Here is a 55,350-nt window from a genome sequence, read left to right on the forward strand (position 1 = left end):
ACCTGCACCGAGAGCCCCACGCAACCCGCCAGCGTCGTCACACAGCGACGCGAGCGCCAATCCGCTCGCGTTCTTGCACCGCACGCCTCACAGCGCCGCCGCTCGCTGTCGACCTTCACCTCACGGGTGGCCACGGGGCGAGCCGTCGTCCGAGCCATGGTGCTCCTCCTCTCAGAGGGTCAACACCTGGGGCTCAGGCCATATTTGCTGGCGTCGAAAAATGGGTGGCCTACACCGCGAAGGAGAACGGGTGAAGTTCGAGTTCATCCGTGCGGAGCAGGCCCACTTCTCCATCAGCCTGCTGTGCTGATTGCTGCAGGTGTCCCGTTCAGGCTTCTATGCATGGAGGAGTTGGCCTCCGAGTTCCTGGCACAGCGCCGACGAGCGGCTGAAGGTCTTGGTCCGCGAGGCGCACGAGCAGGGGCGCCGGACCTACGGCAGCCCTCGTGGTGAGCGTCAAGGTAGTTGTCGCGTGAGAGGGTTCAGCCGATGCGCTGCAGCATGAGCCGCCGGGGCAACGGCTACGACAACGCGACCATGGAGAGCTGGTTCAGCACGCTCAAGAACGAGCTGGGTGAGTCCTTCGAGAGCGCCAGCGACACGAAGGTGAAGCTGTTCGACTACATTGAGGTCTTCTACAACCAGCAACGCATGCACTCGGCAATCGGTTACGCTGCGCCAGCCGAGTTCGAACGGGCAGCGGCATAGTCAACCTGTCCACGAGAGCGGATCACGCCCAGCATGGCTGTTTGCGGTTGTGGAGTTAGCGTCAAGGCGCGAGGAGCGCAAATCTGGTGTGACATGTGCGCGCGTCAAAGGGCTGCCGAGCGCAACCGCATCAAGTCGCGCCGCGAGCGCGCTGCTCGCCCGTCGAGTGGGCTGCACGGACAGGCCGAAGCTGCGCGTGTCCCTGGCTGGCGGAAGGCGTTGGGGCTGTGACGACCTGCACCTGCTCCCCCGCGCGCCTCACACTGGAGTTGCCGTGCCCGGTGCGGCGATGCGTCGCCGAACCAACCTCCGCTCTCCACGAACATCCCGTGCGCGTCAGATGGGGCTCGGTGAGGAGCTACTATCCTCCGAGCGCGCCTTGCGCTCCGTCATTTCCTGCGGACCGGGAGTTCCGCCTCCTGCGTGGTGGAGGCAAGCCCACGGGCGAACTGGCGGCGGCCATCAACCGCGACTTCGGATCCTTCGACGCTTCACGAAGACGCCTCAGTCCTTCCCCAGTCCCTCCACAAGGTAGAGTCGGGAGAGCGCTTCGCTGTAGGTGTACGCGTAGGCGCTCCCGTCCGCGGAGATCGCCATCGTCCAAATCGAGATGAGCCCCGGCAGGGTTCCGCGCGCGGGCACCGTCAAGTGCGGCACCGTCGCGCCCGTCTTCACGTGGACCCGGGAGACCTGGACGGGAAGCGAGACACTGCGCAGGTAGAGGGCCGCGCCGCTCGCGTCCCAGCCCACCACCAACTGTCCCGGGAACGCGCCCGGGACCACGGTCTGCGCGTCACCCGTCGCGGCGAACACGCGGAGGTTTCCCGACGCATCCACTGCCGCGAGCCATGCCCCATCGGGGGAGATCGCCGTGTTGAAGCCGGTGCCTTCCTCCGTGATGGGCCGGGGGGCTCCGGCGCCCGGCTCGAACACCCACAAGCGGGCAGGACGCCCCTGCTGGCTCGCGCGCAGGAGCAATCGCTTCCCATCCGGGAACCAGCGCGCCGAAAGCACCGTGGCGACCGGAGCGAGTGACACCGGGCGCGGTTCCCCAGCGCCGGTGGGCTGCAGGAAGAACTCCATCCGCTCCCCCAAACGCTCGATCAGTACATGCTTGCCATCCGGGGACAGCGCCAGGGGATGACCGTCTCCCAGCCGGACCGGAGGCGCGCCATCGGTGGTGCGCAGGTACGCGCCATAGGTGGGGCCTTCGAGCTGTCCTCCTTCGGAGATGAGCATCATCCGGCCATCGTGTGACAGGTCCAAAAGCAACGAGGTGTCCGCCAACGTGAGATCCCGCTCCTCCCCCGCGCGCCCGAACGCAAGCCCCGTCCGGATCACCGGGTGATCCACCAGGACGGTGCCATCGTTCGAGATGTCGTGGAGCGTCATCCGCCCGGCGATCCGATCCACGAGCCGCGTCGTGCCTCGCAGGTTGACCGCGAACAGCGCGGTGTCCCCACCGGTGCGGCTGGCGGTGAACCACACCTCGCTCCCATCCGGAGCCCACGCCAGTCCCCGGGCGCACCCCCAGTCTCCGGAGAGTTCCCGGGGCGGCCCGTCCTTTTCCAGCACCCACACCCCGCCCCGGTCGTCCTTCGGGTGCTCATGAAAGAGGAACGCGATCCGCGCGCCATCGGGGGACACCCGCGCATGGCTGATCCACCCCTGCGACTCGAAGCGCACGGTGCCGGGCGGCCGCTCCAGCCGGAAATTATCGCCCACCCGGCGCACCACCGCGAGCGGTCCCTCGCCGCGCCCCCAGTCCGCCTCCCTCACGCTGTCGAGCACGGCCCGTGGTGCGCCCCCCGCCAGCGGCATCAACCCGAGCATGCCGCCGACATGGTCTGCATCGAAGAACCGGGGGGCGAGCAACACCGCCAGCTCTCCCCGGGACGACACGGCGAGCACATCCGCGTTCTGTCCAAGGGGCTGCGACAGCGGACGTTCCGTGCGCGCGCTGTAGAGCTCCGCGGGCCCTCCCTCCCACGCCGCGCCATAGAGAAACGTGTGTCCATCTGCGGAGAACCGCGCGCTGAGCACATGGCCGCGCCGGAAGGTGGCCGGTTGGTACGTCGGGCGCGATACCGGGGCCGTCCACGGGCGTCCGAACGCCAGGAGCCCACCCGCCACGCAGAGCAGCGCGACCGCCAGGACCGTGAACAGGGCAGGGCGCGGGAGGGCGCGGGGATGCACGGCCCGGGGCCCCCGACTTCCGGAGCGGGACGCGATGGACTCGAGGGCGAACGCCAGGTCCTGCGCGGACTGGAACCGGTCGCCGGGAGCCTTCGCCAGACAGCGGGCGAGGACCGTTCCCAGTTCACCCGGCAGTACGGGGGGCTCATCGCGGAGCGCGGCGCTCATGCGCTCCACCGGGCTGGCACCACCGAAGGGGGCCTGACCGCTCACGGCCTCGTGGAGCACCGTGCCCAGCGAGAACACATCCGCGCGAGGATCCGCAGTCTGCCCGCGGATCTGCTCGGGGGCCATGTATCCGGCGGTGCCCATCACCGTGCCGCTCCGGGTCACTGCCGCGTCCTCACTGCGCTCGGTGAGCCGTGCGAGCCCGAAGTCGAGGATGCGGGCACCGCCCTCCGTGCACAGGAAGATGTTCGCCGGTTTGAGGTCGCGGTGGATGACGCCGCGAGCATGTGCGGCAGCGAGCCCCTGTGCCAGCTGAATGCCCAGCTGCAAAACCTCCTCTAGGGGCAGCGGCCCACGCATCAACCGCGCCCGCAGGGTGACGCCCTCCAGCCACTCGGTGACAAGGTAGGGTGTGCCTTCATGGGCTCCCACGTCGAACAGGGTGAGCAGATGCGGATGGGATAGCGCACCCGCCGCGCGGGCCTCCTGGCGGAAGCGGGCCAGACGCTCGGGGTCCTGGGCGAACTGTGCCGGGAGCACCTTCAGCGCCACGTCCCGTCCGAGTCGCCCATCGCGGGCCCGGTACACGTCGCCCATCGCGCCGCTGCCGGCATGGGCGACGACGGTGTAGGGCCCCACCTGCTCCCCTGGAGCGAGCAGGCGGGGCGGAGGGGCTGCTTCTTCCCTCAGTCGTCCCTCCGCGTGCCAGGTCGCCGCGACGGCGGCGAGCAGCGCCCCACAGGCGTCACAGCGTGAGATGTGGGCCTCGGCCAGGGCCCGCTGCTCGGGAGGCAGGCGGTCCTCAACGAAGGAGAGAATCGTTTCCTCGGAAGGGCAGCCAGCCATAGCGGGAAGCGACTCTAGCCGTTGTCGCGCTCAAGGCAGAAGTGGCGGGACCTCCACCCGGTACGCGCGGACCCGCAGGGAGCGAGTCCCCGACGGACCGGAGCCGAAGCCATGCTGCACCTCCAGCACCCACGCGAAATCGTCGGTGAGCGCGGCGGCGACCAGTTCCGCGAACCCGTTGGAGAGGCCCTCCTGGGCCCCCGCGTTCCCGCTGAGTGTCACCGTGGAGGCATGGCCCGGCGTGCTCTCCACGACCACGAGCCGCCGGGCGTCACTCCATTCCAGACAGCCTGGCGTTTCAAGCGCCGGTGTCTCCGCGAGCATCACCGGCGCCTGCGCGTTCCCCTCCGGTTGGATGTTGATGGAGAACAGAGTGCCCGTGTCGCTCTTCTCGACAAGGAGGGTGAGCGCGGCTCCCTCGGCGGCGAGACGGACGAGCGTGTTCGCGATCAAATCCGTCGCATACACATTGCCCGTGGTGTCGAAGGCGACCTCGTTGCAGGAGCCGCTGTCGCCGGGTCCGGAGGACTCCGGACGGTTCTCGCGGACGGAGAGGTTGTTGGCGAGGGTGTAGAGGGACATCCCGTGGCGGGTGCACATGAGGTTCTCCTCGGGCGGCGTGAACGAGGGGCCGGAAAGAGGCCCTTCGATGCTCTGACACCGGTCGGAGAAACCTTTGCAGCGAAAGTCAGCGCCCCTTTCCGAGCAGGCGCGTGAGGCTGAGGCTCACCTGGCTCACCACCAGGTCGGCGATGCTGTGCACGGATGATTCGCCCACCCCCAGCTGTTCGCAGAGCTGACGCGTGGTCGTCTCCTCTACCTGTTCGCGAGCGCGGCTGAGCCACCGGGAGATGGTGGACAGATGCACACGGTAGAGCGCTGCGATGGCATCCAGCGAAAGTGAGTCCAGGTGGTACAGGCGCAGCAGGGTGCGGTCGCGGTCGGAGAGTTGTCCCAGCGCGTCGCTCACGGCCGCCGCGAATGCCTCGCGGTAGCGTGAGCGCAGGTGGTCGAGCTCCGGCCCCAATTCCGCGCCCAGGGTGGCTTCGACGGAATCCTGAGCGCCCGCGTCCGCCCGCGCTTCGGAGCGTTTGAGATTGAGGGCGATCCGCAGTGCCGCCACCCGGACCCAGCCGCCCAGCGCGCCGCGGCCAGCGAACTCCGCGATCTTGGGCTCGGAACCCGTGAACAGCTTCTCACGCAGTTGCTGACGGACCTCCGCGACGAACGTGGGCGAGCGGTCAACGCCGGAGATGAACGCACCGACTTCGCGCAGAAAGCGGTCCTCGAAGGCATGGAGTGCAATGCGGTCGTGCCGCAGGCACGCGAAAGCCAGGAAGAGCTCTTCGATGGAGGAGGCGGCGTCAAGGGCCTCCGCGATGGGCGCTTCCGCCGGAAGCCGTTCCGCGAGGTACTGGACGAAGTGCACCGACTCCAGTGCGATGCCGGGCCAGCGTGTACGCGCGTGTTCGACGGTAGAGTGGAGCAGGGCCTCGAGTTGCTCGGGCTCGGGGAGGGACGCGGTCGGCCGGCGGATCGACGCAACGAACGCGGAGGCCAGTGGCGTGAGCGATGCGGTCACGTGCAAACACTACCATCATCCTCTGAAAGGGACCGCCGTCTCCAAGTCGTAGGCCCTACCGTTCTGCGGCGCTCGAAGCATTGAGGAGGCGAGCATTCTCCGCGCAGGACTCCTTTAGTGCCTGCTCATCGTCAGGCAGGACGACCTCTGGCCTCTCCAACCAGCAATCGCGATCCGACAGGAACAGGTCCGTGACGAAGCTGTTCGGGAGTCTGGGAAAGTGGAGAACGTTGGGCGAGGGACTTGGGCTAATGCCTGCGTGCGAACACCTCCGAGCCCATCACGGGCGCCTCCGTGGAGACCGCCCTGTCTGACGACAGCGTCCGGCGGAGGTGCAAGCTTTGCCCGGACCGGGAGGAGCCGCGAATCCAGTTCGCCACGACCCACCGCTTGGACATGCACAACGCCAGCAATGGCGGCGACACGTAGAAGTGGCAGCACTTCCCCGAGGTGGGCACGATTCAGAGCTCCGTCGACCGGTGCCGTAGTGCCCGGCCAGCGTGGCGCTCCCGCGCGGCTTCCATGAGGATGCCGATGGGGCCTGCTTCGCCCGGGTCGTTATGCCGGGCGCGCCGTCGCGGTGGGCATTGCGTCCGCGGGCGGCTGTCCCTATGGCCGGTCCGCTGGAAAAGTAGCTGGAGTTGGACCGCCTTGGCCTGCTGATGGGCGAGGGCAGGGAGTCGCGGAATCCGCAGTCGCGAATCCTCCTGTGCTGGCAGTCCGGCACCTCCGAGTCCATCAGCGGCGACTCGCCGACGGACCTCGTCGGGCTGGGGTGAAACTGGTGCTCCTCGCGATGCAGACTAGATGGTTGGGCATGGAACTCACCGAAACGCAGCGTATACTGATTCAGGAACTCGTGAGGCGTCGGTCGCTGCGTACGCTTGTCGGGCTTGCCAGAGGTGGGAAGTTCTACTCTGTGCCGAACGGATTCACGGATGCATTTCCTGGCGCACGCTCTGGCCATGCGTTACCCAGCGAGGGAAGGGCGTATCTCGCAGAACTTGTGGATGCGTTCATCGCTCGAGAGAAGGAGCTAAGGGAACAGCGGGCGCTTCGGTATCAACAGGAGGCGGAATACGAACAGCGCCTGCTGGCGGAATTTCTCAAGGAGAATCCGGAGCCGAAGTACCCACCGTGCGTGGATACCGACTTCCAGCATGGAGACGCCGACGTCGCGTGGAGGGCGATGCTCCCAGATGAAGACCTGCTGCCTTTTCTGAAGCAGCTCAGCAGCGACCTTCGACGCTGGACGTGGTGCGCTCAATTCAATGGCAGCGCCTTCAGTTGGGGTATCGTTGATGCTGAAGCGAAGTATCTGACGTACGACGAGGAGATGAACATCAAGGCTCCGCGTTACTCGCTCCAAGTCGTAGAGTGGGCTCGGCGTCTTGGGGCTCTTGCGCGCGAGAATGGGGCGTTGTTCGAGCACTCACGGCCGCCGCCGACTGGAAGGCCGGATGGGCGAAGCGACACCGCACCTCGCATCAAGAGAATCACTCGCCCAAGGTGACAAGGCGGGAGGAGCGACGGTATCCGCGAGGCATGGGTGTGCCTCACTTCCTTCGCGTGTCTCCGCCTCCCACGTCCAGCGGTTTCCCTGTCGTGGGTCCGCCCTTGTAGTGGCCATGGCGGCCGTGGCCCCAGTGAGAGTGGCTGGCCCCCCAGTGAAGGAGACGGAGGAGGGCGGACCCGGCAATGCCTACCCGCCCTTGTCCTGCTCGCTCAACTCTCGGCGGTCTCGGCTTGCTCGCCGTCCGGGTTCCCCTCGCGACATACCTTGGCGGCTTCGTCGGAGAGCATCACGGAGGTCGTGGACTCGGAGCCCGCGCCGAGCGTGTCGTAGCAGTTGTAGCCCGCCTCGCCGCAGGTCGTGTCGTTGTTGTTGATGCTGCAGACCTCAACGCAGGCGGGCACCCTTCGCGCGCAGAATGTGCTGCAGGGAGGCGCCAAGGCGAGGACCGTGGCGGGGGGCATCAGGAGGAGTGTTGCGGCGAGTAGAGGATGGACGCGCATGCTGGACCCGGGGTGAAGGGGGGAGGGTGAATGCTCATCCCTTACTGGCGGTGCGGGAAATCGTGGCTACCCGCTATACGTCGCCTCACCGCGCACGCATCTCGTGCGGCCAGCCAGTCTCCGCGGCACCGCAGAGGTGTCCACGTCCTTTGTCCGTCCGCGATGGGCATGTCTCTCCCCGAAGGTCGTCTCATCTCGCGCTGCAAGCCCACCCGCCACAAGACGGTCGAGTCCAAGTCAGCCCACCTCATCCGCACGGACGTTGGCCCGAATGGCGAACGGTGGTTCGTGGCCAATGCCAGGGATTACCGGACGGGCAGCGTCATGAAACGTCATTGAAACATATGTAGGCGGATGCTCCGGGTGTCAGGAGGGTGCCGTATGGTGCGCGCCGCAACCTGTCCCGCAACACGGAGGTCCACATGCGCTTCATGTCCCTGTGCCTGGGTGCCGTTCCCCTCTTTGTCGCCACGGCGGCGAACGCCCAGACCATCACCCCCATCGAGGGCAGCCGCTCCGTCTCGGCCTCCATCTCCGCGGTGGATGCCGTGACGAACGTCGTCCAGTCGGACTCGCGCGGCACGAACGGCTTCGCGGCGTTCAACGAGAGCCTCTCCTTCCACGCCAACACCCAGTACGAAGGCTCTCGGAGCCGCGTGGACGCCAACGCCTCCGGCACGCAGCAGTCCACGATCACCGCCTCGCGCATCACCGCGTCCGTGTCCACCTCCGCCGAGGGTGTAGCGCTGGACCGCTCCGCGCGCGGCCAGGGCGTTGGCAACGCGGACTTCTACCTCACCTTCGAGGTCAACCGCCGCGCCCGCTATGTCGTCACGGGGAACGCGCAGGCCACCTCGAACGCCAGCAATGGCGGCACCCGCTTCGGTGGGTCCACCGCGCTGCTCTACATCGCCAACCTGGAGAGCGGGATTCCCGTTCTCTCCATCGACATCGGCGACTCGGACTCCGACTCGGTGAGCCGCACCGGCTGGATGCCGGCGGGCCCGTACACGCTCCAGGGGGATGTCTCCGCGCTGGTGGATGCGAATGGCCGGTTCTCCGGGACCGCCTCCGCGTCCTGGGCCCTGGACCTGAAGCTCTTCTGCGCCTCGGATTTTGACGCGAACGGTGTCGTGAACGCAGCCGACAGCACCGCGTTCCTCAGCGCCTGGAGCGCGGGCCTCCTGACCGCGGACATCGACGGCAATGGCGTCATCAACACCGCCGACCGCGACGTCTTTCAGCTCGCGTACGGCAGGGGCTGCTGAGCAGACAGAGCAGGACCTCCTGACCTCGCCGTGAGAGCGCGCGAAGTCGCCGCGAGCGACTTCGCGCGCCACCGTCGATTGACGCCCCGCCGTCCGTCCGGATGGGCTGTCTCGCGAGTCGTTGCACCCTGACATGGTGAAGAAAGCCATTCGAGTGCCCTGTCCACCTCGTCCTGGCTCGGCGTGCCGTGCCGCAAGTCGTTCCTTGGCTTGGCGATGAGCTTGCGCGGGGGGACGGGCTCGAAGGAGGTGCCAGGTGTTGGGAAATATCGCCAAGGCGAAGCGAGAAACTGACGGGCGGAAGACGGCAGAGTGACGGCGAGCCGCACCTCGAGTTTCGCTGAGCCCTCCATGTACGAGTGAGTCGCGGCGACTCCTCCTCAGTGAGGCCTCCCGCCGAAGAGCGCCAGCATGAACAGGCCGATTTTCGGCAGCGGACGCCAAGAGCCTCGGTGCGAGCCAAGGATGCCTTGGATTCCAAGGATGCTGGCCGATGTTCTACCCGTCCGGCGCCAGACGCTCGCGTGGGCTGGGAACTCGTTGTGTACGATACGTCCTTCACGGGACATGCACCGATAGCCTGGGAGCACGGATCTTGGATGTTCGGCACCGTTGGATCACCCCGTCGCACCTGAAGCGGGTCTGCACTGGAGGCTGGGCACTCCCGAGAGGGTTGCGTGTCCGGCTCGAGCGCGCCTTTGGGGCCGAGCTGAGCGGCGTGCGCCTCCACGAGCATCCTCTGGTCGCGGAGCTGGGGGCCGAGGCCGTGTGCTGGGGAGAGCAGATCCTCATCGCTCCAGGGGCACTGGATCTCGACTCGGCTCACGGGACCCGGATCCTCGCGCATGAGCTGGTGCACGTGCTGCAACAGCGAGCAGGCCGCGTACCTCATGGGAACGGTGGGGCCGGGCTGCTCGTGGATGCGGCCCTGGAAGCGGAGGCCGAAGCCCTGGCGGTGCGGGCCCTCTCGGGGGCGTGTGCGCGCCTCGCGGCTCCGGGGGCAGCCTGGGGACGAAGGGCTTCGCCCACCCCCGCGCTTCAGGCGTACCACGTCATCCCGAACGCCCAGTTCGGGGCCCAGCACGTCAATCTCCACAACGCGACGTTCGAGACGCAGCGGGACGGAGTGCGACCCCACCCCTTCCCGAAGACGCACGGGGACAGCTTCCTCATCGACGCAGGGACGGCGAACGTCATGGTGCGGCCGCACCCGCAAGTCACGCTCCGGGTCTCGGACGACAACGAACTCGCCATCGAGGACACCGACCCCCACCACGCGCAGGCCAAGTACTTCTTCGCCACAGACAGCGCCATCGGCCGGTGCAACCGCGCGTTGAGGTCCGCGGGCTCCAGCTATCGGATCGCCAAGGTCCCCGGTCCGCGCTATCTCGAAATCGGCCCCCCCGGGCAGCCGGGCTGCCTGCCCTTTCTGTCCGGCCCGGGGCCCAGGCGACTGTTCCAGGTGGCGATGTCCGAGGGTGGGCAGCTCGAGCCCGCCGTCTCGCAGAACTGCAATGAGATCTCCGGCAAGGTGATGGGAGAGCAGCAGGACGCGCAGCGCACCGTGAGGTTCAACCCGTCCGGCAATCAGCTCTTCCTCAATCTGCCGCGCTGGCAGCTCGGAGGGTGGGCCCATGCCTATGCGGCCCATGGCGACATTCCCTTCAGGCTGGCGGTACTCATCACCACGTTCCTCTTCCATGGACAAGGAGAGGGACCCAATGCCGCCGCGGCCCGGCAACGCGCGGTCAACGATTACCAGGTGGGATTGCAGAACGCGCTGGTGGGGGCGAATACCCCCAATGCCCAGATGGCGGCGCTCGCGGGCTACTATGGCCCTATCGGTCGCGACTATGGCCGGCTGGTGAACCGGGTCCGCGCCCAGGCTCCCATGACGCTCAACGGCGTGAACCTCAACGGGCCCACGCTCGGCACGCGTTACGAGCAGCTCCTCTTTCGTCTGGGCCTCAATGCCTATGCGGACCCACGGGTGGGCGATGCGTTCCAGACGTACTCCGTGGGCGCCATGGAGCGCTATCAGGACGCCCAGCACCGCAACTGGATGCGGATGCGGGACGAGGTGGCTCCCCGCCCGGCGGCGCTTGTTCCTCCGCCTGTCTACAGTGCACCGGTGTGGGAATATCACTGGGGTGGGGTGGTCGCGGAGAGCGGAGCGGACCGCATCACCTTCGAGAACTACGCCCGCAACTACGAAGACCGCGATGGTCCCCAACTCCATGGCAGCGAATTCCGCTCGTTCTTCCAGATGACCCGTGTGCCCACCCAGCTCAATGATCCGTTGATCGCCCAGTCCTGGCACGAAAGCTGTTACGCCCACGGCTTCGCCAACGCCCTGACGATGACTGTCTCCAAGGTCAATCGCTGTGGGCGCTAGATCGCAGCTCACCGCCGACGATTCAGGATGAGGACATCCGCCGCGCGCCGGGTTCTCTCTTTCGCGGCAACCTGGTACAGCCGCGGGGGGGCGGGCGCAACCGCGCAGGCGACAACAGCTCCGACCGCCCAGCGCACTCAGCCACAACCATCGACGCCATCGATTTTCGCCCCGGTCATGTCAATCCACCCCGTCTGTCCCTTGGCGTCCTTCACCCGGACGTACCAACGGTTCTCTGGGTAGGACTCGGCGACTGCTGTCGGTTTGCCTTCGGCCTTGATGGAGATGCTGGGGGTGTTGACATTCCAGAATGGCTCGACATCGCGGATGACCCTGCCCTTGAACCAGATGTCGAAGGCGTTTTCGCCATTGAAGCGCAGCAGGTAGAGCCGGTCTCCCTTCTGCGCCGTCTCGACTGGACCGTACTTCTCGAAGCCGATGATGGGGCGGAACTTCGTCGGCGCCGTGACTCGCACGACTCCTGCCTTGAGCGTGACGACGTTTCCAGTCAAGGCCACGAACGACTCCCGCGCACCCATCTGACGTATCACCGGAGCATCGCTCGAGGCTTCCGTCCTGAGGGACACTGGCTTGCGGGCCACCCACTTCTTGCCGTACGTCGAGCACTCTCCCGCGAAGACATCCGAGAGGGTGAGCGGAAGCGTCGGCCCCTCGTCGGCCGACGATACCGAGATGAGAAGCGCGGTGACGATACTCCACGAAACCATGGACTCTCCTGTTCCGAACCGAAGATAGGCTGCCTCGGACTCCTTACCCTTCGCTGAGCACGACCGCGAGTTCGGAATCCATTCCACATGGTCGGCGGAGGCTGCTCAGGCTATTTCTGCCGCACGGGGATGTATGGACGCGGGCTGTTCAGATCGCTGGCGGATACTCCCACATCATTCGCGTGCATCTAGACGGGCCGCGTGCCGTGACTCAGCGCTCGCCGACGTGGGCAGGAGAGGAATGGATATGCTGCGATGGCATGGGTGCGCCCTGTTGGGTTTGAGTCTCCTCGCGAGCAGTGCGGCGCCTGGCAATGAAACTCCTGCGCCCGTGGGTTCGACCCTTCGCGACGGCACGGCGCGGGCTTGCCCGGCAGGGACAGCCTCCCTCGTGCGAATCGTTACACCGCCTGGGTCCGGTCCCGGAATCATCCGCGGCCGACTCTACGGAGGGGGCAAGGCCTTGAACACGACCCTGCCCAATCCCTACGAAGGCGAGCCGTATACAAATCCATTCATCCAGCGGAAGACCACGTCCCCGGGTAAGCTCTTCTTCACGGTGGGGGTCTTCAGCGGCGGCCTTGCGCTCCGGGATGTGACCCTGTGGGTGTCGGATGGCACGGCCGCCGGGACGCGCCAGCTCCGCCGCCCGCTCAGCCTGGATCGCGATCCAGCCTCTCCCGTGTTCGCCACCGGCGAAGGTCCGGTCCCCTTCAGCTCGTCCGTGGATCACCTGTCCAGCGAACCTTGGTTCACCTTGGGCTCCGTGGCGACGACCGGGCAAGTCGGGGACCCTCGTCCGGGCAGCTTGGGCTCCTTGCCGGATGGGTTTGCCCGTCTCGGCAATCGCGTCTACTTCTTCGCCCAGGATGCCACGAATGATTACCAACCCTGGTCCGTGCCCGCGAGCTTCACCTGCCCCCCTGGACTGACCGACTCCGAATAGCAGCACCACGGGGAGTTCGCCGTCCCAGAAGCAACGACTCGTGGGACGGCGAACCGCGCGCTGTGCGGAGCGCTTCGCGCTCACACCCCTGCGGCGCGATGCCGCATCCGCGCTGATGGCTCAGCTCTCGGCGGTTGCGCTCCGCGCTGTGTCCGGGTGCTCCTCACTGCAGACCGGGGCGGAGTCCTCGGCTCGCTGGGCTTCCTGCTCCGTGACAGACGCGGAAGAGACGGACTCAGGAGTCGGGTCAAAACAGTAGCCCGCGCCCCGGCAAGTGGTGGGAACGATGCCGTCGCTGCAGCGCTGATCGCAATTTGCCCCGTCGCAGATGTAGCTACATTGAACGGCCGCGAAGCTCGTGACGGGAGCCATCGAGAGGAGGGCGGCAGCGGTGAGGAGGGAACGGATGCGCATGGGGGACTCCTGGGGGAGAAAGTGCACGTGGATGATCGCTGGCGGACGATCGCCAGAAAATCGTGGCTAACCGCTACGTGCCGATGTCGCGGTGCGTGCGGCCAGGGTCTGCTGTTCCTCTCCAGGGCTGTGCATGTGTCGCTGCCGCCATGCGTGGGAGTACCTCGGAGCCGTATCCGCCCCGGCGTGCTCAGCGCACCGTGTCGTCCACGACATGCAGTGGGATGCCAGGCTCGGCGGCCTCTCCGGTGTCATCCTGGAGGTCCAGGGGGCCCGTGGAAACGACCCAGACATCCAGCGTCTCATCGTCGTCTGTATTTCCCGCGCATACCAAGACGATGTCGCAGTCGGGGCACCTGCCCGAGACACCAATCCGGGACTTCACGTGCGCAGGAAGCGACTCGAAGTCGACCGCGCGCGATTCCGTGAACCGGAAAGTGTCCACGCCGATGGACACCGCCTCGTCACGAGCCCCGCTGCGTGCTTCATCGCGGACCTCCATCGGCCCCTGTCCCGCGAAGTACGCGTAGCGGTTGCTCCGCTCGGGCGCGAAGCCCACCTTCGCGAACACAGGCTCGTAGGTCCGCGTGTCTCGGTAGTGGTCCCGCTGCGCCCGGTACCAGGCCTTCAGGTTCGCCTTGCACTCCGCCGCGCGGGTGCGCTGACCGAATCGACTGAACTCACGAATCGTATTGGCGGTCACCCCCCCCAGAAACAGGCACGTCAACAGGCCGAGCACGAAGAAGATCCGCTTCCGGAGGGGGCTCCGCGGGGCGTGTGACTCATACCCGCAGGGGCAGGTGACTCCAGCGCCTGGCTCGAGCCCCGTGCGGTCGAGCGGCGAGCCGCAATCCGGACACCTCATCGTCGCCATCGTCGGTGCTCCCCTGCCATCTCGGTGACGCGACATCGTCCCGCGCCGGCGGGGGACAGTTGATCTTCCCTCGCCGTGCAAAGCAAAGGACTTGCCTCCTCTCACCGCGTGATTCCGGATGCACCCCACGGGCAACCCGCGTGCCGGTATGCTTCGGCCGTGATGTCCCAACGCACACGAACGAGCCCCGCCGCTGGCGACCTTGCTGAATCCGCGCTGGAGGCAGAGCGGGTCCTGGAGGGACGTGCGGAGATCATCTCCGGGGCGCTGCGCCCCCACGCGGAGCTGGAAGCCGTGCTGTCGGCCCGTGGCTGGAAACGCCGGTTCCTGAAGCAGGCGGAGCAGGTGTCCGCGCTCGTGGCTGGGGCCGGGAGGGTGCGGGAGGCGCTGGAGCGTGTGCGCCACCGCGCGGGGGTGGAGGCGTGGGCGGAGGACCTGCCGGTGCTGCGACAGGCACGGGCGCTCTCGGCGCAACGCGAGCGGCTCACCCGGCTCGCGCGGCAACGGCTGGACACCTTGACGGTGGCGCCCGCGGACGTGACCCTCGAGGACGCATTGACGCGGCTGGATGCATTGCTTCGGCAGCCTGTCCGCAAGGCGCTGGCACCAGGCGAAGTGGTCGTCTTCGAGCCGGTCTCCAGCCGTGAGCGTTCAATGCAGCCAGGCCCGGGCCTGGCCGGCTCGAACGTGCCCACGCACTTCGCCCTGCTGGTTCCTCTGGGCGCCTTGCTGTCCATCCTGCTCATGTTCGTGGGGCCTCCCGAGTACCGACAACTGGGAGCGCTGTTCATGGTGCTCACCATGGGATGCGCCGCGCTATGGCCCTTGCTGCGCTCCGGAAGGTTGCGGATCACCAGCGAGCGGCTCCTCTGGACACCGCTCATCGGCGAGGCGCAAGCGGTGCGTCTGGACACCATCGCGAATGACGGCATCCGACTGGACCGCGGCAAGTTCGACTTGGAGGTGAAGGGCGACCGTCGGCTGCTCGCGCGCAGCGTGACGGATGTCACGGGGTTGCTGCTGATGCTGGAGCTGCATCGCCAAGCGCCCCTCCTTGGCGCGGCGCGCTCCGGCGTGCAGTTGGAGGACGTGGCCCTCTTCCCCGCGAAGCTGGGGGAGGCGGAGGGGTTCTGCGTGCTGCGTCCCCAGTCGCTGGCGTTCATCCTCGACCGGCGTGGCCCCCAGGCGTTGCAGGCCGTGACTGGAAAGCCAGCGTCGCTGAAGGGGTTCGAAGCGGACCGGGTGGTGGAGGCGTTGCGCTGGCTGCCCGCGGCCGAGTTCGACGCTTGCGTGGCACGTGTCGCGGAAGCCACGGGAGGAGTGACCTGGGCGGTCGGCGACGCGCATTTCGTTCCGGGGCCGCCGATATGGCTGGCGATCCGGATCAAACGCGGGGAGCAGGTGCTGCTGGGCCGGGCGGAGTTGGGCTATCTCGGTGCCGCCAAGAGGATTCTGGAGGGCTGGACCCGGCCCCCCGAGGTTCCGCCTCTGGATTGACCCTCAGCTCCTCATCGAGGTCTGCCTCAAGGCCGAAGCGTCGTCGTCGTGGAACGGCGCCTGACGGGTTGCCAGCGCCCGACGCAGCACCATCTCCGTCCATTCGAGTTCTTCTCGGGACAGTCCCTCGCCGAGCCACACGAAGCCTTTCCTGTGCTCGATGACGACGCCCAGGTTCTGGAAGAACTTCTCATCCGCCTTGCGCAGGTCGACGTCCTCGATCTGCGACGCTGGGATTCGAGTGATCTCTTGCGAGCGCTTGCTCCCGGTGCGCGAGTACTCAATGCCTCGCGAAGAGGCGGTGAGAGACCAGCCAAGGGTGACTTCCTGAATGACGGTCCACAGCAGGAGGCCTCCCATCGAGAGGAGGGCGAAGAGGATGAGCAGCGGCTGCAGGGAGGCGAGCTGCCGGAATCCTAACGTGCGCGCCCAGAGCAGCGCGAAGACGGTGGAGCAGCCCAAGCTGATGACAAGCGCGATGCCGGCCTTCACCACGAATCGAGGTCTCCAGCCACAGCCAGGCAACCGCAACTCCAATCCCTGCGCCCCGTGTCGGACCCGGATCCGGCTGCCGAGGGGGAGCGAAGGCAGCGCCCGCTCGTCATCAAGCGGTGCTGCTTCGAGACGCGCGGCCGCTGGGCGCGCGTGCCCTCCCTCCACGGTCAAGTCGACGCCCAGGAAACGTGAGAGGGCCTGGGCCAGCTCAAGCGCCTCCTCCCGGTCGTCGCTGCCAGAGACCGGTACCGTTCGTGTCGGGGACTTCAGGTCCACTGAATAGAGTCCCCAGAACCTGGAGCCGTTGCCGGACCCCTTGCCGGGAGAAGAGAGCGCCACGGAGGTGAAGGACTCGAGTGGATGCGTGTTCGATGAGAAGAACACGCTGACACCGGAGTACAGCTTCAAGATGCCTGTTTCCTTGTTGAGCAGCGCCTTCCAGTTGGACATCAGTTGGTAGGCGGCCCCCGTGCCGATGAGCGTCGCCAGGGACCAGGCCTCCCTTGAGTTCCACAGGAAGGTCGAGAAGTAAGCAACGGCGGGGAAGGCGAGCGCCGCTACCAGCGCGACCCTGTACCCCCATCGCTGGATGGGAAGCACCTCGTGCTCAATGGTCAGGTGGGGGCCGAGGGCACTCCACCGATGGGGTCCGCATCGCATCTGGACGAGGTTAGGCGATACCTCCGCTTCGAGAGAAGCGCCGCGCGCCTGCCCTGAACAGGAGCTGCTCCAGTGCGCCAGCAGGCGGGTGAGGTGGTCGTTGCTCGCGAGTGAGAACGCCTGAAACTGATGAGACCTCCGCTCGTCACCGGAGGTCTCGTCACGCCCGCGGTTCAGGGGTGAGCAACCGAGCGGCGGCGTCGTGCAGCGGCCCTGACGGGACCGCGGCCATCACCTGCTGGGCGAGCTTCGTCCCCGCCTCGTGCTCTCCTTGCAACACCAGGGCTCGCGCCAGATTGAGGGCCGGCTCCACCCGGCCGCCGCTGCGCTCCAGGGCGAGCTCCAGGAGACGCCGCGCCTCCTCCAGGGCGGCGGTCTCCACGCCGGGCTCGCGCAGCAGCAGCAGCCCGGCCGCATTCGCCGCGAGCCAGTCGGCCGGGTCCGCCTCCAGCACCTGGCGGTAGAGGGCCAGCGCCTTCTGGGACTGGGAGGGCTCCAGCGACTCCGCCCACGCGAGTCGAGTGGGAGTGGAGCCCCGGCCCGCCCCTTCCAATGCGCCGCAGAAGGCAGCCAGCTCATCGACTCGGCCGAGGCTCAGCAGGACACGCGCCTTGTCCGCGTTGAACCCCGCATGATCTGGATGTGCCGCGAGCGCCCGGTCCAGCAACCGCAAACCCTCTTCGAGCGCGCCTCCGCCCGCCAGCACGGAGCCCTGCAGTCCCTCCACCAGGGCAGGGTCGTCCACGGCTGGCAACGCGGCGTCCAGGAGTTGTCGCGCCTCTTCTCGCCGCCCCTGAAACAGGAGGACACGGGCCAGCGTCGTATAGCTGGCCGTGTGTCTGGGGTTGAGCCGCAAGGCTTGATCAAGGGCATCGATGGCCCCCTGCGGCTCTCCCACCTCCAGCCTCGCCGTGGCGAGAGTGAATGCGCACAGCCAGTGGGACGGTGCGAGCGCCAGGGCTCGCTCCAACAGGGGTAGGGCTTCCTTGGGGCGGCCCGCGGCGGCCAGGAAGTCTCCAAAGGCAAAGGCGACCTCCGCGCGCTCGGGCTGGTCCGCCCAGCACTGGCGCAGCAAGGCCTCGGAGGAGGGCGCCCCCGTGGCGACGTCCAGCAGGGTGCTCACCCAACGCAGCCCCCACTGCGCGCGCTCCTCGGGGGCCGCGCGCGCGAGCGTGCCCCGCGCGGCGGCGAAGTCGCCTCGCTCCAACTGAAGGCTGGCCAGGGCGGCGAGGGCTTCCGCGTCGTGGGGCGCACGCGCGAGTTGCTTCAATGCCTGTTCCTCGGCCTCCACCCGCCGACCCGTGGCGAGCAGCTCCTGCAGGGGCGTGGTCATTGCGCGGACAGCGGCTGCCTCGTGCTGCGCAAGAGCTCTTGTGCCGTGGTGATCTGCCGCCCGGCCCAGTTCGTCGCGGTCCGGGCCGCGCTCCCGGCCAGCTCGGCGGCCCCCTGGGCCACGCGAACCGCGGACTGGAGGTTGACGTCCACCGAGACGCCGGCCCGCACGCCCAGGCCCAGGGCCGCGCCAAACTCAAGGCGTCCCCGCAGCCGGTTGTTCTGGAGTCCCGCCTCCATGCGCGCCGTCAGACCGACGCCCGCCTGGACCGCGAGGCGCCCCGTGACCGAGGCATCCTCGGTGCCGAAGCGGGCCTGCCCCTCGGCGCGAACGCCCGCGAAGTTGTCCACCGTCACGCCCGCGCGGTAGTCGCCCGTCGAGGGGTTGATGTTCAGGGTGCCGGCCATCGACGCGCTCGCCCCCACCGTGACCGACCCGACTTCGCGCCCCTCCGCGGTGCGAACCCGGCCTTCCGCCAGCATCGCCGACGCGCGCACCTCGCCCGAGGCCTGGACGCCCTGGCCGCCCACCGTGGCCGTGCCATGCGCGCCGCCCTCGGCGACCAGCGCGCGGCCCTCCAGCCGGCGCGCCACCGAACCATCGTCATTGCGGAGCACGCCCTCCGCCGACAGCGCCGCGACGGAGCCGCCCACCTGCTGGCGACCGGTCGTCAGGGTCGGAATGGCCGCCGCGGCCGCCCGGCCCTGACCGGGCAATCGGGCGTTGGTGCCCGGGTCGAAGCGGTCGACCCCCATCCGCTCCTGGGCGTACGTCCGCTCGGCTCGAGCCGACCCCGTCACCCCGGCCTGCACGTGGCCCTGGGGCGTGACAGCGGGGGCGGTCCGCTCCGTTGAGCGCGTGACCGTGAGCGGGGGACGGGAACCGCCAGAGACAGGAGTCGTCATGTGCCCATTATCGTCTGAAAGCAGAAATAGTTGTGCTGCCCGGAATGACCTTTATTTCCGAGTCTTGAATTCTGAGAAGAAGAGCCCCCGGGCCGCCGATACGGCGCGCGAGGAGGGGCGTTCCAGGGGGCACCTCGCCTCATCCCACCTGGAGTCTGGAACATGAACCCCAAGACGGCGTCACCCCGTGCGGTCTCCCTGCTGGTCCTCTCCGCCTGGATGCTCACCTGCGCCGGCTGCGCGGCCCAGCGCCAGCAGGTCGCCGTGGAGGACGCGGTCCGCGAGCACGTGTACCCGCTGCCTCTGCACGAGGTGTGGCCCCAGGCCCTCGCCTTGCTCAAGGACAAGGGGTTCACCGTCAAGGCGGACGCGACGCGCTACGAAGCGCGCACCGACTGGGAGCAGATCACCCCTCCGTCCTCGCTGGGCACGGGCTACGCGAACTACTTCGTGGTCGGAACCGAGCGCGGCCCCGGGCAATGCACCGTCCGCTACTTCCGGAACGAGCGGTCGACGGCGACTCCGCCCAGTCAGCCCGGCCGCGTGGACCCCCATCCGGAGTACCAGCGCGACGGCATCCAGGGCTCGGGCCTCGTCCCCATGGACCGGGACCGGCAGCTCGAATGGCAGTTGCTCCAGCGCGTGGAGCCCGAGGTCGCCCGGAACCTCCAAGCGAATCGGTGACGCGCTCCCGGCTCAGACGCCCGTCACCCGGCGGATGAACGCGAGCATCCGGGCGCACGTCGTGTCCAGGTTCATCCGCTCCTCGGCCATGCGGCGGGACTCGCGGCCCATGGTGGCCAGCGTCTCCGGGCTCGCCACCAGCGCGTCCAGCGCGTTCGCCAGCGCCGCGTAGTCACCCACCGGCACGATGCGCCCATCCATGCCGTCGCGCACCAGCTCCCCCACGCCGCCCGCGGGCGTCGCCACCACCGCGAGGCCCGCGGCCTTCGCCTCCGCGATGGCCCAGGACGACATGTCCGCCATCGTCGGCAGCACGAAGAGGTCCGCCGCCTGCGCCAGGCCGATGAGCTCCGGCGAGTTCGGCTGTACGCCCACGTGCACGCGCACGCCGGGCGGCGCTTCGAAGCGCGTCGACGTCACCAGGTCCAACCGCCAGTTCCGCTGTCGGGTCTCCCGCGCCCAGCGCAGGAGCAGCTTGCCTCCCTTGCGCCCCAGGTCCCCACCCACGAAGAGCAGCCGCACCACGCCGTCGCGCGCCTTCCGCTCCGGCGCGGGCCGCCACAGCGTGGTGTCCACGCTGGGCCACACGACGTGGACGCTCGCGGCCGGTACGCCGTACTCCTCCACCAGCGAGCGCTTGGTGAACTCCGAGAAGGACAACATCCCCTTCGCGATGGCGTACGTGCGGCGGTGCAGCGCGTTCTTCGCGCGGCCCACCCAGCCCGCGTGCTGCGTGCGCAGGCCGTAGTAGCGCAGGTAGTCCTCCAGCCCGCTCGGCGTGGCGTCCGTGGAGATGACGCTCGGCACCCGGCGCATGAAGTCGTGCGCCAGGTGCGCCAGCCGCTGCGTGTGCACCACCGCGGCCCGTACCGGCTCCTGCGCGGAGGCCTGCCTCAGCGCGGTGCGGGCCCGGAGCCCACCCCTCACCGACAGCCGAGAGCGCACCAGCGGAAGCTGCTCCCAGACGTCGTCCGCGTGCTCGTCGATGGGCAGCCACACCGGCGTGATGTCGTCGCGCCGCGCCATCGCCCGCTGAAGGTTCTGAAGGAACACCGCGTTGCCGAGAGTCGTCTCGATGGCGAATGCGATCCGGGGTGCCGACGGCGACATCAGCTTCGCGCTCCTCATCCCTCCAGGGCGCTACACCAAGGGGCGCTTCTCGCGGACATCCGCGCGCCTGGAATCCCTCGCTGTCGTTATATCGGCCCACCGCGTCACAATGAACAGGGAGTTTGCGGTGGCTTCCGGATTCCCGTGGACGCGGAGCGCGGCCGTGCGCTCACGCCTCCGACTGCACGGGTTCTTCCGGCAGGTGGACGCGCACCTCGCGCACCCGGCGCGGCGAGGCCTCCACCACCTCCAGCACCGTGCCATCCGGCAGCGACAGCTTCGCGCCGGCCTCGGGGATCGCTCCTCCCGCCAGCGAGATGCACAGGCCCGCGACGGTGGAGTAGTCCTCGCTCTCCTCCAACTGCAGGCCCAACGCGCGGTTCACCTCGCGCAGGCTCGCCTCGCCCTGCACCACCGCGATCGTGGGGCCCTCGCGCCGCACCCGCTCCTCGGGCGTCTCCGACTCACTGAGGATCTCCCCCACGAGCTCCTCCACCAGGTCCTCCACCGTCACCAGCCCCACCACGCCGCCGTGTTCGTCCACCACCACGGCCAGCTGCATCCTCCGGCGCTGCATCTCCTTCATCGCCGCGATGGCCCGCATGGACTCCACCAGGAACAGCGGCGGACGCAGCACGTCCTCCAGCACGATGAGGTTGCCCTCCCAGGCCACGCCCAGCAGGTCCTTGGCCACGATGTAGCCCACCACGTTGTCCAACGTGGTCTCGTACACCGGCATCCGCGAATGCCCGTGCTCCAGCAGCACCTGGCGGATCTCCTCCGTGCCCGCGTGCCGGCGCAGCGCGACGATGTGCTCGCGCGTCACCATCACCTCGCCGAGCGTCAGGTCTCCCAGCTCGAAGGCCCGCGAGGCGATCTCCCCCGCGCGGGGATCCAACGTGCCCTGCTTCGACGCCTCCTCCACCAGCTGCTGCAATTCGTCCGGAGACAGCCGCGACTCGGAGAAGTTGGTCCGGTCCCCGAAGAGCTTCAGCACCAGGTTGGAGCTGGCGGTGAGGAACCACACCAGCGGGCGCATCAGCCACGCGAGCGCCTTGAGCGGCCGCCCCAACGTCAGCGCGTACTGTTCGGAGTAGCGGAGCGCCAGCGACTTGGGGACCAGCTCCCCCAGCACCAGCGACAGGTACGACACCAGCGCGACCACCAGCGCGAACGACACCTGGCTCGCCGTCGCCTCCGGCACGCCCATCCGGGCCAGCACCCCGGACAGCCGCAGCGCGATGCTCGCGCCGCCGAAGGCCGCCGCCGTGGAGCCAATCACCGTGATGCCAATCTGCACCGTGGCGAGCAGCCGCTCGGGATCATCCCGCAGCGCCGACACCGCCTTCGCGGACTTGCTGCCCTGTTCCAGCAGCTCCTTCAGGCGCGTCTTGCGCACCGACAGCAGGCCCAGCTCGGCGCCCGCGAAGACGCCGTTGGCCAGCACCAGCAACAGGATGATGATGAGCTCCGTGACGATGGCGGACCTCCTGGCTGGACCCGCGTGGACACGGGGCGGCGGGTGACGCCTCCTGTCCTACACCCCCAGCGATTGCAGGAGGAGCGACAATTGGTCGCGGCTCGCACCCTTGGGCAGGTAGTAGTGGGGACCGGACATGAGCGCGCTGCCCACATCCTGGGCCGCCGCGGAGGTGAGGAAGACGATGCGCGGAATCACCGACGCGCGCGGCAGCCGCTCCACCACCTCCAGGCCGCTCATTCCCGGCATGTTCAGGTCGAGCAGCATCACCCCGAAGCGCTCCCCCCGCTGGAGCGAGTCCAGCGCCTCCTGGCCGTCCGCCGCCTCGGTCGCCTCATAGCCGAGGTCCTCCAGGCTCACCCGAAGGAACTCCCGCCAGTCCGCGTCGTCGTCCACGACCAGGACCTTCCGAGTACCGTCATCCACCGCGAGTCTCCCCAAGCATCCTCCTGACCTGGGGAGAACCTTCCGGGGGCCCACTGGCATTCGCGGCACTTCGGCCCGGTTTCGGCATTCAGCAGGCAGCCAGGCAGGCCCTAGAACAGCGCCATGCCCAACTGGCCCACCAGGTACTCCAGGGCGGGGCGGACGTTGTGGACCGCCGTGCGCGGCTTCGCGGGCGCCGACGCCTGGCACCACGCCGGCTCACTCACGAGCCGGCCGGCCAGATGGCTGAAGACGCGGAAGCGGCCCAGGTCCGTGCTGCTGCCCGAGTTGAACACCCGCAGCGCGCGCTCACCCGGGCGGCCCAGGTCCGACTCGTTCGGGATGTGCCGGTGTCCGTGCAGCACCAGGTCACAGCGTCCCCCCACGCGCTCCAGCAGCCGGCTTCCCAGCGGCAGCTCCGAGGCGTGCGGGAGGCCCAGCTTCGTCGCGATCCACTCCGGGAAGCTCTCCAGCGGCAGCGGCGTCACGTGGTGGTGCAGGAGCACCGCGACCAGGGCGTCTCGCGGCGCGGCGTCCAGCGCGCGGTCCACCTGCTCCACGACGCCGTCCGTCAGCTCCCCATGGCTGGAGAAATAGTTCCGGTTGTGTTCACCGGTGGAGTCCACGCAGACCAGGAAGAGGCCCGCCTTCTCCACGGTGTGGACCTTGCGCCCGTCCATGAACCCGCTGCCCACGTCCTCGCCGGGGCGGTCGTGGTTGCCCGGGATGAAGGTGAGGCGCCCGGTGTCCATCCACGGGGCGAAGTGTTCACGGAAGCGCTGGAACTCGGCGTGGGAGCCGCGGTGCGTGAGGTCTCCCGTCACGACCACGTGATCCACGTCTTGCGCCACCAGGGCCTTCACCAGTGAGGACGCGGCGGCGTCGCTCTCGCGGCTCATGTCCAGATGGAGGTCCGAAAGATGGGCCAGCTTCAGGAAGGGCATGCTCAAGGAAATAGGCATCGCGGGAGGGCTCGGCGAGGGTCGCTGTTCGAAGGTCCACCGAAAGTTGGGCCCAAGGCGTTCACCCCACCCCGTTGCTGGGGATCCACGCGTCGGCCGCGTCGGTCCGCGCCCGCATCGGCACCAGGCGCGTGCCCGCCACCACGCGCAGCCGCGTGCCGCGCCAGTCCACCGTGCGCCTGAACGCACCGTGCCACCATGCGGCGAAGAGCAGCGCGTCCTTCACCAGCACCGCGGGCGCCGCCCGCAGGCCCACCGGCTGCGGGCGGAGCGCGCGGAACACCGCCACGTCCACCCACACCTTGCCCAGGGCCACCGCCAGCGCCGCCAGCCCGGTGAGGGCGGTGGGGTGGAAGAGGGCGCCCAGCAGCGCGAGGGGCACCGGGTTGAGCAGCGCCTGCGCCACGTACGTCCCGGGCGATACCGCTGTGCGGTGGATGACGCTCCAGCGCAGGTAGCGCTGGAAGAAGGCGTCCACGCTCTTGCGCAGGGACACGTTGAAGACGGGGGCGTGCGCCAGCACCACGCGCTTGCCCAGCTTGCGCGTCACCCACTGGCCGATGACGTAGTCCTCCGCCAGCACGTCCTTCACGGAGAAGAAGCCGCCCAGCGCCTCCACGTCCTCGCGCCGCAGCGCCATGGACTTGCCCACCACGATGTCGCGGTCCGCCGCGTGCTTCGCGGCGATCATCCCCGCCGCCGCGCTGGAGGACAGGTACAGGTTGTCCAGGAGCGAACCGAACGTCCGCTCTCCCACCCCCGCCACCGGGTGCGTCACGCAGCCCACCGTGCGGTCCTCGAAGGCGGCGGCGATCTCCTCCAGATAGCCCGGGCCCACCCGGGTGTTGCTGTCGCTCACCACCCACAGGTCGTGCCGGGCCTCCGCCGACAGCGTCACCAGCTGGTTCACCTTCGGGTTGAGGCCGGGCTCGCCCACCTGGAGCACCACGCGCATCACCTGGGGCCACTTCGCTTCCGCCGCCTTCGCCACCGCGAAGGCAGGGTCGCGCGGGTCCTTCACGCCCAGGAGGACTTCGTAGTGGGGGTAGGGCAGCTGGGCGAACTGCGCCAGGTTCGCCTCCAGGTCGTCATCCACGCCGCACAGCGGCTTGAGGATGGACAGGCCGGGGTACCGGGTGGGGGCGGGAGGCGCCCCGCGGCGGTGGCGGCGCACGAACAGCGCCTGGAGGAGGAGGGCCAGGAGGCCCACTGCGGACGCGGCCAGGAGGAGGCTGGATGCGATGAGCATGTCGCCACCCTAGGGAACCCACAAGGCGGGACCGGGGCGGCGGGGCGGCGGGACGGCCAACTCGCCGTGACACCCCAGTGAAGTCGCGGCACTACTCCAGGTCGCGGCTCCGCGGGTGGCGCACGTCCTTGCCGCGCACCATGTAGATGACCATCTCCGCCACGTTGAGCGCGTGGTCGCCAATGCGCTCCAGGTGCTTCGCGATGAACATCAACGCCGTGGCCCGGCGGATGTTGCGCGAGTCCTCCATCATGTACGCCAGCAGCTCGTTGAAGATCTTCAGGAAGAGGGCATCCAGCAGGTCGTCCCCCTTGAGCACGTCCTCCGCCTTGGTCGCGTCCCCGGACACGAACGCGTCCAGCGCCTTCTTCACCTGCTGCTGCGCCAGCTCCGCCAGCTTCGGCGTGTCGACGTAGGGCGCCAGCGGAGGCACCTGGTTCAGGTCCATGGCGCGCTCGGCGATGTTCACCGCCAGGTCCCCAATGCGCTCCAGGTCGGTGACGATCTTGAGGGCCGTGGTGATGAGGCGCAGGTCGCTGGCGGCCGGCTGGCGCAGGGCGAGGATGCGGCGGCACAGGTCGTCGATGTCGACCTCCAGCCGGTTCACCTCGCGGTCCGCGCCCACCACCTGCTCCGCCAGGGCCGAGTCTCGGTCGGTGAGGGCGCGGGTGCTCTGCGAGATGAGGGCCTCCACCTTGGCCCCCATGGCGAGCAGCTTCTCGCGCAGGTTGCGCAGGTCCTGCTCGAATGCCTTGTCGGTGTGCATGGCCGCCATGTCGGTGCCTTCCGTCGCGCCTTTCAGCCGAACTTCCCGGTGACGTAGTCCTCGGTGCGCTTCTCGTGGGGGTTGGTGAAGATCTGCTCCGTGGCGCCGCACTCCACCAGCTCGCCCATGTAGAAGAAAGCCGTCCGGTCACTCACCCGCGCGGCCTGCTGCATGTTGTGGGTCACGATGGCGATGGTGTACGTGGCCTTGAGCTCGTGGATGAGCTCTTCGATCTTCGCGGTGGCGATGGGGTCCAACGCGGACGCGGGCTCGTCCATCAGCAGCACCTCCGGCTCCACCGCGAGCGCCCGCGCGATGCACAGCCGCTGCTGCTGGCCGCCGGACAGGCCCAGCGCGCTCTCCTCCAGCCGGTCCTTCACCTCGTCCCAGAGCGCCGCGCCCCGCAGGGACTTCTCCACCCGGGCCGCGAGCTTCGCCTTGTCCTTGAGCCCGCCCACGCGCAGCCCGTAGGCGACGTTCTCGAAGATGGACTTGGGGAAGGGGTTGGACTTCTGGAACACCATGCCCACGCGCCGGCGCAGGTCCACCACGTCCAGGGCCCGGTCATGGATGCTGCGGCCGTCCAGGAACACGCTGCCGTCGTGGTTGGTGCCCGGGATGAGGTCGTTCATCCGGTTGAGCGAGCGCAGGAAGGTGGACTTGCCGCAGCCGGACGGGCCGATGAGCGCCGTCACCTTGTTCTCGGGGATGGCCAGGCTCACCTGCTTGATGGCCACCTTGCGGCCGTAGCGCAGGGTGAGCTCGCGGGCTTCCATCTTGTTGCGCGGCGTGGCGGAGGAGAGGGGCATGGGCGAGGAGGACGTCAGTGGCCGGCCGCGGCCTTGCGGCGCGTGCGCGTGCGGATGAGGACCGCGACGAGGTTCAGGGCGAAGGTGAGCAAGAGCAGCACCAGCACCGTCGCGTACAGCAGCGGGCGGGTGGCCTCCACGTCCGGCGACTGCGTGGCCAGCACGTACGTGTGGTAGCCCAGGTGCATGAACTGCGAGTTCAGGCTCGTGGGGAGGTCCGGCAGGAAGTAGGCCGCGCCGGTGAAGAGGATGGGCGCCACCTCGCCCGCGCCACGGGAGATGGCCAGCACCGCGCCCGTGAGGATGCCCGGCAGCGCGCCCGGCAGCACCACCCGCGCCAGCGTCTGCGACTGGGTGGCGCCCAGCGCGAGGCTCGCGGTGCGGTGGTCCAGGGGCACGGCGCGCAGGGCCTCCTCCGTGGACACGATGACGACGGGCAGGGTGAGCACCGCCAGCGTCAGCGACGCCCAGAGGATGCCCGGCTGGGCCCAGTGCAGCTGTTCGTACCCCAGCGCGCGGTCCAGCCCCTTGCCCACGAAGAGGATGAAGAAGCCCAGGCCGAAGAGGCCGAACACGATGGAGGGCACGCCCGCCAGGTTCGCCACCGCCACGCGCACCGCGCGGGCCAGCAGGCTGTGGGGCGCCGCGTATTCATGCAGGTACACCGCCGTCAGCACGCCCACCGGCATCACCGCCAGCGTCATCAGCAGCGTGAGCGCCGCGGTGCCGAAGAGGGCGGGGAAGATGCCGCCGCCCATCATCCCGTCCGAGGGTGGCTGGGTGAGGAACGTCCAGGACAGGTGGCTCCAGCCGCCCTGGACGACGTCCAGGAGGATGAGGGCCAGCATGGCCACGATGACGAAGGCGGCCAGCCCCGTGAGCGACACCAGCGACAGTCCCACCACCCTGCGTGTGGCGTGCTTCACCCCGCACCTCCCTTGAGCCGCTGGATGACCTTCTTCGTCCACACGCCCGCGAGCATGTTGAGCACGAAGGTGAACAGGAACAGCTCCACGCCAATGAAGAAGAGCAGCGCGTAATGCGGGCTGCCCACCACCACCTCGCCCATCTCCGCGGCGATGGTGGCCGACAGCGAGCGCACGGAGTCGCCCAGGCGGGGCGACACGATGGCCGCGTTGCCGGAGGCCATCAGGACGATCATCGTCTCACCGATGGCGCGCCCGAAGCCCAGCACGCACGCGGCGAGGATGCCGGGGGCCGCCGCCGGCAGCACCACCTTCCAGGCCGTCTCCCAGGGCGTGGCGCCCAGCGCCAGGGACGCCTCGCGGTAGCTGCGCGGCACGGCGGTGAGCGCGTCCTCCGTCACCGTGAAGATGACCGGCACGATGGCCAGCGCCAGCCCCAGGCCCGCCACCACCGCGTTGAGCCGGGAGGTGAAGCCGAAGACCTCCTGGAGGAAGCTGGCCATCACCATCAGCGCGAAGAAGCCCAGCACCACGGACGGGATGCCGGCCAGCAGTTCAATGATGGGCTTGAGCACTTCGCGAAGGCGGCGCGGGGCGAACTCCGCGGCGAACAGCGCCGCGAAGATGCCCAGCGGCACCGCCACCAGCATGGACACCGCCGTCGTCTTCAACGTGCCGACGAAGAGCGGAATCATGCTGACCTTGGGCACGCCGGACACCGGCTGCCACACGTAGGCCAGGGGCTTTCCCTTCCGCACCAGCTGCGGCAGGAACATCTTGGAGAAGCTCGCCTCCTCGCGCGCCGTCGCGTCGGTGACGAGCGTCAGCGCCTCCTTCGCCACGAAGACGAGGATGAGCACCAGCGCGGCGATGCCCGTGAAGGCCACCGCCGTGATGAGCGCGGCGATGGCCTTCTCCTTCAGCTGCCGCCGCCGGGCCTCGGGCGACAGCGTGGGCTGCGCCACCGGGGGCGCGAGGTCCTGCTCCTGCATCACGGCCTGTCTATCCAACATGGAGCCCTCGCGCCGGGTGACAATCGTGTGACGGCCACTACTTCACGGGGAAGTAGCCCACCTGGGTGACGATGGCCTGGCCCTCGGCGGACAGCGCGAAGTCGATGAACGCCTTCACGTCCCCGGCGGGCTTGTTGCGCAGGTAGAAGAACAGGTCGCGCGACAGCGGGTACTTGCCGCTCTTCACGTTCTCCGCCGAGGGCGCGAAGGCCTCGGCGCCCTTCTTCACCTTCAGCTCCTTGATGCCCTTGGCGTACGCGGCGCCGCCGTAGCCGATGCCGTTCTTCTCCTTGGCCACCGCGTTGACGACCGCGGCGGTGCCGGGGAGCGTCTGCGCGGCGGAGGCGAAGTCGTCCCCGCCCAGCACGGTGTCCTTCACGAACACGTAGGTGCCAGAGGAGTTCTCGCGCGAGTACAGGACGATGGGGGCATCCGCGCCGCCCACGGCCTTCCACGACGCGGTGTCGCCCAGGTAGATCTCCTTGAGCTGCTCCACCGTGAGCGCGTCCACCTTGTTGGACTCGTTGACGTAGAAGGTGACGCCGTCCTTCGCCACGGCCACGCCGGTGGGCGGGGTGTTGTAGCGGGCGCGGAGCTTCTCCTCCTCCGCCTCCTTGATTTCACGGCTGGACATCGCGATGTCGGTGGTGCCGTTCTGCAGGGCCGCCAGGCCCGTGCCGGAGCCGCCGCCCGTCACTTGAATCTTCATGGACGGGTTCTTCTTCATGAACGCCTCCGCCCAGCGCTGGGCGAGGATGACCATGGTGTCCGAACCCTTCACCGTCACCGTGCCTGCCTGGGCGGAGAGCGGGAGGACGGCGAGGCCGAAGGCGACGAAGCTGGAAAGCAGTGTCTTCTTCATGAGGTGACTCCTCTAGAAACGGGCCTGCATCTGCAGGGTGAACAGGTTGTCGTGGGGGTCCAATGCCTGGGCCACCACGTGCGTCGTCGGGATTTCGTAGGTGGCGGACATCTTCAGGTTCTCCCCGAAGTGGTGCTGCACGACGACGCCCACGGTGTTGATGGTGTTGTCGGCGCCGGGGGCCTCGCCCGCCGCCAGGTCCCGCTGTCCGTTGTGCGGGTCGAAGCTGTCGTAGCGCACGCCCACCGCGTCGTTGAGGCCGATGTTCTGCACCAGCAGCAGGTACCAGCCGTGCGCGGGCACATCCAGGTGGGTGGCGTTGTTGGCGGCCCCGTAGGTGCGGCCCGCGATGAACTCGCCCTTGAGGGACGTGCCGCCCAGGGGCACCACGTCGAAGTAGGCCTGGAGGTCCGCGCCCACGCGGCTGCGCTGGTAGGCGTGGCGGAAGGTGTCCGTGGGCAGCCGGCCCAGCGTGTGGCCGTACCAGCCGGAGATGCCTCCGGCGATCCACTTCAGGTCGAAGCCCAGGTGGCCAACGACGTCCTTCTCCTTGTCGTTGTCCTGGGTGGTGCCGCTGTCCGTGCCGTTGCCGTCGAAGAGGCCCACCGCGAGCCGCAGGAACTTGTAGCGGCCGTTCACCTTCGCGCCGCGGTCGCGCTCGCTGGGGAGCAGGTTGCGCACCACGCGGCTGCGCTCGGGGAACTCGCGGTCGCTGGAGGACTGGGGGCCCTCGTAGCCGAAGGGCCACTTCATCTGGCCCATGGTCAGCGACAGCTGCTGCCGCGTGCCCGGCACGAACAGGGTGGCCTCCGCGTCCTTCAGCGTCACGCCGGCGGGCACCGCGTCAATCTGGAGCATGAACTGCGCCACGTCCGTGGTGTAGGTGGCCTTCAAGCGGCCCCGGCGGACGCCGAAGCGGCTGAAGCCCCCCGCGCCGGTGTCATCCAGCGGCTCCTGGTACTGGTAGCGGGCCTGGATGTAGCCGGAGAAGCGCAGCTTCTTGAGGGCGGACAGGTCGTTCTTCGTCTCCGTGTTCTGCTCCTCCAGGGCCTCCACCCGGTGCTCGTCGGCCGTCAGCCGCTCGTCGATGGAGGGGGACGCCTCCGGCACCGTGGGGGCGTTGGCCCGCGGCGGGAGGGGGGCGGAGGGCTGCGCCACGTCCGTGGTGGAAGGCTCCACGGCCTCGCCCGGCGCGGCGGCCCGCGGCGAGGGGAGGGCTTCCTGGGGCGTGGCGGCCTGGGCCATGGCGGCGCTGGAGCTCAACAGGGAGAGAGCAACAAGGAGAGTGCGCATAGAAGGTCCGCGGGAATCCCGGCGTCGAGAACGCGTGACGATCTATGGGTCGGATATGGCTGTTTGACGGCCCTTTCGTGACAAATGGGTAACGGAAGGAGACTGGGGTACTACCCGGCCGCGGGGTCCACGATGCGGTAGCCCACGCCGCGCACCGTCTCCAGGAGGGCGCGCGCGGGGCCCAGCTTGTCGCGCAGGCGCATCACGTGCGTGTCGATGGTGCGCGTCTCCAGCGCGCTGGACAGGCCCCAGACCTGCTCCAGGAGCTGCTCGCGCGTCTGCACCCGGCCCAGCCGCGCCATCAGGTACTCCAGCAGGCGGAACTCCAGCGCGGTGAGGGGGGTCTCCTTCTCCTCCACGAAGAAGCGGTGCTGGGTGACGTCCAGGCGCAGCGGGCCCAGCGCCAGGGCCGGGGTGCCTTCCTGGGGCGAGGTGCTGCGCCGGAGGATGGCCTTGAGCCGGAGCACCAGCTCGCGCACGGAGAAGGGCTTGACGACGTAGTCATCCGCGCCGACCTCGAAGCCGCGGATGCGATCCGCTTCCTCGCTCTTGGCGGTGAGCATGACGATGAGCACGTCGCGCAGCCGGGGGTTGGCGCGCAGGTGGCGGCAGACCTCGATGCCGGACAGGTCCGGCAGCATCAGGTCCAACAGCACCACGTCCGGGGATTGCTCGCGCGCGGCCGTGATGGCCGCCTCCCCGGTGAAGGCGAGGCGCGTGGTGAAGCCCGCGCCTCGCAGGTTGAAGTCGATGAGTTCCGCTAGGTCGCGCTCGTCGTCGACGATGAGAACATGGGACATGACGGGCACGTACTCTGCGCGCCTCTGTTCGCGGCCACGTGACGCACCGGCAACAAGTGCGTCACGTCCGTCACGCACGCGCGTCAGGCGTCTGACGCACGGGTCGCGTCAGCGCGGAACGCCTGCCATCCCGCACGGAAACGACGGGCGCGGACGGACCCGGGGAGAAGGGGGCCGGGCCGTCCGCGCCCTCTGTCCTCGCCTCCGCCGCGCGAGGCCACCTTCGGCGTGCGCTCCAGCACCTCCGCGCCGTGCGCTTCGCCATGCTGCGCGCCGGGCACCCCCAGCATCGCCGCGTCCACGCTGCGCAGCTCGCCTTCCGCGAAGCCCGTGAAGGCGATGGTGCGGTGCGGGCGGATGAGCGACGGCCGGTACAGCTCCTGGTTGGCGCGCAGCACCTCCGGGGCCCCGCTGAGCGCGTGCAGCGCCTTGCCCACGGCGGCGGGGGACTGGCCCTTCGCCTCCGCGACCATGGCCGCGATGCGCGCGTCCGTCTCCGCCTCCAGCAGCGCCACGCGCTGGCGGCCCTCTTCCTCGATGTCCGCCCTGGCGCGCTCGAGCCGGGCGCAGAGGGTCTCCAGCACCTGGCTGCCCACCTCCGACAGCAGGCTCACGCTGCGGATGAGCGCCGCGTCCACCTGGAGTCCCCAGCGCGCGGTTTCCTGCGCCACGTCGCGCTGGAGCAGCTCGCCCAGCTCCGTGCGGTCGCAGGGGATCTGCTGGAAGTCCCGGTTGCCCAGGATGGAGATGGCCGAGTGGGTGACGAGGTTGTTGAGCGAGCGGTCCCAGTCCGCCGCGTCGAACAGGGCCTTGGCGGGGTCCGCGATGCGGAACTCCAGCCACAGGTCCACGATGACGGTGGTGCCGCGCGCGTCGATGAAACACATGGGAGGGGGGAACGAGGGCCTCGTCCACTCGCCCGCACTCCCACGCCCGCGAGGGTGAGTCAGGGGCGACGAAGGGCGCGCCCGGGCGCCAACATCCATTCCAGGGTGAAGCCGTGCCCTTCAGGCCGCAGAGCCACCGCGCAGCCTTTGCGGAGCTTGTCGGGCAACGCATGGCCCAGCGCGAGCGCGGCGGCGCGCTCCAGAGAGGGATTGTGTCCCACCAGCGCCCAACCCGGACCCACATCGCGCGCCAGCTTCAACACATTGCGAGCCGCGCCCTTCATGGGGACGAGCCCGGGGTGGACCTCCACGTGGGACAGGCCGAGCGCGTCCGCGAGCAGCTCCGCGGTCTGCACCGCGCGCACCAGGGGGCTGGTGATGATGCCCATGAGCGGGGTGAGGCGCGCCAGCTTGCGCGCGTGCTGACGGAAGGCGGCGCGGCCCTGCGGGGTGAGGGCGCGGGCTTCGTCTCCCAGGGCGTGGGAGTCCTCGGCCACGGCGTGGCGCACGAGCAGGAGGGGCAGGTCGCGGTCGGCCATGGACGCGCCTTGTAATGGGTTTCGGGCCCGCGTGGATGTGACGAACGGGTGGACTCCCCCGTTGACTACTCCACGCCGCCCAGGAGGAACGCGAGCAGCAGCAGGGCGAGCACGCTGGTGGTGATGGCGGCGAAGGTGCGGTCCTTCTGCGCGCGGAAGATGCCCAGCGACAGGGCCACGCGCAGCACGGGCACGGTGATCATCACCAAGAGCCCCGCCATCACGAAGGACTGCCCGCGCACCGCCATCACGCCCTCGAAGACATCCGGCAGCCGGTGGGGCGCGGAGTCCGGCGAGGTGAGGCGTTGGAGCGCGTCCGGGGAGGAGAAGTAGTCCGGGTGGCGAAAGAACGTCATCACCATGCCGCAGGTGACGAGCGACAGGCTGAGGAGCACGCCGCCGCGCAAGAGCTGGCTGATGAGCAGCTCCGGCGTGAGGGGCACCCCCTCCGGGACGACGGCGGTGGTCTCCTGCTGGGCGCGGGGCTCGTTGGGTTCGGGACTCATCCGCGGATCCCCTTGGACAGCATCTCGTAGGACACCCACAGCAGGACGGCGACGAAGAGCATGCGCAGGGAGCCGCTCTTGAGCTTCGTCAGGTAGCGCGAGCCGGCGAACGCGCCCAGCGTGACGCCCACGCAGACGGGGCCCGCGATGAAGGGATCGATGTCCCCGCGCGCGAAGTAGATGCCCGCGCTGGCCGCCGCCGTCACGCCAATCATGAAGTTGCTGGTGGCGGTGGACACCTTGATGGGCAGCCCCATCGCCAGGTCCATGGCCGGCACCTTCAGCGCCCCCGAGCCGATGCCGAGCAGGCCGCTCACCGTTCCCGCGATGTACATCAGCCCCAGGCCCGTGAGCGGGCGGTGCACGCGGTAGGACACCTCGCGGTCGGTGGACGCGTCGTAGTAGCTGCCGTGCAGGGCCAGCCGGTCCGCGAGCGCGTTCGGGGGCGGCTCCTCCCGGGGACCGCCGTCCTCGCGCAGCTTGCGCAGCATCGCGAGCGCCGAGTACGCCATCACCGCGCCAAAGAGGAAGTACAGCGCGCGTCCGCCCACCACGCCCGCGAGCATCGCGCCCGTGACGGCGCCGGCCACGGTGGCCAGCTCCAGGAACATGGCCACGCGCATGTTGGCCAGGCCGTCGCGCACGTACGCGGCCGCCGCGCCGCTGGAGGTGGCGATGACGGACACGATGGAGGCCCCCACCGCGTAGCGGATGTCCACCTTGAGCACGAGCGTCAGGACGGGGATGAGGATGAGGCCCCCGCCCAGGCCCAGCAGCGAGCCCAGCAGGCCCGCCCCAATGGAGACGCACAGCACGATGGCGACGAAGTTGAACGGAGTGGCGTCCAAGGCGGCGGCATCTTCCTCCCGCGCCCCCCGCATGCAAGCGGTTCGCTCGGAGCCCGCCTGGTCGCCTGCTTGGGCTCGGCCCCGGGGGAGGGAAGAAGGCGGTGCGTCAACGCTCCGGGTGCTGTTGGGGAGGGGGCTTGCCGCCCGGCGCGGGCTTCGTGTCCGGGGGTTGGGGGATGGGCCAGCCCTGGAACAGCGGCCAGCCCCGGTAGGGGTTGCCCCGGGTGGACTCGTCCGTGTCCTCCGCGGCCTCGCGCTCGCGCTGGCCCGGGCGCGGCGGGGAGCGCAGCAGGACCCACGTCAACACGAGGCACAGCAGGCTCATCACCACGATGCTCCACGCGCGGGCCCGGGGCTCCATCTCCATCTAGAAGCGCCCCCGCTTGAGCAGGTCGCCCTTGGACAGTGAGCCCAGCAGGTGCCGCCGCCCGTCCACCACGGGCAGCCGCTCCAGCTCCGTGTGGCCGAACCGGGCGGCCACCTCCGCCAGGGACAGGTCCGGCGTGATGGGCTGCACGCCGGTGTCCATCACGTCCGCGGCCACAGTGGCCTGGAGCAGCGAGTGGTCCGGCAGGTGGCCCTTGAGCGCCTCCAGGGTGATGACGCCCAGCAGGCGTCCCTCCGCGTCGGTGACGTACAGGTCCGCGCCCGCGGGCTGCTCCAGCAGCAGCACCACCACCTCGTCGAAGGTCGCGGACGGGGGCACGCGCTGCGTCGCCGGCGACAGGAGCGAGCGCACCCCCTCTTCGCGCAGCCAGTGCGGCACGGAGTCCGGCACGCGCACGTCGCGCCTGGCGAGCACGGACGTGTAGAGCGACTCCGGCTCCAGGCGCCGGCTGACCACGGCGGCCACCACGGCGGCCAGCATCAGCGGGAGGATGAAGTCGTAGTCGCCGGTCATCTCGAAGATCATCAGCACCGCGGACACGGAGGCGTGCGTGGTGCCCGCCAGCACCGCGCCCATGCCGAGCAGCGCGTAGGCCCCGCTGGGGGCCGCGCCGCCGGGGAGCGCCTGCTCCACCAGCATCCCGAACGCGCCTCCCAGGAGCGCGCCGAAGAAGAGGGAGGGGGTGAAGAGCCCGCCCGGCACCCCCGCGCCCGCGCACAGCGACGTCACCGCCAGCTTCGCCACGGGCAGCAGGAGCAGGAGCGCGAGGGGCATCGTCCCGTGCAGGGCCATGTTCACGGAGTCGTAGCCGTTGCCCATCAGGTACGGCCCGGCGATCGCGGTGGCGCCCACCACGGTCATCGCCACCAGGGGCATGAAGGGCCGGAGCCACGACGGCAGCCGGTCCAGCAGGTCCGACGCCACGTTGATGCCGCGCACGTAGAGGGCGGAGGCCCCGCCGACGAGCACGCCCAGGAGGATGGCCAGCACCAGCTCGCGCGGATGGGTGAGCGCGTAGTGCGGCATCACGTAGCTGGGGTGATCCGCGATGAGCGTGCGCGACACGAGCGTCGCCACCACGCACGACACGACGATGGGGCCGAAGAGCTCCAGCGCGAAGCTGCCCAGCAGCACCTCCAGGCCGAAGAGCGCGGCGCCAATGGGGACGTTGTACGCGGACGCGATCCCCGCCGAAGCGCCGCAGGCCACCAGCACGCGCGCCTGCCCCGGCCCCAGCCGCAGCCACCCGGACAGCGCGGAGCCACTGGCGGCGCCTGTCTGGAGGAGCGCGCCTTCGCGGCCCAGCGGCGCCCCCAGCGCCACCGCGATGATGGACACGAAGCCGCGCAGGAGCGCGCGGGGGAAGGGGAGCCGGCCGGACTTCACCCAGATGGATTCGATGATGCCCGCGGTGCCGTGGCCGCGCAGGGGTTGGCCCACCAGCAGGGACACCAGCGTCACCAGCGCGCCGCCCAGCACGGGCACGAGGAACCGGCGCCAGCCCGGGGACGCGAGCGCGCCCTCGAGGAAGTGCTCGGTGTTGCTCTGCCAGAACAGGTGCTGCGTGAAGCGCAGCACGGCGAGGAGCGCCACCGCGCCCAGGCCGGAGATGAGCCCCACGCCCACCACCAGCACCCAGAACCGGCGCTCCTGCCCCAGCAGGCCCCGGAGGATCCGCCGCAGCCAGGGCGAGGGCGCTCCCGTCCTCAGGTCGGGATGGACAGCACCAGAGGTGGGTTCGGGCATGGCCTCCACACCTGTCCAATGTAGGAAGGCGCGCGGGGCCTTCCCGGGAGCGTGCGCTGTTCGTGAGGCGTCCCCTGCTCGGCTGGCAGGCCTGCGGGCGGACTACTTGCCGGATGGACCCTTGCCTGCCTTGCCCCCGGCGGTGCGCGCGGGCCGGCGTGCTCCGGAGTCCCCGTCCGCCGCAGCCCCCCCGCCTTCGGGCTCGCCCGAGAGTCCCAGGTGGATGCCAGGCGGTGGCGGGTTCTTCAGGACGGACTCGGTACGGGTCGCGGGCTCGGTGAGGTCCGGCGCGAAGCGGTCCGCCAGCTCCGCGGCGCTGTCGCTCAGGTCGCGGTGCGCGACGATGGTGCGCTCCAGCGTCTTGGCCAGGCGGGCCGACGTGTCGAAGGTCTGCCGCGACTCGTCGGAGGAGGGCAGGGAGTCCTGGTAGGAGAACGCGAGCGTCGCGTCCCGGCGCAGCGCGTCCAGCAACCGGGCCAGCTGCTGTTGCAGCTCCGCGTCCTGTTCACCGCGCGGGCGCTCCAGGAGGCCGCGCTCGCCCCCGAACCAGACCCGGCCCACGCGCCCGAAGCCCTCGTCCGCCGAGGCCATGGGCAGGTCCTCCATCACGATGAGCGGGTGCACCCGTCGCGGGAAGTCCTGGCCGTACAGCGCGAAGAGCAGCGTGCCATCCGCGCGAGGGAACACCGCGGCGGTGCGCGAGCCGAAGGGGAAGAAGGGCGTGGCGGACACCTCCGCGCGCTTCGCCATGCGCGCGCGGGCCAGCGCGTCCAAGGGCGTCGTGCCCTCCTGGACGCGCTTCGGTGTGCGGCGCAGGTTGTTCATCAGGTCGCGCGCCTGGTCGATGCCCACCACCACGTTGAGCGCGCTGCCTCGCGAGTAGCCCGCGTGGAAGACGCCCACCAGCTCGAACTCCCCCGTCTTGCAGGAGATGGCCAGCACCGGCGACCCCGAGTTGCCCTGCGACAGGAGCGCGTCGATGACGAAGTCGTCGTGGTACCAGTCCTTGTACTCGTCGTGGTCATAGGCGGAGATGACCTTGCCCATGTTGGTGGCGTTGAAGACCCCTAGCGGAAAGCCGCGCACGTCCACCACGTCGCGCTCGCGCACGGCGGCGCTCCGGCCCACCTTCCAGGGCATCACCGTGAGCGGCGCGCGGGACTTGACCACGGCCAGGTCCAGCTGCGGATCCACCACCGCCTTGGACAGCGGGATGTCGTCGCGGTCGTACGCGTCCGCCTCGTTCTCCACGATGCTGAGGCCGTCCTTCACGCGCTTGCAGCCGGACGCCACGCCGTCCACCGGGTGCGCGTCGCTGGTGACGTCGGGCCACTCCACGACGTGCTCGTTGGTGAGCAGCAGCGTCTCCCCGGCCTGTTGCCGGTAGGCGAACGCGGTGCCGTGCGAGGACACCGCCGTGCGCGTGCGGCGCACGTTGCCCTCCGCGCCGTAGGACAGGCACTCGTACACGGCGGTGCTGCGCACGCAGTACGTGTACTTCTTCTGCTCCGCCTGCTCGAAGGCGCGGGCCCGGGGGGACAGCGCGCTGTAGCTGTCGGCGTACTCGCCCTCGCAGTAGGGCGCGGCGGCGGGCGGCGCGCTCACCCCGGGCGCTCGCGCCGGCGCCGGCGCGGCGGGGGGCGCCGCTGCTCCGGAGGCGGCCAGGGACAGCGCCACCACCGACAGTCCGACCGTCCACCCGACCATGGCCCCTCCCGCGTGTTGTCGTCGCCTGAGGTCTTGCTAAGGCCCGCGCGGCCCGCGTGCACCTGTGCGGATGGGAGGCCAGGCGGAATTCGCGCGCGAAAAAGCCCGCTGTCCGTCAGAAGGGGCGGCACGCCTGTCCATTCCCGGACGGGCCGGCCCCACGCGCGCGCACCCGGTGGGCGTTCGCCTCACCCGTCCAGGTCGTTGAGCGCGTCGAGCGGCAGCGGAGCGGCGCCCGTCACCGTGCCGTCCATGTCCGTGGGCAGCGTGGACGGATCGACCTCCGGGGGAGGCCCATTCTCGAACGGCGCGGCGAGCGTGGGCCGCGAGCCCGCGGCCCCGGGCGGAGGACGCAGCACGGGCCCCGGCGGTGGCAGCCCCGAGTGCCGCCGGGCGGCCTCCATCAACGCGTTGTGGTGCCGGTAGCGCGCCTCCACGAGCTTGTGGATGAGCAGCGGCCCTCCAGGCACGCGGCGCGCTGTGAGGGCCTGCGTGGCCTTGCGCACCGGGTAGCGCACGCGGCGGATCTGCACGCGCCAGCCCTTGGGGGTGAAGGTGAAGACGCCGTAGGCGGGGCGCAGGTCCCCGTCGCGCGGGATGCCGGCGCTGGCCACGTCCGCGATGAGCATCCGGCCCACGCGCCGCCGGTAGGGGAAGTGCAGGTGCCCGAAGGCGCACGCCGCCGCGTCCAGGTGCGTGAAGAAGCGGCGCACCGCGTGGTCGTCCAGCGTGGGGTCCAGGGACTCTTCCAGGTTGCGCGGGTTCGCGTGGCAGATGAACAGGTCCTGCCCCTTGCGCGGCGTGTAGCGCAGCGAGAAGGGCATCTGTCCCAGCTGCTGCAACAGCGCGTCACCCAGCTGGTCGCGCGTCCAGCGCAAGAGCTCCGTCTTCCAGTGGTCCCGCTCGCGGTACGCGCCGCCCAGGTAGTTGCCGGCCAGGTACGCGTCCGTGTTGCCCATGATGAGCGCGTGGCAGCGGCTGAAGAGCAGCTCCACCGTCTCGCGCGGGTGCGCGCCGCGCAGCGCCAGGTCTCCGGCCGCGACGATGTAATCCGGCGCCACCGACTTGGTGATGTCGTCCAGCACGGCCTCGCAGGCCGGAAGGTTCCCGTGAATGTCCGCGAGGATGGCGACCCGCATGGCCGCCCCCATCCTAGCCCGTCGCCGCCGTCGAGCCAGCCGCCGAGGGTAGAAAAATGACGAAGGTACTGCCCGCGTTCGGCTGGCTCTCCACCTTCACCTCGCCGTCCATCGCGCCCATCAGATGCTTCACGATGGAAAGGCCCAGTCCCGTCCCCCCCATGTCCCGGCTGCGACCCTTGTCCACCCGGTAGAATCGCTCGAAAATCCGGGAAAGATGTTTGGACTCGATTCCCACGCCTGTGTCGCGCACGCGCACGACGCAGCGGCCTCCCTCATACGCTCCGTCCACGTCCACCCGGCCGCCCGCGGGCGTGTACTTCACCGCGTTGTCGAGCAGGTTGAGGAGCACCTGCTCGATGGCCCGCCCATCCCCCATCGCCACCAGCTCCGGCGGCACGTGGAGGCCCAGCTGCTGGTTCTTGCCCTCGGCCTTGGGGCGCACCCCTTCGGCGGCGCGGGAGACGGCCAGGGCCAGGGGGACCTCCGTGCGCTGGAAGATCATCTCGCGCGCCTCCAGGCGCGAGAGCTCCAGCAGGTCCTCCACCAGCTCGGAGAGGCGCTCGGACTGGCGGTGGATGATCTCCACCATCTTCGGGGCCACCTGGGTGTCCTGGAGCGCGCCACCCTGGAGCGTCTCCGCGTAGCCGCGGATGGCGGTGATGGGCGTGCGCAGCTCGTGCGACACGTTGGCCACGAAGTCCTTGCGCACCTTCTCCAGCCTGCGCAGCTCGGTGACGTCATGGAAGACGGCGGCGCTGCCGGGCAGGTCGCGGCCCACGGGCGTCACGCGTACAGCCAGCGTGCGGGAGTACAGGCCCTCGAGCGTCAGCTCCAGCCGCGTGGACGTGCCCTCCTGGCACGCGCGGGCCACCGCGTCGTTGAGGGCTTCGTTGCGGATGAGCGCGAGCGGCCGCTGCCCCACGATGGCTTCGTGCGCGGGCAGCAGCATCTCCGCGAGCGCGTCGTTGTGGCGCACCACGGTGCCCTCCGCGTCCGTCACCCAGAGGCCCTCCGCCATGCCGTCCAGCACGGCGGTGAGGATGCGGGCCTCCTGGTTGAGCGCCGCGGCGCGCGTGGACAGCCGGTCGTCCAGCGTGTCGATGGCGTCTTCCAACTGGGCCAGGTCGTCGGTGCGCTCCAGGCTCGCGGGGGGCGTCACCTGCACGCCCTCCGCCAGCGACTGCGTCTTCTGGGTCAGCGCGCGAAGCTGGCGTTCCATCGCCACGCGGCTGGTGCCCAGCGCCAGCGCGGAGCCCGCGAGCGTGACGAGCCCCGCCGCGAGCGCGCCCGCCGGGTGCCCGAAGAGCACGAGCAGCGTCGCGACCAGGAGAGGCGGAACCAACAGGGAGAGGAGCGTGAAGCGCAGGGGCATGGCGTGGGGCTCACGGAGGGCTGAGCTTGTAGCCCACGCCGCGCACGGTCTCGATGATGTCGCCCGCGGGGCCCAGCTTCTCGCGCAGGCGCTTGATGTGCGTGTCCACGGTGCGGGTGTGGATCTCCGCCTGGATGCCCCAGACGTCGGACAGGAGCACCTCGCGCGTCTGCACGCGGTCGCTGCGCTCCAGCAGCGTGCGCAGCAGGCGGAACTCCAGCGCGGTGAGCACCACCTCCTCGCCCTTCACGCGCACCTGGTGGCGGGACGTGTCCAGGCTGATCTCCCCCGCGACCAGCAGCGCGGCGGGGCCTTCCTCCGCGTCCGCGCGGCGCAGCACGGCCTTCACGCGCAGCAGCAGCTCGCGCACGGAGAAGGGCTTCACCACGTAGTCGTCCGCGCCCAGCTCCAGGCCCTGGATGCGGTCGGCCTCCTGGCCCTTGGCGCTGACGATGACGACCGCGGCCTTCTTCATCTCCGGGTCGCTCTTGAGCATGCGGAGGACCTCCCCGCCCGCCACGTCCGGCAGCATCAGGTCCAGCAGCACCAGGTCCGGAGGGTGGGCCCGGGCCCGGGCGAGTCCCCCCGCGCCGGTGTTCGCGGTGTCGGTTTCAAAGCCCGCCGCGCGGAGGTTGTAGTCGACGAGTCCGGCCAGGTCCTGCTCGTCCTCGATGATGAGGATGCGCGCCATGAAGGGTGCTCCCGCGAAGGGGATGGAGTGCGTGGCGTCCCGTAACAGATTCGTTCCGCCTCGCTCGGGACAACCATGTGACATCCGCGCGCCATGCCCGCTCGCCTCCCCAGCCTGCGACGGGCGGGCGGCCCCGCCCTCAGCGGGGGAACACCGGGTTGCAGTCCTGGGGGTTCAGCTCGATGGGGGCCGCCACCAGGGTCGCGTTCTGTCCCACGTTCACCACGCGCAGGTAGTTGCATGAGCTGCCCAGGAAGCGCGTCGGGGTGTCGGCCGTCAGGGCCTCGATGACGACCGCGTAGTCGCGGCCCACGGGCACGTCCACCGCCAGCCCCATGTCCGCGCCGCCGGCGGCGGCCGGAAAGCGCAGCGTGCGCCCCGACTTCCCGTTCCCATCCTTCAGCTCCAGCAGTGCGTCCGGCTCCACCTGGGTGGAGAGGCAGGTGCGCTGCAGCTCCGCGCAGTTGCGCTTCGTGCCGTCCTTCAGCACGGACACCTGGTAGGCGCCCACCTGGCTGGCCACGGCGCGGCTCAGGGTGACCTCCAGTCCCACCGGCAGCGTGTCCGAACCGGTGTCCGGCCCACAGCCGATGACCAGCGCGACAAGGCCCATGCCCAGGCTTCCAGGTCGTCTCATGGCGCGGCGCCCTCCACGCGGATGGTGATGGGCACCCGGCCGCGCTCCTCCGACGACGACAGGGCCACCACCCCGGCGGTGCCGCCCACGGCCACCGCGCCCACGGCCACCCAGAGCCAGGGGCTCTTGTACCAGGGGCGGCTTGGCCCTTCCGTCAGCGCGGCGGTCGCCGGCGCGGTCCGGGACGCCACCTGGAAGAGCAGGGGATGGAATGGGTCGCCGCGTCCCGCGAGCCGCCGCTGGGCCGCGTCCACGACCTCGAAGTAGTACTCCACCTCGTAGGAGGTGCTCTCCACGGGCAGCTCGTAGGCGGGCAGCACGGCGCTGTAGTGCTCGGCCTGGGCGCGGTCGCGCACGAAGTCCACCGAGGAGAAGCCCTGGGCTCCCGCGCGCCGGTAGAACAGCCGCGCTCGCGCGCCCAGCGCCATGTCGCGGAGGGTGGCGTCCACCTGGACGCGTTCGCCGGGCGCCGGGTCCGGGATGGGATCCACCTCCAGCGTGACGGGATGGACGCGGCGGTGGCGGAGGTCCTCCTTCAGCTTCGCGAAGACGGCGCGGACCTTCGGAGGCGCGGAGCGGGGCAGCTCGAAGTCCGGCCGGGCCTGGAGCAGCTTCTCGTACGCCCCGCGCGCCAGGGCCTCGTCGCCCAGGTAGAGGGCGGTGAGCCCCTGCAGGCGGTAGAGCTCCACCAGCTCGTCGTCCGTGACGTCGGGCGCATCCAGGCCGCGCTGGACCGCGGCCAGGGCTTCCTGGAAGCGGCCTGTCTCCAACAGGTCCTTCGCCTCGCCGATGGCGGGACTCGCCGGGCCAAGCTGGAAGAGCAGGGGTGGAGGGGGAAGGGGCGCACGGGCCTGCGCTGGCAGGGCGAGCATCAGCCCGAGCCCCCAGACGCAGAGTGCGCCCCGCCAACCTTGGGCGGGGGCGCGCATCGGTTGGAAAGCTACCAGAAGCGCTGTTGAAGGGATCCACGCACCGGGGGCTCCGGCCGTGAAGGAGTGGAGGCCGGGCCTGGGGCGGGGTTGTCGAACGCGGCGTGTTGACTGACGGGGGGACTCCCTCTATGTTGCGCGCCCTTTTGCCGGGAAGCCTTGTAGATGGTCGTAAAGATTGAACAAATCAAAGAAGCGGGGCTGAAGCTCGACGAGCCCATCGCTCTCGGACTCCTCAAGGAGGCCCTGGAAGGCTCGGCGTCCGGCGAGGGCACTGGCTTCCAGCCCACCCAGCCGTCGACGCTGCACGCCACCCTGCGCAAGCTCAGCGGCGGCGTGCTGCTGGAGGGTCGTTTCACGGCCCACGTGGCGGCGCCGTGCAAGCGCTGCCTCGCCGACGTGACGCTGGACCTCCCGGTGTCCTTCATCATCAACCTGGTGCCGGAGTCCCTGGCCCGGGGCGACGACTTCAAGGACGACGACGAGAAGTCCATGGAGAAGAAGGAGCGCACCCAGGGTGAATCCGGGGGCACCTTCGAAATGGACGACGCGGACGAGCAGGTTTTCGATGGGAAGACGATCGATCTGGATCCGATCGTCCGGGAACAGGTATTGCTCGCGCTCCCGATGAGCGCGGTCTGTCGGGAAGACTGCCAGGGGCTCTGCTCGCAGTGCGGCCAGAACCTCAACGACAAGAAGTGCGGTTGCGAGCCGAAGGTCGTGGACCCTCGACTGTCGCCGCTGAAGAACATCAAGCTGAACTGACGGTCCCTATGCCCCTCGCAAGGCGCGAGGGGGGACGGGTCCGATGCCGAGGTGAGCCGTGGGAGTTCCCAAGAAGCGGACGTCGAAGATGCGCCGGGACCGTCGTCGGGCCGGCAACAACAACCTGCGGACCCCCGTCCAGGTCATCAAGTGCTCCAAGTGCAAGGAGCCCGTGATGCCGCACCGCGCCTGCGCGGCCTGTGGCAACTACGGGGGCCGTGAGGTCATCGCGACCGCCGCGGAGTAGTTGAAAGCGGAGGCTGCCGGTGCGGCTCGTCCTCGACGCGATGGGTGGCGACCACGCCCCTGACGCGGTCGTGGAAGGGGGCGTGCTGTTCGCGCGAGCGTATCCCGGGCACGAACTCGTGCTGGTCGGGGACGCCACGCGTGTACGCCCCGTGCTGGAGCGCGCCGGTGCACCCGACAACGTCCAGCTCCACCACGCGTCCGAAGTGGTGGAGATGGACGACCCCGCGACCGCCGCGTTCCGGCGCAAGCGGGACTCCTCGCTCCGGGTGGGCTTCGCGCTCGTCCGGCAAGGGGAGGCGTCCGCCCTGGTCTCGGCGGGCAACTCTGGCGCGGTGATGGCCGGTGGCATGTTGACGCTCGGCCGGATCCCCGGCGTGGAGCGCCCCGCCATCGCGGCCCTGTTCCCGGCGCTGAAGGGCGGAGGCCGCTGCCTGCTGCTGGATGCGGGCGCCAACGTGGACTGCCGCGCCTCGCACCTGGCCCAGTTCGCCGTCCTGGGAGAGGCGTACCTGCGCACGCGCCTGGGCGTGAAGCGCCCCCGGGTGGCGGTGCTCTCCAACGGCGAGGAGGAGTCCAAGGGCACGCAGCTCACCCGGGACGCCAGCGCGCTCTTGCGCCGCTCGGACCTGGACTTCGTGGGCTACGTGGAGGGCAAGGACCTGTTCTCCGGAGACGTGGAGGTCGTCGTCACCGACGGCTTCACCGGCAACATCGTCCTCAAGACCTCCGAGGGCGTGGGCATGGGCATCACCGGCCTGCTTCGCCAGGCGATTGAGAAGCGCGGCGGCCTGCCGGAGAAGCTGGGCGCGCTGCTCCTCAAGCCCACCTTGCTGGGGCTGCGCCGCGTCATGGACTACGCCGAATATGGAGGTGCGCCGCTCCTGGGCCTCCAGGGAGTGGGCATCGTCGCGCACGGCCGCTCCTCTCCCCGCGCCATCCACAACGCGCTCGTCACCGCGCTGCAGCATGTTCGCGCGGGCGTGCAGGAAGAGCTGACGCGCTGCATCGCCAATGCCGCCGCCTGGCTTCCTCCCCACCAACGGGGAAGGAAGGCGGACGGGGAAGATGGCGGCGATTAGAGCGCGTCGCCCGGGCGTTGGACTCCGATGACTCCCGGAGGCACGCACCCGTGGCACGCACGCACATCATCGGAACCGGTTCCTACGCGCCCACGCGGGTCCTGACCAACCAGGATCTGGAGCGCCTGGTCGACACGAGCGATGCGTGGATCCGCGAGCGCACCGGCATCCAGGAGCGCCGCCTGGCCGCCCCCGACGAGGCGACGAGCGACCTGGCCGTGGAGGCCTCCCGCCACGCGCTGGAGATGGCGGGCGTGGCGCCCGAGGACCTGGAGCTCATCGTCGTGGGCACCGTCACCGCGGACATGCCCATGCCGTCGTGCGCGGCGCTGGTGCAGGCGAAGCTGGGCGCCCGGCGCGCCTTCGCGTTCGACGTGTCCGCCGCCTGCGCCGGAGGGCTGTACGCGCTGAGCGTGGCGGATCAATTCGTCCGCACCGGCCAGGTGAAGCGCGCGCTCGTCGTGGGCGCGGACGTGCTCACCCGCGCGGTGAACTGGACGGACCGCGACACCTGCGTCCTCTTCGGGGACGGGGCGGGCGCGCTGGTGCTGGGCGCGGGCCCGGAAGGGGAGTCCGACGCCATGGCGCCCCGCGGCATCCTCTCCACCCACCTGCGGACCGACGGTGCGCTGGCGAACCTGCTCTGCATCCCCGCGGGCGGCTCCCGTACCCCCGTCACCGCGGACAACGTGGATGCAAATCTTCACAAGCTCAAGATGAACGGGAGGGAGGTCTTCCGCTTCGCGGTGCGCGCGCTGGTGGAATCCACTCAGGCGTCATTGGAGGCCCACGGGATGGCTCCGACGCAGGTGGACCACGTCATCGCGCATCAGGCCAACCTGCGAATCCTGGAAGCCGTGCTGGAGCGGCTGGAGATTCCTCGGGAAAAATGCTGGCTCAACCTGCACAAGTACGGCAACACGTCGTCCGCCTCGCTGCCCATGTCACTGGACGAGGCGCAGCGCGCCGGCCGCCTCAAGCGCGGGGACGTCATCGCGATGATGGCCATTGGCGCGGGCATGGCGTGGGGCAGCGCGGTGGTGCGCTGGTAGGCAGGACGACACAAGGAAGGACCGCAACATGGCGAAGGTCGCGTTCGTGTTTCCCGGGCAAGGCAGTCAGGCCGTGGGGATGGGCAAGGACCTCTACGAGCAGTTCCCCGAAGCGCGGGCCGTCTTCGACGCCGTGGACGACGCGCTCAACGAGAAGCTCTCCACCACCTGCTTCAGCGGCCCGGAGGACGCGCTGAAGCTCACCGCCACCACCCAGCCGGCCATCCTCACGGTGTCGGCCGCGGTTCACGCGGTGTTCCAGAAGCGCGGCCCCGCCCCGGCGTTCGTCGCGGGCCACTCGCTGGGGGAATACTCCGCGCTGGTGGCCGCGGGCGCGATGGCGCTCCAGGACGCGGCGCGGGCGGTGCGCGCGCGCGGCACGTTCATGCAGGAGGCGGTGCCCGTGGGCGTGGGCGCCATGTCGGTCGTCCTGGGCCTGGGCCCGGACGCGGTGAAGGCGGCCTGCGACGCCGCGGCGGAAGGGGAGGTCGTCTCTCCCGCCAACTACAACTCGCCCGAGCAGACGGTCATCGCCGGCCACGCGGGCGCGGTGGAGCGCGCGGGCGCGAAGTGCAAGGAGGCCGGGGCCAAGCGGGTGATGCCGCTGCCCGTCTCCGCGCCCTTCCACTGCGCGCTGATGGACCCCGTGAAGCCGAAGCTCGCGGAGGTGCTGGCGGGCGTGCGCATCCTGGCCCCGTCCGTGCCGGTGGTGAGCAACGTGGAGGCCACGCCCAACTCGGACGCGTCCCGCGTGGTGCCGCTGCTCCTGGAGCAGGTGAGCGCGCCGGTGCGCTGGATTGAGTGCGTGGAGGCGCTGAAGGCGAACGGCGTCACGCACGTGGTGGAGCTGGGGCCGGGCAAGGTGCTGGGCGGCCTCATCAAGCGAATCACCAAGGACATCGAATCGTTCAACGTCGAGAACGCCGCGACCCTGGAGAAGGTGCTCGCCGCGTTGGGGGCAGCATGAGCGGCTTCAAGGACAAGGTGGTGCTGGTGACGGGCGGCTCGCGCGGCATTGGCCGGGCGTGCGCGCAGGCGTTCGCGAACGCGGGCGCCTCCACCGTGGTCATCAGCTACGTGGGCAACGAGGCCGCCGCGCAGGAGACGGTGGGCCTGCTCCAGCAGGCGGGCGCGAAGGCGGAGGCCGTCCGCTTCGACCTGGCGGACACCGCCGCTTGCGCCAGCGCCCTGGAGGGCATCGTCAAGACGCACGGCCGGCTGGACGTGCTCGTCAACAACGCGGGCATGGCGGTGGATGGCCTGGTCATGCGCGTCAAGGACGAGGACTGGGACCGGCAGCTGGACACCAACCTGCGCGGCGCCTTCGCGCTCATCCGCGCCGCCAGCCGGCCCATGATGAAGCAGAAGGCCGGGGCCATCATCAACATCACCTCCGTGGTGGGCGAGATGGGCAACCCCGGGCAGGCCGCCTACTCGGCCGCCAAGGCGGGGCTTATCGGCCTGACGAAGACGGTGGCCCGGGAGCTGGCCAGCCGGAACATCCGCGTCAACGCCGTCTCCCCGGGCTTCATCGGCACGGACATGACCTCCCACCTCGACGACGAGCTGCGGCAGAAGATGGTGGGCGGCATCGCGCTGGGCCGCCTGGGCAACCCGGAGGAGGTCGCCGGGGCCGTGCTGTTCCTCGCGAGTGATGCGGCGTCCTACATCACCGGCGAGGTCCTGAGGGTCAACGGCGGCATGTACATGTAAGCCAAGGTTGGATTGGCGCCGGGCGTGGGATATACCGCGCCCGCCTTGAAGACGGCCCGCGAGTCAACTGACGGGCCCCATCTGTAGCTGGAGGGTTCTGCACGTATGTCCAACGCAATCGACGTGGAAGCCAAGATCAAGTCCATCATCGCCGACCAGCTCGGCGTGAGTGAGGATGAGATCAAGCCCGAGTCGTCCTTCATCGAGGACCTGGGCGCGGACAGCCTCGACATCGTCGAGCTGGTCATGGCGATGGAAGAGGAGTTCGAGGTCGAGATCCCCGACGACGAGGCGGAGAACATCAAGACCGTCGGCGACGCCGTGAACTACGTGAAAACCCACAAGAAGTAGCAGCCGCGACACCCGGAGTGTCGGGGCCATTGGGAGCGTTCATCACCGGCGCTCCGCGCCCCATCGCGGTCAGCGGAGAAGAACAGTGTCAAACCGTCGAGTCGTCATCACCGGCACCGGCCTGATTTCAGCGCTGGGCACCGGAACCGAGAAGAACTGGCAGGCGATGCTGGCCGGTCAATCCGGTATCGGTACGATCACCCGTTTCGAACTGGGGAAGCTCGACGCGCGCATCGCGGGCGAGGTGAAGGACTTCCAGCCCGAGCAGTTCATCGACAGGCGCGAGGTGCGCCGGATGGACCTGTTCGCCCAGTACGCGATGGCCGCGGCCGACATGGCGGTGAAGGAGTCGGGCCTGCCCATCGGCCCGGACGCGCCCCATGGCTACCGGCCGGAGCGCGTGGGCGTCATCGTGGGCTCTGGCATCGGGGGCATCTCCTCCTTGGAGGAGCAGCACCGCAAGGGGCTGGAGAAGGGGTTCGACCGGCTGTCGCCCTTCTTCATCATCCAGATGATCGTCAACATGGCGCCTGGGCTCATCTCCATGCGCTACAACTGCAAGGGGCCCAACTGGGCTCCGGTGTCCGCGTGCGCCACCAGCGCGCACGCCATCGGCGAGGCCTGGAAGTCCATCCGCCTGGGTGAGACGGACGCGGCCATCGCGGGTGGCGCGGAGGCGGCCATCACGCAGCTGGGCATGGGGGGCTTCTCCGTGATGAAGGCCCTGTCCACGCGCAATGACGACCCCACGGGGGCCAGCCGTCCGTTCGACAAGGAACGCGATGGCTTCGTCATGGGCGAGGGCGCGGGCATCGTCGTGCTGGAGGAGCTGGAGGCCGCGAAGAAGCGCGGCGCCAACATCCTCGCGGAGGTCGTGGGCTACGGGGCCAACTCGGACGCGTACCACGTCACCCAGCCGGCGCCGGAGGGCGAGGGCGCGGCGCGCTGCATGCGGCTGGCGCTCGAGTCCGCGGGCATGCGGCCGGAGCAGGTGGGCTACATCAACGCCCACGGCACCTCCACGCCGTTCAACGACGCCAACGAGACCAAGGCCCTGAAGGCCGTGTTCGGCGACCACGCGCGCAAGCTGGCCGTGTCGTCCACCAAGTCGATGACGGGCCACATGCTCGGCGCGGCGGGTGGCGCGGAGGCGGTGGTGAGCGTGCGGGTGCTCACGCACAACGTGCTGCCGCCCACCATCAACCAGACGACGCCGGACCCGGACTGCGACCTGGACTACGTGCCCAACACGGCGCGCGAGGCCCGCGTCGACGCGGTGATGAGCAACTCGTTCGGCTTCGGTGGCACGAACGCGGTGCTGGTGTTCAAGCGCTTCGCCTGAGGGCTTCCCGCCCGCTGCTCCCCTCAGGGGGCCCAGCGGGCAGGGGGCCGTCCTTCCAGGCCCCGCGCCCATGGAGCGCGGGCGCCGTTGACTGGAGTCCGGCCGTGAAAGTCATCCTCGCCTCCGACCACGCGGGCATCGAGCTGCGCCTGGAGCTGGTGTCGCTCCTGAAGGAGCGTGGCACCCCCTTCGAGGACCTGGGGCCCCAGACGCGTGAGTCCGTGGACTACCCGGACTTCGCCTCCCAGGTGGCCCGGGCCGTGACCGCGGAGGCCGGCGCGCTGGGCGTGCTGGTGTGCGGCACCGGCATCGGGATGAGCATCGTGGCCAACAAGCACCGGGGCGTGCGAGCGGCCCTGTGCTCCACGGAGTTCGAGGCGCGGATGACCCGCGCGCACAACGACGCCAACGTGTTGTGTCTGGGCCAGCGCGTGGTGGGGGCCGGCGTGGCGCGCGGCATCCTGGAGGCCTTCCTCTCCACCGCCTTCGAGGGCGGCCGCCACGAGAAGCGCGTCCAGAAGATTCGCGACGTCGAGTCCCAGCAGCGCTGAGGGGCTGGACGCCCCTTCGCAGTTCCTTTCGTTCGCACGCCAGGAGGCAACCCCATGGAGAACACCCGCACGCTGTCCCAGGTGGATCCTGAAATCGCCCAGGTGCTCCGGCAGGAGACCGAGCGTCAGGAAGAGGGGCTGGAACTCATCGCCTCGGAGAACTTCGTCAGCCCGGCGGTGATGGAGGCGGTGGGCTCGGTGCTCACCAACAAGTACGCCGAAGGCTACCCCGGCAAGCGCTACTATGGCGGCTGCGAGGTGGTGGACGTGGCGGAGAACCTGGCCATCCAGCGCGCGAAGGAGCTGTTCGGCGCGGACGCGGTGAACGTCCAGGCCCACTCCGGCAGCCAGGCCAACATGGGCGCCTTCATGGCGCTGATGAAGCCGGGCGAGACCATGCTGTCCCTGGACCTGAACTCCGGCGGCCACCTCACCCACGGCGCGGCGTTCAACTTCTCCGGCAAGCTCTACAAGGTCGTCCACTACGGCCTGTCGCGCGACACGGAGACCATCGACTTCGCGCAGGTGGAGGCGCTGGCGCTGGAGCACAAGCCCAAGGTGCTGGTGGTGGGCGCGAGCGCGTACCCGCGCACGCTCGACTTCGCGAAGTTCCGGGAGATCGCCGACAAGGTGGGCGCCGCCATGCTGGTGGACATGGCCCACATCGCGGGGCTCGTCGCCGCGGGCGTGCACCCGTCGCCGGTGCCCTTCGCCGAGATCGTCACCACCACCACGCACAAGACGCTGCGCGGCCCGCGCGGCGGCATGGTGCTCAGCCGTGAGGCGTACGCGAAGACCATCAACAGCCAGATCTTCCCCGGCATCCAGGGCGGGCCGCTGATGCACGCCATCGCGGGCAAGGCGGTGGCCTTCAAGGAAGCGCTGTCGCCGGAGTTCAAGGCGTACCAGAAGCAGATCGTCGCCAACGCCCAGGCGCTGGCGGAGGCCCTGAAGAAGGCGGGCCTGCGGCTGTGCTCGGGCGGCACGGACAACCACCTGATGCTGGTGGACCTGCGCGCCAAGAAGCTCACCGGCAAGGTGGCGGAGGAGGTGCTCGGCAAGGCGGGCATCACCGTCAACAAGAACATGATCCCCTTCGACCCGGAGAAGCCGATGACGACCTCCGGCGTCCGGGTGGGCACCCCGGCCATCACCACGCGCGGCATGCGCGAGGCGGAGATGGCGGTGGTGGGCCGGCTCATCGGCGAGGCGCTGGACGCCGCCCAGGACGACGCGGCGCTCGCGCGCGTGAAGGGCCAGGTGAAGGAGTTGAGTCAGGGCTTCCCGCTGTACGCCTCGCGGTTGAAGTAGCCCGCCCGTGCGCTGCCCCTTCTGTCAGGACCCGGAGAACAAGGTCATCGACTCGCGCGAGTCGCACGAGGGCTCCGTCATCCGGCGCCGCCGTGAGTGCCTCTCCTGCAAGCGCCGCTTCACCACGTACGAGCGGGTGGAGGAACTCTACCCGCTCATCGTGAAGAAGGACGGGCGGCGCGAGGCGTTCGACCGCGAGAAGATGCTCAACGGCCTGAAGAAGGCGTGTGAGAAGCGCCCGGTGTCCGCCGCGCAGCTGGAGGCGACGGTGGAGGACATCGAGCGGATGCTCCAGGGGATGGGGGAGAAGGAAGTGCCTTCCTCCTCCATTGGAGAGCAGGTGATGCGGCGGCTGCAGCAACTGGACGAGGTGGCCTATGTGCGCTTCGCGTCCGTGTACCGCAGCTTCCGGGACATCTCCGAGTTCATGCACGAGCTGAAGGACCTGCTCGAGGACCAGGAGCGCGAACGCAAGGCGAAGCCGCCTGCGACCGCGCCCAAGGACGGTTAGGAAGGGCGGTATGCGCTTGCTCACGCGGTCACGGTTGCAGGCGGTGAAGGCACCTCGCTCCAAGCGCGCGGCGGACTTCGACCGCGCGGTGGCCGAGTTCTTCATGCGCATCGCGCTGGAGGAGGCCGCCAAGGGCCTGGGCCGCACCAGCCCCAACCCCGTCGTGGGCGCGGTGCTGGTGAAGGGCGGGCGCATCATCGCGCGCGGCCACCACAGGAAGGCCGGCACGGCGCACGCGGAGGTGGTGGCGCTGGAGGCGGCGGGCTCCAAGGCGCGCGGCGCGGACCTCTACACGACGCTGGAGCCGTGCGACCACTACGGGCGCACCCCGCCGTGCAGCCTGGCGGTGCTGGAGGCCGGCGTGCGGCGCGTGTTCAGCGCGTCGTCGGACCCCAACCCGCTGGTGAGCGGCAAGGGCCTCAACCGGCTCAAGCGCGGCGGCGTGGCGGTGGTGACGCATGTCCTCAAGGACGAGGCGGACGCGCTCAACCGGCCCTTCTTCAAGATGATGCGCACCGGCCTGCCGTGGGTGACGCTCAAGGCCGCGGTGACGCTGGACGGGAAGATCGCCGCGCCTGGCGGGGACTCGCGCTGGGTGACGGGCGAGGCCTCGCGCGCGTGGGTGCACCGGCTGCGCGACCAGGTGGACGCCATCCTCGTGGGGGCGAACACCGTGCGGATGGACGACCCCCAGCTCACCACCCGGCTGCCGGGCGGCGGGGGCAAGGACCCGGTGCGCGTGGTGGTGGACTCGCACCTCAAGCTGTCCCCCAACCACACCGTCTTCACCCAGCGCAGCACCGCGCGCACCGTGGTGGCGACGCTGGAGGATCCGGACGGCAGGAGGGCGCGGCGCTTCCTGGCGCAGGGCGTGGAGGTGTGGAACGTGCGCGCGAAGCAGGACCGCGTGGACCTGAAGGCCGTCCTGCGCCGCGTGGCGAAGGAGGGGCTCAACCACGTGCTCGTGGAGGGTGGCGCGGGCCTGTACGGCACGCTGCTGCGCGAGCACCTGGCGGACGCGCTCGCCCTGTTCCTCGCTCCCAAGCTGGTGGGCGCGGGGGGGCTGTCGTGGGCGGGGGAGCTGGGCGTGAAGACCATGGCCCAGGCCCTGACTGTGAAGGACCTGACCCTGGAGAAGGTGGGGGACGACGTCCTCCTGCGCGCCCTGCTCTGAAGGCCAGCGCTCCGCCGGGGCATCCGTTATAAGTCCCGGTCATGTTCACAGGCCTCATCCAGGACACCGGCACCGTCACCCGCGTCGTCGCCGGCGCGATGACCGACTTCTGGATTCGCACCTCGCTGGGCGCGGAGGCGTTCGCCCTGGGCGAATCCATCGCCGTGGATGGCGCGTGCCTCACGGTGGTGGAGAAGGGCGGGGACACCTTCCGCGTGCAGGCCGCGCCGGAGACGCTGCGGCGCACCACCCTGGGGGCCCGGCGGACGGGCGACCGGGTGAACCTGGAGCGCGCGCTCGCACTGGGAGACCGGCTGGGGGGGCACCTGGTGTCGGGCCACGTGGACGCCGTCAGCGAGGTGCTGGAGACCTTCGCGGAGGGCGGCTCGTGGGTGATGGTGTTCCGGCTGCCTCCGGAGCTCGCGCCCTGCTTCATCGAGAAGGGCTCGGTGACGGTGGACGGCATCAGCCTGACGGTGAACGCGGTGGAGGCGGACCGCTTCCGGGTGCAGCTGATTCCGGAGACGCAGCACCGCACCACGCTGCACGCCAAGAGCCCCGGGGCCCAGGTGAACCTGGAGGGCGACCTGATTGGCAAGTACGTGGCCCGCCTGTTCGACCTCCGGGGCGCTCCGGGGGCCGTCCCGGGGGTGGGCTTGACGGAGGCGGTGGTGCGGGCGGCGGGTTTCACCCCTCGCGGGTAGGGGCGCAGGTGGTGTAAGGAGCGCGCCATGCCTCGCTATTTCGAAGGGGATTTCCTCCCCCCCCAGGGCCGGTTCGCCATCTGTGTGTCCCGGTTCAACAGCTTCATCACGGAGGAGCTCTTGAAGGGCGCCGTGGACACGCTGGTCCGCCATGGCGTGAAGGACGACGCCATCGACGTGTACCGCTGCCCCGGCACCTATGAGCTGCCCGGCCTCACCCGCCGCGTGGCGGAGGGCGGCCAGTACGCGGGCCTGGTCATCCTGGGCGCGGTGATTCGCGGCGGCACCCCCCACTTCGACTACGTGGCCGGAGAGTGCGCCAAGGGCATCGGTTCGGTGGCGTTCAGCGCCGCGGCCGGGCCGAAGCCGGCGGCGGTGACGTTCGGCGTGCTCACGTGCGATACCGTGGAGCAGGCCATCGACCGCGCGGGCGTGAAGGCGGGCAACAAGGGCGCGGAGGCCGCGGTGGCCTGCATCGAGATGGTCAACCTCTTCGCGCGCATGACGGCCGCGGAGCGAAAGGGATAACCGCGATGGGCGCGCGCAGAACGGCACGAGAGCGAGCGCTGCAGGCGCTCTACCAGTTGGAGATGGCTCAGGGCGCCACGCGGGAGGCCCTGGATTCGGCGTGGGCCGCCTCCGCGGAGGAAGGCACCCCGGAGCCCGACGCGGTGAAGTTCGCCAAGGAGCTGGTGGAGGGCGTGCAGGCCCACCGCGAGGAGATCGACGCGCTCATCGAGCGCCACAGCCACAACTGGCGCCTGGACCGCATGTCCCGCATCGACCGGAACGTGCTGCGGCTGGGCATCTTCGAGCTGAAGTACCGCCCGGACATCCCTCGCAAGGTGACCATCAACGAGGCGGTGGAGCTGGGGAAGAACTTCGGCAACGAGGAGTCGAGCGCCTTCGTCAACGGCCTCCTGGACCGCGTCGCGGTGGCGCTCGGGAAGCCGTGAGCCAGACGCAGACCCTGGACGTGGGCCTGGAGGGCCTGGACGCGCTGGCGGGGGTGGACGCCCTGTGCCTCTTCGTGGCCGAGGACGACCGCCCGCTGCCTTCCTCCGCGGGGTACGTGGACTGGCGGCTGTGCGGCGCCCTGTCGCGCGTGCTCCAGGGGGGCTTCTTTACCGGCGTGAAGGATGACTGGCTCCTCCTGCCGTCGGACGGGAAGCTGACCGTGCCGCGCATCTTCGTGGTGGGGTTGGGTTCGCGGAAGCGCCTGGACGGGGCCTCCCTGGGCGAGGCGCTCTCGGGCGCGGCGAAGGTGCTGAGCCGCGCGAAGGTGGAGTCGGTGGCCCTGGAGGTGCCGGGCGGGGTGGGGCTCAGCGACGCGGCTCGGGCGGAGGCGTATCAGAAGCAGTTCCTGCCCGCGTTCAAGGGGGGACGGGTGTCCCTCCTCGCGGACAAGGCGCTTGTCGGGTCGCTGTCATCCCGGAAGGGATGACGCGCAGCGTACCGGCGGGGCTTCTGCTAGCATCCGGCCCCCGAGGCGCGCGCGATGAAGTTCAAGGTGTTGATTGTCGAGGACTCCAAGGTGTCGCGCGAGCACATCGCCGCGACCGTGGAAGCCGTGGACGGCGTCGAGGCCGTCACCACCGCCAGTGGTTTCGAGGCGCTGAAGCTGCTGCCGCGCCAGCGCTTCGACCTCATCATCACCGACATCAACATGCCCGACATCAACGGGCTGGAGCTCATCAACTTCGTCAAGAAGAACCCCAACTACCGGGACGTGCCGCTCATCATCA

58 protein-coding genes (1 of these 58 only partly in view) are annotated in these 55,350 nt (G+C 69.6%); 25 read left to right on the plus strand and 33 right to left on the minus strand.

Annotated features, from left to right (window positions below; translation table 11 throughout):
* Positions 1 to 501: 501 nt before the first annotated feature.
* Positions 502 to 708 (plus strand): IS3 family transposase, encoded by a 207-nt coding sequence (locus FOF48_RS32750; protein ID WP_186002167.1) that lies wholly within the window; start codon positions 502 to 504, stop codon positions 706 to 708.
* Between the two features lie 504 nt (positions 709 to 1,212).
* Here the strand turns inward: FOF48_RS32750 and FOF48_RS32760 are convergent.
* The 3 genes from FOF48_RS32760 to FOF48_RS32770 all read right to left on the minus strand — a co-directional run bounded on the left by FOF48_RS32760 (position 1,213) and on the right by FOF48_RS32770 (position 5,500).
* Positions 1,213 to 3,918 carry a serine/threonine-protein kinase gene (locus tag FOF48_RS32760; RefSeq protein ID WP_143908295.1) on the minus strand — a complete coding sequence of 902 codons (2,706 nt, stop codon included), beginning with the start codon at positions 3,916 to 3,918 and terminating at the stop codon, positions 1,213 to 1,215.
* 30 nt (positions 3,919 to 3,948) lie between these two features.
* Positions 3,949 to 4,518 (minus strand): hypothetical protein, encoded by a 570-nt coding sequence (locus tag FOF48_RS32765; RefSeq protein ID WP_143908296.1) that lies wholly within the window; start codon positions 4,516 to 4,518, stop codon positions 3,949 to 3,951.
* An 88-nt stretch (positions 4,519 to 4,606) separates the two neighbouring features.
* Positions 4,607 to 5,500 (minus strand): sigma-70 family RNA polymerase sigma factor, encoded by an 894-nt coding sequence (locus FOF48_RS32770; protein ID WP_186002168.1) that lies wholly within the window; start codon positions 5,498 to 5,500, stop codon positions 4,607 to 4,609.
* A 641-nt stretch (positions 5,501 to 6,141) separates the two neighbouring features.
* Between FOF48_RS32770 and FOF48_RS36660 the strand changes: the two genes are divergently transcribed.
* Both FOF48_RS36660 and FOF48_RS32775 read left to right on the plus strand, forming a co-directional pair.
* Positions 6,142 to 6,279: a hypothetical protein gene (locus FOF48_RS36660; RefSeq protein ID WP_186002169.1), complete on the plus strand. Its 138-nt coding sequence runs from the start codon at positions 6,142 to 6,144 to the stop codon at positions 6,277 to 6,279.
* Between the two features lie 38 nt (positions 6,280 to 6,317).
* Positions 6,318 to 7,013: a hypothetical protein gene (locus FOF48_RS32775; protein ID WP_143908300.1), complete on the plus strand. Its 696-nt coding sequence runs from the start codon at positions 6,318 to 6,320 to the stop codon at positions 7,011 to 7,013.
* A 212-nt stretch (positions 7,014 to 7,225) separates the two neighbouring features.
* Here FOF48_RS32775 and FOF48_RS32780 read toward each other — a convergent pair whose 3' ends face one another.
* Positions 7,226 to 7,417: a hypothetical protein gene (locus tag FOF48_RS32780; protein WP_143908302.1), complete on the minus strand. Its 192-nt coding sequence runs from the start codon at positions 7,415 to 7,417 to the stop codon at positions 7,226 to 7,228.
* Positions 7,418 to 7,938: 521 nt separating this feature from the next.
* On the opposite strand from FOF48_RS32780, the gene FOF48_RS32785 reads away from it, so the two are divergent.
* Both FOF48_RS32785 and FOF48_RS32790 read left to right on the plus strand, forming a co-directional pair.
* Positions 7,939 to 8,784, plus strand: coding sequence for a GC-type dockerin domain-anchored protein (locus FOF48_RS32785; RefSeq protein ID WP_143908303.1), 846 nt, complete (start codon positions 7,939 to 7,941; stop codon positions 8,782 to 8,784).
* Between the two features lie 673 nt (positions 8,785 to 9,457).
* Entirely contained in the window at positions 9,458 to 11,179 is a 1,722-nt protein-coding gene (locus tag FOF48_RS32790; RefSeq protein ID WP_186002170.1) for a DUF4157 domain-containing protein, read from the plus strand.
* 137 nt (positions 11,180 to 11,316) lie between these two features.
* Here the strand turns inward: FOF48_RS32790 and FOF48_RS32795 are convergent, their stop codons facing one another.
* A complete protein-coding gene (locus FOF48_RS32795) occupies positions 11,317 to 11,907 on the minus strand; it encodes a hypothetical protein (RefSeq protein WP_143908307.1) in 591 nt (196 codons plus the stop codon).
* Between the two features lie 463 nt (positions 11,908 to 12,370).
* Between FOF48_RS32795 and FOF48_RS32800 the strand changes: the two genes are divergently transcribed.
* Positions 12,371 to 12,853, plus strand: a complete 483-nt coding sequence (locus tag FOF48_RS32800; protein WP_143908308.1) for a hypothetical protein — start codon at positions 12,371 to 12,373, stop codon at positions 12,851 to 12,853.
* Positions 12,854 to 13,457: 604 nt separating this feature from the next.
* Here FOF48_RS32800 and FOF48_RS32805 read toward each other — a convergent pair.
* The gene (locus tag FOF48_RS32805) at positions 13,458 to 13,970 is read right to left on the minus strand and encodes a hypothetical protein (RefSeq protein WP_186002171.1); all 513 of its coding nucleotides are present in this window, start codon (positions 13,968 to 13,970) and stop codon (positions 13,458 to 13,460) included.
* A gap of 333 nt (positions 13,971 to 14,303) precedes the next feature.
* Between FOF48_RS32805 and FOF48_RS32810 the strand changes: the two genes are divergently transcribed.
* The gene (locus FOF48_RS32810) at positions 14,304 to 15,638 is read left to right on the plus strand and encodes a hypothetical protein (RefSeq protein WP_143908313.1); all 1,335 of its coding nucleotides are present in this window, start codon (positions 14,304 to 14,306) and stop codon (positions 15,636 to 15,638) included.
* Positions 15,639 to 15,641: 3 nt separating this feature from the next.
* Here the strand turns inward: FOF48_RS32810 and FOF48_RS32815 are convergent, their stop codons facing one another.
* From FOF48_RS32815 to FOF48_RS32825, 3 genes are all read right to left on the minus strand, one after another.
* Entirely contained in the window at positions 15,642 to 16,733 is a 1,092-nt protein-coding gene (locus tag FOF48_RS32815; protein WP_143908315.1) for a hypothetical protein, read from the minus strand.
* Positions 16,734 to 16,953: 220 nt separating this feature from the next.
* A complete protein-coding gene (locus tag FOF48_RS32820) occupies positions 16,954 to 18,126 on the minus strand; it encodes a tetratricopeptide repeat protein (protein ID WP_143908317.1) in 1,173 nt (390 codons plus the stop codon).
* Positions 18,123 to 19,031: a hypothetical protein gene (locus FOF48_RS32825; RefSeq protein ID WP_143908319.1), complete on the minus strand. Its 909-nt coding sequence runs from the start codon at positions 19,029 to 19,031 to the stop codon at positions 18,123 to 18,125. Before FOF48_RS32825 ends, FOF48_RS32820 begins: the two co-directional genes overlap by 4 nt.
* A gap of 162 nt (positions 19,032 to 19,193) precedes the next feature.
* Here FOF48_RS32825 and FOF48_RS32830 point away from each other — a divergent pair, with 162 nt between their 5' ends.
* Positions 19,194 to 19,715: a hypothetical protein gene (locus FOF48_RS32830; RefSeq protein ID WP_143908320.1), complete on the plus strand. Its 522-nt coding sequence runs from the start codon at positions 19,194 to 19,196 to the stop codon at positions 19,713 to 19,715.
* 12 nt (positions 19,716 to 19,727) lie between these two features.
* Here the strand turns inward: FOF48_RS32830 and FOF48_RS32835 are convergent, their stop codons facing one another.
* The 24 genes from FOF48_RS32835 to FOF48_RS32950 all read right to left on the minus strand — a co-directional run bounded on the left by FOF48_RS32835 (position 19,728) and on the right by FOF48_RS32950 (position 42,746).
* Complete coding sequence (locus FOF48_RS32835) at positions 19,728 to 20,825, minus strand: glycosyltransferase family 4 protein (protein ID WP_143908322.1); 1,098 nt, start codon at positions 20,823 to 20,825, stop codon at positions 19,728 to 19,730.
* A gap of 169 nt (positions 20,826 to 20,994) precedes the next feature.
* Positions 20,995 to 22,278, minus strand: a complete 1,284-nt coding sequence (locus FOF48_RS32840; RefSeq protein WP_143908324.1) for a hemolysin family protein — start codon at positions 22,276 to 22,278, stop codon at positions 20,995 to 20,997.
* A gap of 84 nt (positions 22,279 to 22,362) precedes the next feature.
* Positions 22,363 to 22,791, minus strand: a complete 429-nt coding sequence (locus FOF48_RS32845; protein WP_143908326.1) for a response regulator — start codon at positions 22,789 to 22,791, stop codon at positions 22,363 to 22,365.
* Positions 22,792 to 22,841: 50 nt separating this feature from the next.
* Complete coding sequence (locus FOF48_RS32850; protein ID WP_235686120.1) at positions 22,842 to 23,675, minus strand: metallophosphoesterase; 834 nt, start codon at positions 23,673 to 23,675, stop codon at positions 22,842 to 22,844.
* A 79-nt stretch (positions 23,676 to 23,754) separates the two neighbouring features.
* Positions 23,755 to 24,942, minus strand: a complete 1,188-nt coding sequence (locus tag FOF48_RS32855; protein WP_143908330.1) for a glycosyltransferase — start codon at positions 24,940 to 24,942, stop codon at positions 23,755 to 23,757.
* A gap of 91 nt (positions 24,943 to 25,033) precedes the next feature.
* Positions 25,034 to 25,717, minus strand: a complete 684-nt coding sequence (phoU, locus tag FOF48_RS32860; RefSeq protein WP_143908332.1) for a phosphate signaling complex protein PhoU — start codon at positions 25,715 to 25,717, stop codon at positions 25,034 to 25,036.
* 23 nt (positions 25,718 to 25,740) lie between these two features.
* Entirely contained in the window at positions 25,741 to 26,484 is a 744-nt protein-coding gene (gene pstB, locus FOF48_RS32865; RefSeq protein ID WP_186002177.1) for a phosphate ABC transporter ATP-binding protein PstB, read from the minus strand.
* A 47-nt stretch (positions 26,485 to 26,531) separates the two neighbouring features.
* The gene (gene pstA / locus FOF48_RS32870; protein WP_143908336.1) at positions 26,532 to 27,443 is read right to left on the minus strand and encodes a phosphate ABC transporter permease PstA; all 912 of its coding nucleotides are present in this window, start codon (positions 27,441 to 27,443) and stop codon (positions 26,532 to 26,534) included.
* A complete protein-coding gene (gene pstC, locus FOF48_RS32875; RefSeq protein WP_186002178.1) occupies positions 27,440 to 28,435 on the minus strand; it encodes a phosphate ABC transporter permease subunit PstC in 996 nt (331 codons plus the stop codon). Before pstC ends, pstA begins: the two co-directional genes overlap by 4 nt.
* Positions 28,436 to 28,493: 58 nt before the next feature.
* Positions 28,494 to 29,318 carry a phosphate ABC transporter substrate-binding protein gene (locus FOF48_RS32880; protein ID WP_143908338.1) on the minus strand — a complete coding sequence of 275 codons (825 nt, stop codon included), beginning with the start codon at positions 29,316 to 29,318 and terminating at the stop codon, positions 28,494 to 28,496.
* Positions 29,319 to 29,330: 12 nt separating this feature from the next.
* The gene (locus tag FOF48_RS32885; RefSeq protein WP_143908340.1) at positions 29,331 to 30,611 is read right to left on the minus strand and encodes a porin; all 1,281 of its coding nucleotides are present in this window, start codon (positions 30,609 to 30,611) and stop codon (positions 29,331 to 29,333) included.
* A 110-nt stretch (positions 30,612 to 30,721) separates the two neighbouring features.
* Positions 30,722 to 31,411, minus strand: coding sequence for a response regulator (locus FOF48_RS32890; RefSeq protein ID WP_143908343.1), 690 nt, complete (start codon positions 31,409 to 31,411; stop codon positions 30,722 to 30,724).
* An 83-nt stretch (positions 31,412 to 31,494) separates the two neighbouring features.
* Positions 31,495 to 32,298: an SPFH domain-containing protein gene (locus tag FOF48_RS32895; protein ID WP_186002172.1), complete on the minus strand. Its 804-nt coding sequence runs from the start codon at positions 32,296 to 32,298 to the stop codon at positions 31,495 to 31,497.
* Positions 32,299 to 32,357: 59 nt separating this feature from the next.
* A complete protein-coding gene (locus tag FOF48_RS32900) occupies positions 32,358 to 32,837 on the minus strand; it encodes a histidine phosphatase family protein (RefSeq protein ID WP_143908347.1) in 480 nt (159 codons plus the stop codon).
* A gap of 65 nt (positions 32,838 to 32,902) precedes the next feature.
* Complete coding sequence (locus tag FOF48_RS32905) at positions 32,903 to 33,343, minus strand: DUF1634 domain-containing protein (protein WP_143908349.1); 441 nt, start codon at positions 33,341 to 33,343, stop codon at positions 32,903 to 32,905.
* Entirely contained in the window at positions 33,340 to 34,191 is an 852-nt protein-coding gene (locus FOF48_RS32910; RefSeq protein ID WP_201756713.1) for a sulfite exporter TauE/SafE family protein, read from the minus strand. Before FOF48_RS32910 ends, FOF48_RS32905 begins: the two co-directional genes overlap by 4 nt.
* Before the next feature lie 106 nt (positions 34,192 to 34,297).
* The gene (locus FOF48_RS32915) at positions 34,298 to 34,558 is read right to left on the minus strand and encodes a hypothetical protein (protein WP_235686116.1); all 261 of its coding nucleotides are present in this window, start codon (positions 34,556 to 34,558) and stop codon (positions 34,298 to 34,300) included.
* Positions 34,559 to 36,325 (minus strand): chloride channel protein, encoded by a 1,767-nt coding sequence (locus FOF48_RS32920; RefSeq protein ID WP_143908354.1) that lies wholly within the window; start codon positions 36,323 to 36,325, stop codon positions 34,559 to 34,561.
* A gap of 102 nt (positions 36,326 to 36,427) precedes the next feature.
* Positions 36,428 to 38,032 (minus strand): S1C family serine protease, encoded by a 1,605-nt coding sequence (locus FOF48_RS32925; RefSeq protein WP_143908356.1) that lies wholly within the window; start codon positions 38,030 to 38,032, stop codon positions 36,428 to 36,430.
* A gap of 188 nt (positions 38,033 to 38,220) precedes the next feature.
* Entirely contained in the window at positions 38,221 to 39,171 is a 951-nt protein-coding gene (locus tag FOF48_RS32930) for a metallophosphoesterase (RefSeq protein WP_143908358.1), read from the minus strand.
* Positions 39,172 to 39,184: 13 nt separating this feature from the next.
* Complete coding sequence (locus FOF48_RS32935; protein WP_143908360.1) at positions 39,185 to 40,546, minus strand: cell wall metabolism sensor histidine kinase WalK; 1,362 nt, start codon at positions 40,544 to 40,546, stop codon at positions 39,185 to 39,187.
* A 10-nt stretch (positions 40,547 to 40,556) separates the two neighbouring features.
* Complete coding sequence (locus tag FOF48_RS32940) at positions 40,557 to 41,237, minus strand: winged helix-turn-helix domain-containing protein (protein ID WP_143908362.1); 681 nt, start codon at positions 41,235 to 41,237, stop codon at positions 40,557 to 40,559.
* A gap of 139 nt (positions 41,238 to 41,376) precedes the next feature.
* Positions 41,377 to 41,874, minus strand: a complete 498-nt coding sequence (locus FOF48_RS32945; RefSeq protein WP_255442933.1) for a hypothetical protein — start codon at positions 41,872 to 41,874, stop codon at positions 41,377 to 41,379.
* Complete coding sequence (locus tag FOF48_RS32950) at positions 41,871 to 42,746, minus strand: hypothetical protein (protein ID WP_186002173.1); 876 nt, start codon at positions 42,744 to 42,746, stop codon at positions 41,871 to 41,873. Before FOF48_RS32950 ends, FOF48_RS32945 begins: the two co-directional genes overlap by 4 nt.
* Positions 42,747 to 42,968: 222 nt before the next feature.
* Here FOF48_RS32950 and FOF48_RS32955 point away from each other — a divergent pair, with 222 nt between their 5' ends.
* The 17 genes from FOF48_RS32955 to FOF48_RS33035 form a co-directional block, all read left to right on the plus strand.
* Positions 42,969 to 43,568 (plus strand): DUF177 domain-containing protein, encoded by a 600-nt coding sequence (locus FOF48_RS32955; protein ID WP_143908367.1) that lies wholly within the window; start codon positions 42,969 to 42,971, stop codon positions 43,566 to 43,568.
* Positions 43,569 to 43,626: 58 nt separating this feature from the next.
* On the plus strand, positions 43,627 to 43,815 hold the full coding sequence (gene rpmF / locus FOF48_RS32960; RefSeq protein WP_014395447.1) for a 50S ribosomal protein L32: 189 nt from the start codon (positions 43,627 to 43,629) through the stop codon (positions 43,813 to 43,815).
* Between the two features lie 19 nt (positions 43,816 to 43,834).
* Positions 43,835 to 44,896, plus strand: coding sequence for a phosphate acyltransferase PlsX (plsX, locus tag FOF48_RS32965; protein ID WP_143908369.1), 1,062 nt, complete (start codon positions 43,835 to 43,837; stop codon positions 44,894 to 44,896).
* 50 nt (positions 44,897 to 44,946) lie between these two features.
* Positions 44,947 to 45,948, plus strand: coding sequence for a beta-ketoacyl-ACP synthase III (locus FOF48_RS32970; protein WP_143908371.1), 1,002 nt, complete (start codon positions 44,947 to 44,949; stop codon positions 45,946 to 45,948).
* 28 nt (positions 45,949 to 45,976) lie between these two features.
* On the plus strand, positions 45,977 to 46,915 hold the full coding sequence (gene fabD / locus FOF48_RS32975; protein ID WP_143908373.1) for an ACP S-malonyltransferase: 939 nt from the start codon (positions 45,977 to 45,979) through the stop codon (positions 46,913 to 46,915).
* Positions 46,912 to 47,661, plus strand: a complete 750-nt coding sequence (gene fabG / locus FOF48_RS32980) for a 3-oxoacyl-[acyl-carrier-protein] reductase (RefSeq protein WP_143908375.1) — start codon at positions 46,912 to 46,914, stop codon at positions 47,659 to 47,661. Before fabD ends, fabG begins: the two co-directional genes overlap by 4 nt.
* A gap of 105 nt (positions 47,662 to 47,766) precedes the next feature.
* Positions 47,767 to 48,012: an acyl carrier protein gene (acpP, locus tag FOF48_RS32985; protein WP_143908377.1), complete on the plus strand. Its 246-nt coding sequence runs from the start codon at positions 47,767 to 47,769 to the stop codon at positions 48,010 to 48,012.
* 85 nt (positions 48,013 to 48,097) lie between these two features.
* Positions 48,098 to 49,354 (plus strand): beta-ketoacyl-ACP synthase II, encoded by a 1,257-nt coding sequence (gene fabF, locus FOF48_RS32990; RefSeq protein WP_143908379.1) that lies wholly within the window; start codon positions 48,098 to 48,100, stop codon positions 49,352 to 49,354.
* A gap of 104 nt (positions 49,355 to 49,458) precedes the next feature.
* Positions 49,459 to 49,905, plus strand: coding sequence for a ribose 5-phosphate isomerase B (rpiB, locus tag FOF48_RS32995; RefSeq protein ID WP_143908381.1), 447 nt, complete (start codon positions 49,459 to 49,461; stop codon positions 49,903 to 49,905).
* A 54-nt stretch (positions 49,906 to 49,959) separates the two neighbouring features.
* Entirely contained in the window at positions 49,960 to 51,216 is a 1,257-nt protein-coding gene (gene glyA / locus FOF48_RS33000; protein ID WP_143908383.1) for a serine hydroxymethyltransferase, read from the plus strand.
* 7 nt (positions 51,217 to 51,223) lie between these two features.
* Positions 51,224 to 51,727 (plus strand): transcriptional regulator NrdR, encoded by a 504-nt coding sequence (gene nrdR / locus FOF48_RS33005; protein ID WP_143908385.1) that lies wholly within the window; start codon positions 51,224 to 51,226, stop codon positions 51,725 to 51,727.
* A 10-nt stretch (positions 51,728 to 51,737) separates the two neighbouring features.
* Positions 51,738 to 52,901 (plus strand): bifunctional diaminohydroxyphosphoribosylaminopyrimidine deaminase/5-amino-6-(5-phosphoribosylamino)uracil reductase RibD, encoded by a 1,164-nt coding sequence (gene ribD, locus FOF48_RS33010; protein ID WP_143908387.1) that lies wholly within the window; start codon positions 51,738 to 51,740, stop codon positions 52,899 to 52,901.
* A 41-nt stretch (positions 52,902 to 52,942) separates the two neighbouring features.
* Positions 52,943 to 53,605 carry a riboflavin synthase gene (locus FOF48_RS33015; protein ID WP_143908389.1) on the plus strand — a complete coding sequence of 221 codons (663 nt, stop codon included), beginning with the start codon at positions 52,943 to 52,945 and terminating at the stop codon, positions 53,603 to 53,605.
* A 27-nt stretch (positions 53,606 to 53,632) separates the two neighbouring features.
* Positions 53,633 to 54,133 (plus strand): 6,7-dimethyl-8-ribityllumazine synthase, encoded by a 501-nt coding sequence (gene ribE / locus FOF48_RS33020; RefSeq protein WP_143908391.1) that lies wholly within the window; start codon positions 53,633 to 53,635, stop codon positions 54,131 to 54,133.
* Positions 54,134 to 54,138: 5 nt separating this feature from the next.
* A complete protein-coding gene (nusB, locus tag FOF48_RS33025) occupies positions 54,139 to 54,561 on the plus strand; it encodes a transcription antitermination factor NusB (RefSeq protein WP_143908393.1) in 423 nt (140 codons plus the stop codon).
* The gene (locus FOF48_RS33030; protein ID WP_143908395.1) at positions 54,558 to 55,049 is read left to right on the plus strand and encodes a M17 family peptidase N-terminal domain-containing protein; all 492 of its coding nucleotides are present in this window, start codon (positions 54,558 to 54,560) and stop codon (positions 55,047 to 55,049) included. The genes nusB and FOF48_RS33030 overlap by 4 nt, the downstream gene beginning before the upstream one ends.
* Before the next feature lie 54 nt (positions 55,050 to 55,103).
* Positions 55,104 to 55,350, plus strand: the 5' portion of a protein-coding gene (locus FOF48_RS33035) for a response regulator (RefSeq protein WP_143908397.1). The gene runs 128 nt beyond the window's last position; 247 of the gene's 375 nt are visible here — the first part of the coding sequence; it begins with the start codon at positions 55,104 to 55,106; its stop codon lies beyond the right edge, outside the window.

The sequence above is a fragment of the Corallococcus sp. Z5C101001 genome, assembly GCF_007352635.1.
Lineage (GTDB): Bacteria > Myxococcota > Myxococcia > Myxococcales > Myxococcaceae > Corallococcus > Corallococcus silvisoli.

What these genes read in the sequence shown, in the direction of transcription:
- FOF48_RS32855 (WP_143908330.1), bottom strand. Translation starts at nt 24,942, where the DNA reads ATGCTCATCGCATCCAGCCTCCTCCTGGCCGCGTCCGCAGTGGGCCTC.
- FOF48_RS32785 (WP_143908303.1), top strand. Translation starts at nt 7,939, where the DNA reads ATGCGCTTCATGTCCCTGTGCCTGGGTGCCGTTCCCCTCTTTGTCGCC.
- acpP (WP_143908377.1), top strand. Translation starts at nt 47,767, where the DNA reads ATGTCCAACGCAATCGACGTGGAAGCCAAGATCAAGTCCATCATCGCC.
- FOF48_RS32765 (WP_143908296.1), bottom strand. Translation starts at nt 4,518, where the DNA reads ATGTGCACCCGCCACGGGATGTCCCTCTACACCCTCGCCAACAACCTC.
- glyA (WP_143908383.1), top strand. Translation starts at nt 49,960, where the DNA reads ATGGAGAACACCCGCACGCTGTCCCAGGTGGATCCTGAAATCGCCCAG.
- fabD (WP_143908373.1), top strand. Translation starts at nt 45,977, where the DNA reads ATGGCGAAGGTCGCGTTCGTGTTTCCCGGGCAAGGCAGTCAGGCCGTG.
- fabG (WP_143908375.1), top strand. Translation starts at nt 46,912, where the DNA reads ATGAGCGGCTTCAAGGACAAGGTGGTGCTGGTGACGGGCGGCTCGCGC.
- FOF48_RS32940 (WP_143908362.1), bottom strand. Translation starts at nt 41,237, where the DNA reads ATGGCGCGCATCCTCATCATCGAGGACGAGCAGGACCTGGCCGGACTC.
- FOF48_RS32825 (WP_143908319.1), bottom strand. Translation starts at nt 19,031, where the DNA reads ATGACGACTCCTGTCTCTGGCGGTTCCCGTCCCCCGCTCACGGTCACG.
- FOF48_RS32955 (WP_143908367.1), top strand. Translation starts at nt 42,969, where the DNA reads ATGGTCGTAAAGATTGAACAAATCAAAGAAGCGGGGCTGAAGCTCGAC.
- FOF48_RS32930 (WP_143908358.1), bottom strand. Translation starts at nt 39,171, where the DNA reads ATGCGGGTCGCCATCCTCGCGGACATTCACGGGAACCTTCCGGCCTGC.
- FOF48_RS32950 (WP_186002173.1), bottom strand. Translation starts at nt 42,746, where the DNA reads ATGCTCGCCCTGCCAGCGCAGGCCCGTGCGCCCCTTCCCCCTCCACCC.
- FOF48_RS32900 (WP_143908347.1), bottom strand. Translation starts at nt 32,837, where the DNA reads ATGGCCGACCGCGACCTGCCCCTCCTGCTCGTGCGCCACGCCGTGGCC.
- ribD (WP_143908387.1), top strand. Translation starts at nt 51,738, where the DNA reads ATGCGCTTGCTCACGCGGTCACGGTTGCAGGCGGTGAAGGCACCTCGC.
- FOF48_RS32760 (WP_143908295.1), bottom strand. Translation starts at nt 3,918, where the DNA reads ATGGCTGGCTGCCCTTCCGAGGAAACGATTCTCTCCTTCGTTGAGGAC.
- FOF48_RS32880 (WP_143908338.1), bottom strand. Translation starts at nt 29,318, where the DNA reads ATGAAGAAGACACTGCTTTCCAGCTTCGTCGCCTTCGGCCTCGCCGTC.
- FOF48_RS32890 (WP_143908343.1), bottom strand. Translation starts at nt 31,411, where the DNA reads ATGTCCCATGTTCTCATCGTCGACGACGAGCGCGACCTAGCGGAACTC.
- FOF48_RS33015 (WP_143908389.1), top strand. Translation starts at nt 52,943, where the DNA reads ATGTTCACAGGCCTCATCCAGGACACCGGCACCGTCACCCGCGTCGTC.
- FOF48_RS32915 (WP_235686116.1), bottom strand. Translation starts at nt 34,558, where the DNA reads ATGGAGATGGAGCCCCGGGCCCGCGCGTGGAGCATCGTGGTGATGAGC.
- FOF48_RS32905 (WP_143908349.1), bottom strand. Translation starts at nt 33,343, where the DNA reads ATGAGTCCCGAACCCAACGAGCCCCGCGCCCAGCAGGAGACCACCGCC.
- FOF48_RS32775 (WP_143908300.1), top strand. Translation starts at nt 6,318, where the DNA reads ATGGAACTCACCGAAACGCAGCGTATACTGATTCAGGAACTCGTGAGG.
- FOF48_RS32750 (WP_186002167.1), top strand. Translation starts at nt 502, where the DNA reads ATGAGCCGCCGGGGCAACGGCTACGACAACGCGACCATGGAGAGCTGG.
- FOF48_RS32820 (WP_143908317.1), bottom strand. Translation starts at nt 18,126, where the DNA reads ATGACCACGCCCCTGCAGGAGCTGCTCGCCACGGGTCGGCGGGTGGAG.
- FOF48_RS32850 (WP_235686120.1), bottom strand. Translation starts at nt 23,675, where the DNA reads ATGCCCTTCCTGAAGCTGGCCCATCTTTCGGACCTCCATCTGGACATG.
- FOF48_RS32795 (WP_143908307.1), bottom strand. Translation starts at nt 11,907, where the DNA reads ATGGTTTCGTGGAGTATCGTCACCGCGCTTCTCATCTCGGTATCGTCG.
- FOF48_RS32845 (WP_143908326.1), bottom strand. Translation starts at nt 22,791, where the DNA reads ATGCCAGTGGGCCCCCGGAAGGTTCTCCCCAGGTCAGGAGGATGCTTG.
- FOF48_RS32935 (WP_143908360.1), bottom strand. Translation starts at nt 40,546, where the DNA reads ATGCCCCTGCGCTTCACGCTCCTCTCCCTGTTGGTTCCGCCTCTCCTG.
- FOF48_RS32830 (WP_143908320.1), top strand. Translation starts at nt 19,194, where the DNA reads ATGAACCCCAAGACGGCGTCACCCCGTGCGGTCTCCCTGCTGGTCCTC.
- FOF48_RS32925 (WP_143908356.1), bottom strand. Translation starts at nt 38,032, where the DNA reads ATGGTCGGGTGGACGGTCGGACTGTCGGTGGTGGCGCTGTCCCTGGCC.
- phoU (WP_143908332.1), bottom strand. Translation starts at nt 25,717, where the DNA reads ATGGCGGCCATGCACACCGACAAGGCATTCGAGCAGGACCTGCGCAAC.
- pstC (WP_186002178.1), bottom strand. Translation starts at nt 28,435, where the DNA reads ATGCAGGAGCAGGACCTCGCGCCCCCGGTGGCGCAGCCCACGCTGTCG.
- FOF48_RS32810 (WP_143908313.1), top strand. Translation starts at nt 14,304, where the DNA reads ATGTCCCAACGCACACGAACGAGCCCCGCCGCTGGCGACCTTGCTGAA.
- FOF48_RS32945 (WP_255442933.1), bottom strand. Translation starts at nt 41,874, where the DNA reads ATGAGACGACCTGGAAGCCTGGGCATGGGCCTTGTCGCGCTGGTCATC.
- FOF48_RS32920 (WP_143908354.1), bottom strand. Translation starts at nt 36,325, where the DNA reads ATGCCCGAACCCACCTCTGGTGCTGTCCATCCCGACCTGAGGACGGGA.
- FOF48_RS32835 (WP_143908322.1), bottom strand. Translation starts at nt 20,825, where the DNA reads ATGTCGCCGTCGGCACCCCGGATCGCATTCGCCATCGAGACGACTCTC.
- pstB (WP_186002177.1), bottom strand. Translation starts at nt 26,484, where the DNA reads ATGGAAGCCCGCGAGCTCACCCTGCGCTACGGCCGCAAGGTGGCCATC.
- nusB (WP_143908393.1), top strand. Translation starts at nt 54,139, where the DNA reads ATGGGCGCGCGCAGAACGGCACGAGAGCGAGCGCTGCAGGCGCTCTAC.
- FOF48_RS32885 (WP_143908340.1), bottom strand. Translation starts at nt 30,611, where the DNA reads ATGCGCACTCTCCTTGTTGCTCTCTCCCTGTTGAGCTCCAGCGCCGCC.
- FOF48_RS32895 (WP_186002172.1), bottom strand. Translation starts at nt 32,298, where the DNA reads ATGTGTTTCATCGACGCGCGCGGCACCACCGTCATCGTGGACCTGTGG.
- ribE (WP_143908391.1), top strand. Translation starts at nt 53,633, where the DNA reads ATGCCTCGCTATTTCGAAGGGGATTTCCTCCCCCCCCAGGGCCGGTTC.